This window comes from Brevibacillus sp. IT-7CA2, from assembly GCF_949767855.1.
Taxonomy (GTDB): Bacteria; Bacillota; Bacilli; order Brevibacillales; family Brevibacillaceae; genus Brevibacillus.
Window position 1 is genome coordinate 115,344 of sequence record NZ_CATKQT010000054.1, and the last position, 57,671, is coordinate 173,014.

The 57,671-nt window shown below is 46.1% G+C and carries 53 protein-coding genes (2 of these 53 cut by a window edge); 1 reads left to right on the plus strand and 52 read right to left on the minus strand.

What is annotated here, in order from left to right:
- The 9 genes from wecB to ACM6JA_RS29430 all read right to left on the minus strand — a co-directional run.
- Positions 1–697, minus strand: partial view of a non-hydrolyzing UDP-N-acetylglucosamine 2-epimerase gene (gene wecB, locus ACM6JA_RS29390; protein ID WP_414855253.1) — the 5' portion only. The gene continues 401 nt to the left of window position 1, outside the view; 697 of the gene's 1,098 nt are visible here — the first part of the coding sequence; its start codon is at positions 695–697; its stop codon lies off the left edge, out of view.
- 13 nt (positions 698–710) lie between these two features.
- A complete protein-coding gene (locus tag ACM6JA_RS29395) occupies positions 711–2,054 on the minus strand; it encodes a nucleotide sugar dehydrogenase (RefSeq protein WP_414855254.1) in 1,344 nt (447 codons plus the stop codon).
- Complete coding sequence (locus ACM6JA_RS29400) at positions 2,051–3,184, minus strand: DegT/DnrJ/EryC1/StrS family aminotransferase (protein WP_414855255.1); 1,134 nt, start codon at positions 3,182–3,184, stop codon at positions 2,051–2,053. Before ACM6JA_RS29400 ends, ACM6JA_RS29395 begins: the two co-directional genes overlap by 4 nt.
- Positions 3,165–4,229 (minus strand): Gfo/Idh/MocA family protein, encoded by a 1,065-nt coding sequence (locus tag ACM6JA_RS29405; RefSeq protein ID WP_414855256.1) that lies wholly within the window; start codon positions 4,227–4,229, stop codon positions 3,165–3,167. The genes ACM6JA_RS29400 and ACM6JA_RS29405 overlap by 20 nt, the downstream gene beginning before the upstream one ends.
- Before the next feature lie 187 nt (positions 4,230–4,416).
- Entirely contained in the window at positions 4,417–6,693 is a 2,277-nt protein-coding gene (locus tag ACM6JA_RS29410; RefSeq protein WP_414855257.1) for an O-antigen ligase family protein, read from the minus strand.
- Between the two features lie 25 nt (positions 6,694–6,718).
- Complete coding sequence (locus ACM6JA_RS29415) at positions 6,719–7,402, minus strand: tetratricopeptide repeat protein (RefSeq protein ID WP_414855258.1); 684 nt, start codon at positions 7,400–7,402, stop codon at positions 6,719–6,721.
- 127 nt (positions 7,403–7,529) lie between these two features.
- Positions 7,530–9,785, minus strand: coding sequence for a hypothetical protein (locus ACM6JA_RS29420; protein ID WP_414855259.1), 2,256 nt, complete (start codon positions 9,783–9,785; stop codon positions 7,530–7,532).
- A 123-nt stretch (positions 9,786–9,908) separates the two neighbouring features.
- Positions 9,909–13,064, minus strand: a complete 3,156-nt coding sequence (locus ACM6JA_RS29425; RefSeq protein ID WP_414855349.1) for an S-layer homology domain-containing protein — start codon at positions 13,062–13,064, stop codon at positions 9,909–9,911.
- A gap of 447 nt (positions 13,065–13,511) precedes the next feature.
- Complete coding sequence (locus ACM6JA_RS29430) at positions 13,512–14,720, minus strand: TolC family protein (RefSeq protein ID WP_414855260.1); 1,209 nt, start codon at positions 14,718–14,720, stop codon at positions 13,512–13,514.
- A 272-nt stretch (positions 14,721–14,992) separates the two neighbouring features.
- Here ACM6JA_RS29430 and ACM6JA_RS29435 point away from each other — a divergent pair, with 272 nt between their 5' ends.
- Entirely contained in the window at positions 14,993–15,652 is a 660-nt protein-coding gene (locus tag ACM6JA_RS29435) for a YigZ family protein (RefSeq protein ID WP_106779554.1), read from the plus strand.
- A 76-nt stretch (positions 15,653–15,728) separates the two neighbouring features.
- Here the strand turns inward: ACM6JA_RS29435 and ACM6JA_RS29440 are convergent, their stop codons facing one another.
- From ACM6JA_RS29440 to bioB, 43 genes are all read right to left on the minus strand, one after another.
- Positions 15,729–20,234: an S-layer homology domain-containing protein gene (locus ACM6JA_RS29440; RefSeq protein WP_414855261.1), complete on the minus strand. Its 4,506-nt coding sequence runs from the start codon at positions 20,232–20,234 to the stop codon at positions 15,729–15,731.
- 177 nt (positions 20,235–20,411) lie between these two features.
- Positions 20,412–21,512, minus strand: a complete 1,101-nt coding sequence (locus ACM6JA_RS29445) for a glycosyltransferase family 4 protein (protein ID WP_414855262.1) — start codon at positions 21,510–21,512, stop codon at positions 20,412–20,414.
- 27 nt (positions 21,513–21,539) lie between these two features.
- A complete protein-coding gene (locus ACM6JA_RS29450) occupies positions 21,540–22,277 on the minus strand; it encodes a WecB/TagA/CpsF family glycosyltransferase (RefSeq protein WP_414855263.1) in 738 nt (245 codons plus the stop codon).
- A gap of 124 nt (positions 22,278–22,401) precedes the next feature.
- On the minus strand, positions 22,402–22,860 hold the full coding sequence (fabZ, locus tag ACM6JA_RS29455; protein WP_056486932.1) for a 3-hydroxyacyl-ACP dehydratase FabZ: 459 nt from the start codon (positions 22,858–22,860) through the stop codon (positions 22,402–22,404).
- A gap of 164 nt (positions 22,861–23,024) precedes the next feature.
- Entirely contained in the window at positions 23,025–23,546 is a 522-nt protein-coding gene (locus ACM6JA_RS29460; protein WP_414855264.1) for a CDP-alcohol phosphatidyltransferase family protein, read from the minus strand.
- A 130-nt stretch (positions 23,547–23,676) separates the two neighbouring features.
- Positions 23,677–23,931: a DNA-directed RNA polymerase subunit beta gene (locus ACM6JA_RS29465; protein ID WP_007722063.1), complete on the minus strand. Its 255-nt coding sequence runs from the start codon at positions 23,929–23,931 to the stop codon at positions 23,677–23,679.
- Between the two features lie 33 nt (positions 23,932–23,964).
- Complete coding sequence (locus ACM6JA_RS29470) at positions 23,965–24,798, minus strand: flagellar hook-basal body protein (RefSeq protein WP_414855265.1); 834 nt, start codon at positions 24,796–24,798, stop codon at positions 23,965–23,967.
- 15 nt (positions 24,799–24,813) lie between these two features.
- Positions 24,814–25,782: a flagellar hook-basal body protein gene (locus tag ACM6JA_RS29475; protein WP_414855266.1), complete on the minus strand. Its 969-nt coding sequence runs from the start codon at positions 25,780–25,782 to the stop codon at positions 24,814–24,816.
- A gap of 7 nt (positions 25,783–25,789) precedes the next feature.
- Positions 25,790–26,806, minus strand: coding sequence for a rod shape-determining protein (locus ACM6JA_RS29480; protein WP_017252335.1), 1,017 nt, complete (start codon positions 26,804–26,806; stop codon positions 25,790–25,792).
- Between the two features lie 81 nt (positions 26,807–26,887).
- Positions 26,888–27,172, minus strand: a complete 285-nt coding sequence (gene spoIIID / locus ACM6JA_RS29485) for a sporulation transcriptional regulator SpoIIID (protein ID WP_003388385.1) — start codon at positions 27,170–27,172, stop codon at positions 26,888–26,890.
- A gap of 180 nt (positions 27,173–27,352) precedes the next feature.
- Positions 27,353–28,087 (minus strand): M23 family metallopeptidase, encoded by a 735-nt coding sequence (locus ACM6JA_RS29490; RefSeq protein ID WP_039960727.1) that lies wholly within the window; start codon positions 28,085–28,087, stop codon positions 27,353–27,355.
- 87 nt (positions 28,088–28,174) lie between these two features.
- A complete protein-coding gene (gene spoIID, locus ACM6JA_RS29495; protein ID WP_414855267.1) occupies positions 28,175–29,191 on the minus strand; it encodes a stage II sporulation protein D in 1,017 nt (338 codons plus the stop codon).
- Positions 29,192–29,362: 171 nt separating this feature from the next.
- Positions 29,363–30,688 (minus strand): UDP-N-acetylglucosamine 1-carboxyvinyltransferase, encoded by a 1,326-nt coding sequence (gene murA, locus ACM6JA_RS29500; RefSeq protein ID WP_007722077.1) that lies wholly within the window; start codon positions 30,686–30,688, stop codon positions 29,363–29,365.
- Positions 30,689–30,706: 18 nt separating this feature from the next.
- Entirely contained in the window at positions 30,707–31,450 is a 744-nt protein-coding gene (locus ACM6JA_RS29505) for a YwmB family TATA-box binding protein (RefSeq protein WP_007722079.1), read from the minus strand.
- Positions 31,451–31,547: 97 nt separating this feature from the next.
- Positions 31,548–31,778 carry a DUF1146 family protein gene (locus ACM6JA_RS29510; RefSeq protein ID WP_007722081.1) on the minus strand — a complete coding sequence of 77 codons (231 nt, stop codon included), beginning with the start codon at positions 31,776–31,778 and terminating at the stop codon, positions 31,548–31,550.
- A gap of 104 nt (positions 31,779–31,882) precedes the next feature.
- The gene (gene nuoN / locus ACM6JA_RS29515) at positions 31,883–33,415 is read right to left on the minus strand and encodes an NADH-quinone oxidoreductase subunit NuoN (protein ID WP_173619694.1); all 1,533 of its coding nucleotides are present in this window, start codon (positions 33,413–33,415) and stop codon (positions 31,883–31,885) included.
- A 3-nt stretch (positions 33,416–33,418) separates the two neighbouring features.
- Positions 33,419–34,951: a complex I subunit 4 family protein gene (locus tag ACM6JA_RS29520; protein WP_414855268.1), complete on the minus strand. Its 1,533-nt coding sequence runs from the start codon at positions 34,949–34,951 to the stop codon at positions 33,419–33,421.
- The gene (gene nuoL, locus ACM6JA_RS29525) at positions 34,944–36,857 is read right to left on the minus strand and encodes an NADH-quinone oxidoreductase subunit L (protein WP_414855269.1); all 1,914 of its coding nucleotides are present in this window, start codon (positions 36,855–36,857) and stop codon (positions 34,944–34,946) included. Before nuoL ends, ACM6JA_RS29520 begins: the two co-directional genes overlap by 8 nt.
- A 27-nt stretch (positions 36,858–36,884) precedes the next feature.
- Complete coding sequence (gene nuoK / locus ACM6JA_RS29530) at positions 36,885–37,196, minus strand: NADH-quinone oxidoreductase subunit NuoK (protein ID WP_007722089.1); 312 nt, start codon at positions 37,194–37,196, stop codon at positions 36,885–36,887.
- A complete protein-coding gene (locus ACM6JA_RS29535; RefSeq protein WP_007722091.1) occupies positions 37,193–37,702 on the minus strand; it encodes an NADH-quinone oxidoreductase subunit J in 510 nt (169 codons plus the stop codon). Before ACM6JA_RS29535 ends, nuoK begins: the two co-directional genes overlap by 4 nt.
- Position 37,703: 1 nt before the next feature.
- On the minus strand, positions 37,704–38,117 hold the full coding sequence (nuoI, locus tag ACM6JA_RS29540) for an NADH-quinone oxidoreductase subunit NuoI (protein ID WP_007722093.1): 414 nt from the start codon (positions 38,115–38,117) through the stop codon (positions 37,704–37,706).
- A gap of 135 nt (positions 38,118–38,252) precedes the next feature.
- The gene (gene nuoH / locus ACM6JA_RS29545) at positions 38,253–39,263 is read right to left on the minus strand and encodes an NADH-quinone oxidoreductase subunit NuoH (protein WP_414855270.1); all 1,011 of its coding nucleotides are present in this window, start codon (positions 39,261–39,263) and stop codon (positions 38,253–38,255) included.
- Positions 39,260–40,408, minus strand: a complete 1,149-nt coding sequence (locus ACM6JA_RS29550; RefSeq protein WP_414855271.1) for an NADH-quinone oxidoreductase subunit D — start codon at positions 40,406–40,408, stop codon at positions 39,260–39,262. Before ACM6JA_RS29550 ends, nuoH begins: the two co-directional genes overlap by 4 nt.
- 3 nt (positions 40,409–40,411) lie before the next feature.
- Positions 40,412–41,716: an NADH-quinone oxidoreductase subunit C gene (locus ACM6JA_RS29555; RefSeq protein ID WP_414855272.1), complete on the minus strand. Its 1,305-nt coding sequence runs from the start codon at positions 41,714–41,716 to the stop codon at positions 40,412–40,414.
- Entirely contained in the window at positions 41,713–42,231 is a 519-nt protein-coding gene (locus ACM6JA_RS29560) for a NuoB/complex I 20 kDa subunit family protein (protein WP_007725455.1), read from the minus strand. Before ACM6JA_RS29560 ends, ACM6JA_RS29555 begins: the two co-directional genes overlap by 4 nt.
- Positions 42,222–42,593 carry an NADH-quinone oxidoreductase subunit A gene (locus ACM6JA_RS29565; protein WP_007725457.1) on the minus strand — a complete coding sequence of 124 codons (372 nt, stop codon included), beginning with the start codon at positions 42,591–42,593 and terminating at the stop codon, positions 42,222–42,224. The genes ACM6JA_RS29560 and ACM6JA_RS29565 overlap by 10 nt, the downstream gene beginning before the upstream one ends.
- Before the next feature lie 302 nt (positions 42,594–42,895).
- Entirely contained in the window at positions 42,896–43,636 is a 741-nt protein-coding gene (locus ACM6JA_RS29570; protein WP_414855273.1) for a DUF6042 family protein, read from the minus strand.
- Between the two features lie 221 nt (positions 43,637–43,857).
- Positions 43,858–44,256 carry a F0F1 ATP synthase subunit epsilon gene (locus ACM6JA_RS29575; protein ID WP_017252349.1) on the minus strand — a complete coding sequence of 133 codons (399 nt, stop codon included), beginning with the start codon at positions 44,254–44,256 and terminating at the stop codon, positions 43,858–43,860.
- 27 nt (positions 44,257–44,283) lie between these two features.
- Entirely contained in the window at positions 44,284–45,693 is a 1,410-nt protein-coding gene (gene atpD, locus ACM6JA_RS29580) for a F0F1 ATP synthase subunit beta (protein WP_007725462.1), read from the minus strand.
- A gap of 48 nt (positions 45,694–45,741) precedes the next feature.
- Positions 45,742–46,605: an ATP synthase F1 subunit gamma gene (gene atpG, locus ACM6JA_RS29585; protein ID WP_007725463.1), complete on the minus strand. Its 864-nt coding sequence runs from the start codon at positions 46,603–46,605 to the stop codon at positions 45,742–45,744.
- Positions 46,606–46,679: 74 nt separating this feature from the next.
- Positions 46,680–48,191 carry a F0F1 ATP synthase subunit alpha gene (gene atpA / locus ACM6JA_RS29590; protein ID WP_414855274.1) on the minus strand — a complete coding sequence of 504 codons (1,512 nt, stop codon included), beginning with the start codon at positions 48,189–48,191 and terminating at the stop codon, positions 46,680–46,682.
- Between the two features lie 43 nt (positions 48,192–48,234).
- The gene (locus ACM6JA_RS29595) at positions 48,235–48,762 is read right to left on the minus strand and encodes a F0F1 ATP synthase subunit delta (RefSeq protein ID WP_414855275.1); all 528 of its coding nucleotides are present in this window, start codon (positions 48,760–48,762) and stop codon (positions 48,235–48,237) included.
- Positions 48,759–49,262 carry a F0F1 ATP synthase subunit B gene (gene atpF, locus ACM6JA_RS29600; protein WP_173619703.1) on the minus strand — a complete coding sequence of 168 codons (504 nt, stop codon included), beginning with the start codon at positions 49,260–49,262 and terminating at the stop codon, positions 48,759–48,761. Before atpF ends, ACM6JA_RS29595 begins: the two co-directional genes overlap by 4 nt.
- Before the next feature lie 175 nt (positions 49,263–49,437).
- The gene (atpE, locus tag ACM6JA_RS29605) at positions 49,438–49,668 is read right to left on the minus strand and encodes a F0F1 ATP synthase subunit C (RefSeq protein WP_007725472.1); all 231 of its coding nucleotides are present in this window, start codon (positions 49,666–49,668) and stop codon (positions 49,438–49,440) included.
- A 42-nt stretch (positions 49,669–49,710) separates the two neighbouring features.
- A complete protein-coding gene (gene atpB, locus ACM6JA_RS29610; protein ID WP_007725474.1) occupies positions 49,711–50,505 on the minus strand; it encodes a F0F1 ATP synthase subunit A in 795 nt (264 codons plus the stop codon).
- A 114-nt stretch (positions 50,506–50,619) separates the two neighbouring features.
- Positions 50,620–50,988, minus strand: a complete 369-nt coding sequence (locus ACM6JA_RS29615; protein WP_414855276.1) for an ATP synthase subunit I — start codon at positions 50,986–50,988, stop codon at positions 50,620–50,622.
- 13 nt (positions 50,989–51,001) lie between these two features.
- Positions 51,002–51,175: an AtpZ/AtpI family protein gene (locus ACM6JA_RS29620; RefSeq protein ID WP_307724157.1), complete on the minus strand. Its 174-nt coding sequence runs from the start codon at positions 51,173–51,175 to the stop codon at positions 51,002–51,004.
- A gap of 165 nt (positions 51,176–51,340) precedes the next feature.
- On the minus strand, positions 51,341–52,531 hold the full coding sequence (locus ACM6JA_RS29625; RefSeq protein WP_414855277.1) for an acetyl-CoA C-acetyltransferase: 1,191 nt from the start codon (positions 52,529–52,531) through the stop codon (positions 51,341–51,343).
- 149 nt (positions 52,532–52,680) lie between these two features.
- Positions 52,681–54,663 carry an ABC transporter substrate-binding protein gene (locus ACM6JA_RS29630; RefSeq protein ID WP_414855278.1) on the minus strand — a complete coding sequence of 661 codons (1,983 nt, stop codon included), beginning with the start codon at positions 54,661–54,663 and terminating at the stop codon, positions 52,681–52,683.
- A gap of 99 nt (positions 54,664–54,762) precedes the next feature.
- A complete protein-coding gene (gene bioC / locus ACM6JA_RS29635) occupies positions 54,763–55,581 on the minus strand; it encodes a malonyl-ACP O-methyltransferase BioC (RefSeq protein ID WP_414855279.1) in 819 nt (272 codons plus the stop codon).
- Positions 55,550–56,287, minus strand: coding sequence for an alpha/beta fold hydrolase (locus tag ACM6JA_RS29640; protein ID WP_414855280.1), 738 nt, complete (start codon positions 56,285–56,287; stop codon positions 55,550–55,552). Before ACM6JA_RS29640 ends, bioC begins: the two co-directional genes overlap by 32 nt.
- Entirely contained in the window at positions 56,284–57,483 is a 1,200-nt protein-coding gene (gene bioF, locus ACM6JA_RS29645; protein ID WP_414855281.1) for an 8-amino-7-oxononanoate synthase, read from the minus strand. Before bioF ends, ACM6JA_RS29640 begins: the two co-directional genes overlap by 4 nt.
- A gap of 15 nt (positions 57,484–57,498) precedes the next feature.
- On the minus strand, positions 57,499–57,671 hold the 3' end of the coding sequence (bioB, locus tag ACM6JA_RS29650) for a biotin synthase BioB (protein ID WP_414855282.1). The gene runs 823 nt beyond the window's last position; the window shows 173 of its 996 coding nt (coding positions 824–996); its start codon lies beyond the right edge, outside the window; the stop codon is at positions 57,499–57,501.

The window sequence follows — 57,671 nt, forward strand, 5'->3', positions numbered from 1 at the left end:
GTGCAATCGTACCGAACGCTTCAAAAATTCCCGTTAGCCTGCCTCTGTCATTCGTATTTTCTGCCCGATGAACAGTTGCCAATGCAAATTGGTTCGCTTCCAAACCATACGATTCCAAAATTGTAGTTCGCTCATTATCTAATTTGGCAAGATAATGCTTCATACAATCGTACATAACATCACCGACAACATGTACCCCTTCATTGATACCTTCCTTGTGGAGATTATCAACAGAGTGAGATGTTGGACAAAAAAGCAAATTGGAAACATGATCGGTTAATACACGATTTACTTCTTCTGGCATATGTCGATTGTAGCTTCGGAGCCCCGCCTCCACATGGGCAACAGGAATATGGAGCTTAGATGCAGCCAATGCGCCAGCAAGGGTAGAGTTTGTATCGCCATATACGAGAATCCAATCCGGCTTTTCTTCCAAAAGTACCTTCTCAATTTCTGCTAACATTTGGCCGGTTTGCTGACCATGAGCTGATGAACCGATCCCGAGATGATAATGTGGAACAGGAATATCGAGTTGCTCAAAGAATACTTCGCTCATGTTTCGATCATAATGTTGTCCTGTATGAACGATTACTTCAGAAATTTGAGGATTATTTTGCTTTTGGGTTAATACTGCCCGAGAAACCGCAGCTGCCTTAATAAACTGCGGTCGAGCCCCAACAATCGTTACAATCTTCATATTTAGCTCCTACCTACAATCGGTAATATTTTCCCTGAATTTTTTCTTTGTCTTTCATTCCGTCTCTCGTATCAAAAATGATCTTTGCTTTTTCAGAGATTAATTGATAATCAAATGCTGTATGCTCTGTTGTTAACAATACAATATCAGATTGCTCCAGCACTTCATCTGTCAAATTAACGGTTTCTTTTTTGTTACCCTGATGTTTGAATACTGGAATGTTTGGGTCAACGACGATACAAGTTGCCCCCTGTGACTCTAAATGTGAAATAATAGAAAGAACGGGTGATTCCCGATAATCATCTATATCTTTTTTATAAGCTACACCGAGTATTAAAATCGTAGAACCACTTAATGATTTTCGCTCTTGATTTAAAATCTTCATTACTCGATTTACTACAAACTCTGGCATCGCATTGTTAATTTCGCCTGCGAGCTCAATAAGACGAGTATGGTAGTTATACTCACGAGCCTTCCAAGTAAGATAGAATGGATCGATAGGGATGCAGTGTCCTCCCAAACCAGGCCCAGGATAGAATGGCATGAAACCATAAGGCTTTGTTTTTGCCGCATCAATTACTTCCCATACGTCTATCCCCATTTTGTTACAAAGTACCGCCATTTCATTTGCAAGGGCAATGTTAATATGACGAAATGTATTTTCGTAAATTTTTTCCATCTCAGCTACTGCTGGAGAAGATACGACATGTATTTCTCCCTCAAGTACAGTCTGGTACATAGTAGCAGCAACTCTTGCGCATTCGGGTGTAACACCCCCAACGACTTTAGGAGTATTTTTTGTGTTATAGTGTTTGTTTCCTGGGTCTACCCGCTCCGGTGAATATGCTAAAAAGAAATCCACTCCACATTTTAAACCCGATTCTTCAAGAATTGGCTTTACTAGTTCCTCAGTTGTCCCTGGATAAGTAGTGCTCTCAAGCACAACAAGCATACCAGGCTTCAAATGGTTGGCTATTTCTCGTGCCGAAGAGCTAACATAGCTCGTGTCTGGTTGATGATACTTATCTAAAGGAGTCGGTACGCATATTGCCACCGCGTCTACATTATGGATAAAAGAATAATCAGCAGTAGCGTTCAACTTTTTTGCCTTTACAGTAGACAAAAGGTCTTCGTTCAGTACATCCCCGATATAATTAATCCCTTTATTGACCATGTCAACTTTATCAGATTGTACATCAAATCCAATTACTTGAAACCCAGCTTTTGCTTTCTCTACTGCCAGAGGCAAACCAACATAGCCCAATCCTACCACACCGATGACTGCTGTTCTTTCTTCTAATTTTCTAATCAGTTTTTCGGCTAAGGGAGATATCGTATTCTCTAGCATGGTACTCATGAAGTTGCTCCTCTCATCTCGAAAAATTCTCTCACAACAGAAATTACGTACTGTTGCTCTTCCTCAGTCATTTCTGGATAAAGTGGCAAAGCCATAGTACCCTTCGCGGCTTTTTCAGACTCAATCAGGCTTTCTCTATCGTAGCCCAAATCTTTATATACTTCTTGCAAATGCAGTGGGACAGGATAGTAAACACCAGAAGAAATACCTTTCTCTTGCAAGAAGGCCATTAGTTCATCACGAAGGTCTGTTTGAATAATGTACAAATGATAAACTGCATAGCGGTTCTCTTTTTCAAAAGGAACCTGTATAGGCAAATCTTTCAGTGCCTCGTTATAAACAGCTGCTTTTTGTCTACGAGCTGCATTCCACTGATCAATATAGGCAAGCTTTACGTTCAGCATTGCAGCTTGCAGACTATCCAATCGACTGTTGTAACCGATCATGGAGTGATAGTATTTGGGATTGCTACCATGTGCGCGTAGAATTTTTATTTTTTTGGCCAGTTCTTCATCATTTGTTACGATCATACCGCCGTCTCCATATCCCCCCAAATTTTTCGTTGGAAAGAATGAAAAACAACCGGCGACACCCAATGAACCGATTTTTTGCTCCTTGTATTTTGAGCCAATTGCTTGACACGCATCTTCGACAACATATAAATTGTATTTTTTAGCCAGTGCCAATACTTCGTCCATATCTACAGGTTGTCCAAAAATATGTACCGGAATGATTGCCTTCGTATTTGGCGTTATTGCTGCCTCCAGCTTGCTTACATCAAAATTATATGTTTTTGGATCGATATCAATAAATACCGGTTTAGCACCTAGTTGAGAAACCACTTCCGCAGATGCAAAGAAAGTGAACGGTGTAGTAATAACCTCGTCACCTGGTCCTATTCCAAGTGCATCAAGTACGAGAAGCAATGCATCTGTACCATTTGCAACTCCGATAGCGCATTTTACGTTACAGTAATCTGCCATCTTTTGCTCAAAGTCAGCAACATGCTTACCCATAATATAATTGCCACTCGATAATACATCATCAACAGCTGCTTTTATCTCAGCTTCGATGCTTCTGTATTGCTTTACCAAATCAAGCAATGGTACCTTATGAGTGGTTGTATTCATATTGACGATTCTCCTCTTCTACTCGTTCATTTAATTTGACTGGCTTTCCTAGTTCTGCTGATTTATAGATTGCTAATACAAGCTTTAAAGCCTCTAGCCCATCTACTCCGCTTACAACTGGGTCCCGATCACTCCGAATTGCATCAACCATGTCTCTAATGATTTCTTCCTGCCCAGGGGTACCATATGGATCTTGTTCAACCTCTTGAATGAGCGCTTCTGCATGTTGCTTTGGAAGAGACTCAAATTCCCAATGCTTGATCCAGTTAGCTGTAGTTCCAGATACAACAGCTGTTCCGCTCTCACCAAAAATACTGAGGGACTCTTCGAAGTTCTTTGGGAATATAGTAGCAGCAGCCTCGATGATCCCTAATGCCCCATTTTGGAATCGAACTGTTGCGGCTGCAACATCTTCAGCTTCTATATTTCTAAGACGTGTTGCAGAGTATCCTTGTACTTCTTCCACCGGCCCCATTAACCACAATAGTAAATCTAAATTATGTATAGCTTGGTTCATTAAAACTCCGCCGTCCATTTCCTTCGTTCCACGCCACGCTGCTTGATCGTAATAGGCTTGGTTACGATTCCACCGTAACGTTGCATTAGCGTGACTTATCTTTCCAAATTGGCCAGTTGTCATTGCTTTCTTAAGAGCCATAATGGCAGGTCTAAATCGATTTGGGTGCACGACAGATAGTTTTACGTCGTTGCCCTTACATGCTTGTACAATCGCTTCCGCATCCTGAATAGTCAATGCGATTGGTTTCTCTACGATCAGATGCTTTTTAGCATTAGCCGCTTGAATTGCCAATTTTGCATGCAGCCCACTTGGTACACAGATGCATACAACATCTATTTCTGGCTGTTTTTCCAGCATTTCGCCTAAATCTTTGTACCCACTTACTTGATATTTTTCACAAGTCTCCTGCAATCTCTCAACCGACGTATCACAAACTGCGACAAGTTTCGCGTTTTCGACATTTTCGATCGCCTCAATGTGTTTCTTTGAAATGTGGCCGCAGCCTACTATGGCGAAATGTATCATGATTCTATCTCCATTCTATTCTTCTTGTATTACTATACCATGAATGAAACAAAAATATATTTGTAGAATAACATCATATCACAGCAAATATAAGTTTCATTATTATACAGAAGTCGACAAATACATAGTTTCCATTACGATAAAAAAGGATGTTGATATGATTTCAACATCCTTTTTCCTTACCTATCTATTTCAGTAACCTTGCCCGATAGTCATCCAAAAGCTGCTTATAATTCGGGGACTGTGCTTGTAATTTCTGAGTCAATTCGATTGCTACACTATTTTGCCCCAACTTCTCATATGCAATGATCATGAGAGCCTGCACTTCGAGTGTAATACTCGGATCAGTAACCAATTTAAGTTGTTCAAGACTATCTGCGTAGTTCCCTAAAATAATATTCGCTTGCCCAAGATAAAAATACGTATAGGTATTCAAATCTAATGGCCGCTTGTCAGGGATTGCCTCTTCCTTGAAAGGTTCTATCCGACTTACGTAATCCTTATATTTATCTAAAGCCTTCCCAGCAAGTGCTGCTGCTTGATCTTTTTGATTTTGTTTTGCCAATTGAAATGCAACCTGTGCATTTACCTGAATACTTGCATCATAGAAGTGAACATTAAAATGATCTTGCTCCCAAGCCTTTTGGAAATATTGATCGGCTTTTACCCAATCATTCATGAAGAGATATACATTGCCGATCTTGTATAAAACCTCTGACGCCTTGGGTTCGAGTTGCTCAATACTATTTAATGTTGCTTCTGCTTTAGATTTCCACTCGCTCTGCTGTGACTGTGTATACTTCGTCGCATACACTTTAGCCAGGTTCATCGCATATTCCGTATGATAAGGGTTTAGCTTAACTGCTTTCTCCAATATCGGTTGTGCAGCTTCTACATCTACTTCACTTGTTAACGCAGAAATAGTGTTTTGTGCAAAGAGAATCCTTCCCGAATATACACCGACTATTCCTACACAAACAGCGATAAGAGCGATCAAGAACCGCGAGTATTGGAAGGCTGGATTCGTATCTTTTGACTGTAATGGTACTGCAATTGCTATCAGCCAGAAAACTATAAACCATACCGTACCAAAAGAGAAATCAAAATCTATGAAAGCATGCATCAATATAATGGACAAGGATACTAGGGAGGCAACTGCGATAGTCGAATCGCTATCATCCTCTTGTTCTCTCTTGATGCGAATGAGTATCTTTACTACCAGAAAGCCTATCACGCCAATGAAAACAATGAGCCCCAACCATCCTGTATTAAGCAATATCTCCAAATAACCGTTATGGACCTCATTACTATAGTAGGGAAGCTCTTGATGAGCAGGATAAACTACTCTCCATCCTTCGCCACCAAAACCGAATACAGGGGCCTCCTTACTCACTGCAAAAGCATCCATATACATATTGGTTCTTCCTAATACACTAGAAGTACCCAAGTTAATATCAGTAATTCGCTGTTGCAATGACTCAGGCATAGCCTGATATAACAAGCCTTGGTTTTTGAAATCCAACAAAGTTAATAACCCAACTAATAAAATAAAACCAGGCAATACAAAGCGAATCAGAGGTTTCTTCGTTTCTTTCATAAAACTACTATTTTTAACGATCCTTTGTGTAAGCAGCACCAGTACCATTACGAGAATACTTGCCACAACGAATGCAAGTAAACCTACATCATCTACGTTTTCAGACCCAGCTGCAGTCATTTTTTGAAACACTAGAAGTGAAGCGACTAGAGAGAAAACAGTAAATGCAAGGTATTGAATTTGTTCCTTGCCCTTGAGAAGGAGTACTCCAATGAACCACGCCACAGGAAAAACGACCATTGCCCCACGTGAGTACGATAAGAAAAAACAAACGCCATATGCTACCAACGGCAAGCTGAAGAAGAGTGTAGTAAAGACTTTGATTTCTTTTTTTGCCAAATAGACAAGAGCATACAGCCAAAATGCACAGATAATCGTAGCAAATGTATTGGGATATTGGAGTGGCCCTGCCAACCTTCCCGAAAGGACTATATCCTTAAATACAATCCAATTCCAAAAACCAGCAAGCGAAAAAAAACTAATCCATACGCCCGTTGCGTTAAAAACGATTGGCAGCAGCTTTTCCACTTTATCATTGTGGTCGATCTGTCGTAACCAAATTAACATGATAAAAAGAATCGCGTAGGTCAACCAACGAAATAAGTTGTCCAAAGCTCCCATAGGAGTCTCTGCACCGAGTAGTGATAACACATGAGTTAATGGAATAAAAAATACAATCAAATAGATTAAATGTCCATATTGTTGGTTTTTCCTGATCATCCATAGGGCTGTGATCAGAAATAGTAGAATTAGACTTACTTCCATTAAATAAAAATCAGTATCAAAAAATAGCCCTCGAAGATATGGCGTGCATAAAAACAGGAGGGCTAAAGCTGCAAATAGCCCCCATTTCACTAATTGTTGCATTTTAGACCTCCGGCTTGCTTGTTTCCTATTTAGATTCAAGTTCCTTTACTATGTTAGCGACCTCAACCTTTGTATTTGTTCCCTCAGGAGCAAGTTCCAAGTATTTTTTCATATTGGTTACCGCTTCTTGTTTTTTGTTCAATTGCATATACCCGAATCCGATAAAACGATAAGCTTCAAAATACTTAGGATCACTCGTAATTTCCGACAAGACTTTTACTGACTCTTCAAATTTATTTTGAACAAAGTAAATTTGTCCAAGCTTAAATTTAAGATCTGCAAAATCCGGCTTTACTTGAAGACCCTTGTTAGCTGTGAGAAGCGCATTCTCGAAATCTTGATTAAACATTTGAATTGCTACAATATTGTTGTAGCCTTCGATCATGTCTGGTGACTTTGTGACTGCATTTTGATAATAACTCAGTGCTTTACTGAGATCATTTTGTTTTCGAGAAATATTACCCAGGTAGTACTCATAGATACCATTTGAAGCGTCAAGCTTTACACATTCCTCAAATGCTGACTTTGCTTCATCCATTTTTTCAGAATTGTAAAGAGCTAATGCAGCATCAAACTTCTCCTTAACAGGATTTGAAGTTTCAGACTTCTTTTCTTGAGCTATAGGTGTAGGTGCTTCGGTTTCCTTTGCACATCCAGTAATAACTGCTAAAGACAATAGGAATACACCCACTAAATGTACGTACTTCATGAACGTTAGGTCCTCCATATTCTAGAAAATACAATACTCAGATACCATTCTATATTAGCACATTCCTATTAATTAGTTGCTGAAAACAAAAAAAAAGAGCCTATTACTAGGCTCTTTTTAATGCTCATTAGTTAGCAGTGATTGGTGTTGTGTTAACTTTGAGCGTGTTATCTTGACCATCTTTAGTGTTCAGGTCAGATTTGTAAGTAGCAACAGTTACAGTTTGTGTAGTGTTGTACTCAGGTAGAGTCAAAGTTACTTTCTTGTCAGTGCCACCTGCAATAGCAGTTGGAGCAACAACAGTTCCGTTAACTTTAACAACGAAGTCGTCCAAATGAGCAGCGTCATTTGCAACTACAACATCTTCACTGAAAGTCAGAACCAAGGAAGTAGAAGACTCTTTCTTAGCAGAAACGAGTGTTGGGTCTACGTTGTCAGTGAAGCCATTAACAACGATGTCTTTGCTAGCTGCGTTCAGCTTGCTACCATCTACAGCAACTACGCTATCAGCGATGGACAGCAACGCACCGCCGTTAGAAGCGATTGTCTCGTCTTGCAGTTCGATTTTAACAGTTGTCTTGCTGCCGTCGAAGTAGATCGCATTAGCTTTGATCGCTTCACCGTTAAGTTTGTAGTTAGAAGCAACAGCTGCAGCTGGAACCATGTCTTTACCAAAGTTGATGGTAATTACATTGCTAGCAACTGAAATAGCAGAAGTCAAATCGATTTCGCCTTGAGCAGAACCGGACTTAACAATGCTTACAGAAGCAGCAGCGTTAGGATTTTGACCAAGGTCTTTCACAGCCCCTGCTCCGAAATCAATTGTGTAAGTACCAGCGTCGATAACACCAGCTGTTCCTGTTTCAACGGAATTAGCATCTACTTCAACGATAGTATTTTTGCCGTTAGCATCAGCTACTACATTAGCAGAAGTAATCGCCTTTTTCACGCCATCTTTGTCTTTCAAGACAATCTTAGTAGCGTCTACAGTTGTGGTCAATTCTTCAGAGAATTGAACTTGGAATACTTCGTTAGCTGGTCCAGTCGCTGCTTTGTTAACTACTTTACTGAAGCGGTTAACGATTGAAGGAGCTGCACCATCTTTAGACAGAGTCACAGTGGAAGTGAACTCGTTACCAAACATGTTGTTGTTCAGAGCTTTAAAACCGTTAACTGTTACAGTCAGATTAGTAGTGGTTTCAGTATCACCATATACTTTTACTTGACCGTTGTCAGCTACAGTTACATAGTACTCATCATCCGTACCAGCACCGTCTACAGGTGTGATGGTAGAAATCAAAGCATAGCCGTTCTTCTTAACAGAAACAGCATTCGGTACAGATACTTCTTTATCGAATACTACTTTGAATCTGTACTCACCAGCAGCTTCTACTTTTGTTACAGTAGGAGCAGCTGCATCGACAGTAACTTCAAATGTTTTTGTCAGGTAAGATGCATTGTTAGGTGTAGGAGCTTGAATGTCCTTCACGTTAGCAAATGCGATAGTGTGTTGACCAGCAGTCAAGCCAGTAGCAGCACCTGTGAGCGTAATTTCTTTAACCGCAGGGTTAGTAGAAGGAACGTTCACGTTTTTGTTATCAATTGTGATCAATCCGATAGAACCTACATACTCGTCGAAGGAAACAACTACGTCATTACCTTTAACTTGTACAGACTTAACAACTGGAGCAGCAGTATCTACGAAGGAGAGTGTTTTCGTCTCATCCTTCTCCAAACCGCTCAGGTTTTTGTTCAGAACTGTCTTTTTAACAGTTACGGAAACGTAGTCACCAGTTTTGAGTGGGTTTGTCAAAGCGATAACTGCTTTCGTTTTATCAGTGCTATCAACAGTTGTAGTAAAGGCAGTTACTACGGAGTTGTTGACTTTCACTTCATAGTTGGATTCGTCTTCAGCAGTTACTGTATCCAACTCGTCATCGAAATCAATTACGATTTCTTTCGCGTTCAGAGCGTCTACTGCTTCAACTTTCAGTTCGCCCGCTGGACCACCGATTGCATCTTTGCGAGGATCGTAAGTTGCACCGTTAGAACCATCGAGGTTAGATTTCGTATAAACGCCTTCGAAATCAGTCTCTTTCAGGTCTCTTTTAACTTTGCTGAACTCACCGTTCATGATTTCGCGGAGGCTTGCACCTTTACCGTCGAAGTCAACGTAGATCAGTTTGTCGAAAGAAGTTACTCCCATGTCAGCTGCAAATTTTGTTTTACCTGCATCTGTCAGGTTGAACAGGTCACGCAATTCATAGTATCTGTCTACATCTCCACCCAGGTAAACACCAGATTTTGGTGCTGCGAAAGCGGAAGAAGCCATGCTAGCAATTACTGTAGCAGAAAGGATGGAAAGAGCTACTTTTTTATTCACGTACTACCCCTCCGTAAGTTTGATAGGAAGTCTCTATTTTTTGTGAGTGAGTATGTAATGAACAGCGGAGAGAGGTCACTCCCTCCGCTGCTCGACTCACGTAAAAGGCTTTAACTCACAAAATTATTTTTTGAAAGTTACGTTTGCTTTGTCGGTTTCGCCTTTTTCACTTGTTACAGTGATTACACCAGAAGTAGCATCTGTTTTGTCAGTAGAGAATTCGAATACGATTTCTCCGTTGCTTACTTTACCAGTGAAGGTTTCGCCGCCAACTTTGATAACTGCGTTGTCAATCTCGGATTCTTTACCGGATTTGATTTCTACAGTTACAGAGTAAGAGTTTACTGGACCGATAGCGAACTGTTTACCAGTTGCGTTATCAGCGATAGCATCCCATTTACCGCCTGGGTTTTCGCCACCATTGCCAGGTGTTTGTTTCAAGAACGCTTCCGCTTCATCTTCCCAACCTTCTTTGTCTACTTCATCTTCGTCGGAAATGATCAATACGTAGTCGTATTTGTTACCAGAAACGTCGGAGCTATCGATAGCAACGATGTAGTCGCCTTTGCTCACGCCGTCTACGCCTTCCAGATCATCGAAGATGTCCAGGAATGCAGTGGAAGATTTAGTGGAGATAGTGGATTTTTTGTCGTCAGCATCTTTAACAGTGATGGTGTTGCCATCTACGTTAGATACCAGACCCACTTTCATTTTGTCGATGCTAGCATCTTTCCACTCGTCTTCGTCAGCGATCTTAGCGAGCATTTTCTCGTCGGAATCTTCGAGGTTGTTGTTAACTACTTCAACAACATCGTCCACAACTACTTCATCGTTAGTATCCAATTGGAATGCGATGAAGTCGCCGCGTTTGATACCGCGATCGTCTTTCAGATCTTCAGAATCTTTGTCCAATGGGTAAGTTTTCAATTCGACTTTGTCACCGGTTTTAGTGAGAACTTGGATAGTGTCATCTCCACCGGATCTTCCGTAATCCCAAACCATACCGTATTGGGCATCGCCACCCAAACCGTCACCTTCAACTACGAAGATTGCTTCAACTTCATCTTTATCTTCGTCAACTGTGTAGTATACAGTCAGATCGGATTCGTCTGCAATGTCTTTGAACTTCGCAGCTTTAGCGTTTTTCAGTTCAGGACGTTTGTTTGCGTCTTTGATCTCACCAGTCATGTTGAAGATAGCAGTATCATCATTTACTTCGTAGTCGTCAACCATTTCGTCGTCTTCGTCAGCAATTTTGTCCCACTCAGCTCCAGAAGAACGGATCAGATCTGTTTTCAGGATGCGAACTTTTTCTGCTTTACCTTCTTTGTCAAGTTCAACTTCCAGCAGAACGTTGCTGTCGTCTTTCTTAGGTTGGAGAAGGTCTTCCAGTTCGCTCTCGTTACCGTTTTTGTCGAAGTTTTTGCCGTTTACATCATAGATGTCTTCAGCTTCCAACTCAACATTCACTTTTTTGCCTTTTTGAGTCAATACAGTGAATTGCCATTTGTCTTTACCATAGTCCAGGTAAGCTGCACGAGTAACGATTGCTTTTTGTTTGCGATCGTCGATTGGATCCTTAGTAGTTACGTGACGAACACGACCAGAAGCATCCAGGTACAGTTTTACTGTTTCGCCGTCAAGATCTTTGATCAGATCCCAGTTGGATCCATCAGTATCTTCAACGTCTTTGTTTCCGTTATCGGAGTAAGTAGCACCTTTGTAGATACGGTATGTTTTGTCTCCAACAGTCAGACGGTAGTCGTTGCTGTTACGCATAACAACTTTGTCTACTTTACCTTCTACAATCGTGTCAGTAGCGAAGATCAGGAACTTGTCTTCGTCACCTTCTGGATAGTAAACGCTGTAAACCATGTTTTCTTTCAGATCGCTGAATTTAGCTGGTTTACCATTGACGAATACGAGGAAGTCTTTACCTTCATCTTTGTTTTCCAGCTCATTGAACTTGTCGTTGTCAATGTTCGTGATCTTTTTCTTTTCAACATCGACTTTGCTGATCACTTCAGAACCATATTTACGACCTTCGTCAGTTTGGTTCATAGTTTGATCGTCGATTACGTGCATGTAAGCAATTTCGTTGTTGTCATCCAGAACAACTTTCACACCAAAAGTGAAGCCATCGCCATCTTTGATGATTTCTTTCAAACCGTCAACTGCATCAGTGTAACGTTTGAAGTTGTAAGTAACAACAGTGTCTTTGTTCAGACGGTAGGATTTCTCGCTAGCATCCAGAACCAGTTTCAGATCTTTCAGATCGGAGCTGCTCAGATCTTTAGCATCGGTGAACGATTTGCCTTTCAGTTCCCATTCGCTCACACGGTCCATGATAACTTCTTCGTCTGTGGAACCTTCCATCCAAACGATTACGTCTTCACGGTCGTCTTTGATCCACACTTGTACGTGTTGACCAGCGAATTCGTTAGAGTTGATACCGTCAGCTACTTTGTAAGTAGTGTTGCCGATACCAGCATCTTTACCATTCAAAGTTACTTCGTTAGCTTTGATTTTGCCCAGACCGATAGCAGGTACGTTTGTTACCAATGGCAAGTCATCGCCATCGCGACCAGCTTCTTGAGCCCACTCCATGTCACGAACAGTAACTTTCAGGTATTTAGTCAGGAGGTTTTCATTCGTGATTTCATAACGAACGTCAGTCCCGAATTCTTTTTGCTCCATCAGGTCTACACGAAGAGCGTTGTCGAGCATTTTGAAGATGTCGCCACGAGTTGCTGCATTGTTAGGAGTAGTGATGCTCTTAGCAATGTTCAGCTCGGAAGCTTTGGAGATCATGCTGTTAGGCCATACACCCTTAACGGATGGCTCATAACCCAGTGCACGAACGATCATAGTAACTGCTTCTGCATAAGTAACTTGGTTTTGTGGTTTGAACGATTTGTCCGGGAAACCTTTTACGATTTCTTCGTTGGAAGCTACGTTTACGAAACCAGCAAACCAATCAGTAGATCTAACATCAGTATAAGTATTGCTGAATTGTGCCAATTTCGCACCTTGCTCCAGTCCGCGAGCGCGAACGATCAGAGTAGCGAACTCTGCACGAGTGATAGTTTTGTCTACACCGTAATCGCCGTTGCCATAACCTGCTACCAGGCCAAGAGCTTCCAGACGTTTTACGGTTTTTTCCATTTCAGCGTCCATTTTTGGAGCTGTAGTTGTTGCTGCTTCTTCTGCTGCGAAAGCCATTGGAGCAACAGTAAGTGCGAGTGCACTAGCCAATACACTGTTAACGACCTTTTTCATAACCTTGTGTTCTCCTCCTCTAGTATAAACAAATTGTTCTTGGGGAATATTTGTTGTTAATCTATCTTTCTTTTTAAAGCCCGAATCCTGCAAGCGCGTGTCACCTCCTTTCGCAGGAAAGCCTCGCTTTTTGTGTTAAAAATCTCTAGTATATTCAGTATTGTGTAAAATGCAACAATCACTAGTGTAACACAACTGCTAGAATTCGTGAATCTTTTTTACACAATTCCCCGTTTTTCGTGTGACATCCTATTAAACGCCTGAGCGAATCAAAAGTTGCGGCGCCTTCGAAAAAAAATTAAAGTTTTTTTCGTGGTTCGTTATTCACCTGTCAGTTATGTACGAAGTGACATCCGCCACAATCCGTATTATAGGGGAGATATGGCGGGCTGTCACGACTGAACCTTTTTCCAATTTGATTCAAAAGCTTACAAATCTTGTTTCCAGTTAGTTACCCAGCGCTGTTTCAAAAGCTACAACGGCCAGGTTGTATGTCAAAACAGCTTTTTGGTACTCGTTCTCACTGGTAGACAATGCTTCTTCGGACTGGATAACCTCCAAAGTAGTTGCGAGGCCATTTTCAAAGCGTAGATTCTTCAGGCGATAGCTCTCCGCAGCAGAGTCCTTTGCAGACTTGCGGAAATCAATCGCTTCTCTTGCCGCATTCAGGTTGAGATATGCTTCTGTTACATCTTTGGTAACAACACGCTTTTGCTCATCAATGGAAAGCTTAGCTTTTTCCACATTGTTGCGCGCCTGCTGACCTTGAAGAGTAGATACAGCCAAATACTCATCGATCAGCTTCACGTTCAGTTCAGCCAGCTTGAGCTCTTCTTCTGCTCTCGTAATTTCTACCCGGTTAGTGAGTGCCTGCTGCTTGGCTTGCTCAAGCGTTAGCTTAATAGGAGCCGTTTGCTTATTCGATGTGATGAGCTTCCATTCTTGATTTAAATCTACTCCAAGGAAGTCATTCAGATTCATGAGGGCAATTTCTACAGCGTTTTCTGCAGACTTCAATTGTGCTTTTGCCGCTGCTACTCCCATCTCTGCTTCCAAAACATCTGTTTTTGCATTCGTTCCCACATCGAATGCAGCCTTTGCTACCTCCAGCTGTGCTTCTGAACGCGCCAAGCTTTGTTTCTTCAAGTTTAAATCATCTTGAGCAAAAATCAGTTTGTAATAGACATCTTGTGCCCCTAGCTTTGTTTTTGCTTCAGCTGATTTTACATACAGTGCATTTAGCTTTTTGTTCACTTTCCCATTCTCGTTTGTCACAAATTTGCGTTGTGCATCTTCCAGCGTCTCAATTGTACTGCTTGGCATTTCAGAGTTACTCACATAAGTAAGTGACTGATTAATGTCTGCATTTTTTGCATCCAGACGTGTCTCATTAAGCTTAGCATTTGACTTCAGAGCCTGTTCAACGGCTTTTTCCAAAGTCAGGTCATCACTTGTAGCAGCCTCAGGAGTAGACTGGCTCTCTGTACCGGTTTGTGCTGTTGTTTTATCATTTGATGCTTGTACAGTCGTAGGTGCCTTAGTTTGATCGGAGCCTGTATTCGCAAATGCCGTCAAGCTTCCTGCGCCTAGTGCTGTTGTTAATACTGCCGCCAAACTGATGGACATCCATTTCTTTTTCGAATATGGAAAATTCACTGAATTCCACTCCTTTATTTTATATTGAGCATAAAATTATTAACCACATTAAATATGTGGTTTGTCCCAAGATCACTATATCACAGAGTTATACTTCTCACACGCAAAAATATGCCATACCAGCATTTTCATAAGGGAATCATAGGTAGCTCCTCCCTTTCCTTTTTTATTCCACATGCACCACATAGAGTACTACGATTATGTGTCAAAAACATTTCAGTGTTCGCCAACATTTCTTTGGCATGCTATCCTTTTCTTGAGGTGATTGTACGATGCTTACCCAATACAAAACGATCGCTGGCTACGGTGAGGATTATATCGTTATTGAACGCTCCCGTTTTATCGGATATGCCCAGCGGGTTACAACCGAGGAAGAAGCGACAGCGTTTATCGCGATGATTAAAAAGAAGCACTGGGACGCTACCCATAACTGTTCCGCTTTTGTCATTGGCGAAAACGATCAGATTCAGCGCTCGAGTGATGACGGCGAGCCCAGCGGTACAGCAGGCAAACCGATTCTCGAGTGTATTAAGAAAAACGGTGTGAAAGATACGGTCGTGGTCGTCACTCGCTATTTCGGCGGAATCAAGCTAGGGGCTGGCGGACTCGTTCGGGCTTATACAGCTGGAACGGTCACTGCACTAAAGGCTGCGAAGATCGTGGTGCATACCTTGCATCAAACCATTTCTGTCAGTGTCGACTATACGTGGTGGGGCAAGGTGGAAAACGAACTGCGTCTGGGCGAACATCGCGTAAGTGGTACGGATTTTACAGACAAGGTTACGGCGCATGTGTTGATTCCTGAGGGTGAACAGGATGAGTTCGTCGCGCGAATGGTTGATTTGACAAATGGACAAGCTCAGATTGTGCTCGGGGAAAAGGAATATGTGGAGGTTCCGGTGGACGCGGTCGGAGATGTGGAAGAAGAGTAATTTCTCAACAAAAAAGCTGAAGAGGCGGATGACCTCTTCAGCTTTTCTTCTATTATATATAGCGAAATATATTCACTTACTGCTTAGGTAGTTTTTTGAGTTGGACCATCACACGTACTGTGATAACAGCCATCTCTGCACGAGTCAAATTATGAGTTGGCTTGAAGCTGTAGGTTGGCTTTTTCACGGATGGGTCATCGACTTCACCGTTCATAAGCTTACCTTTGCTGACAGCCAGCACAGATGGAGCTGCATAGTAGCTTACATCTTTCGCATCTGTAAACATTTTATTCAATGCCACTTTGGATGCATCGAGCGTAGCCAATTTCATGTTAAGTGCACGCGCAATCATGATTGCTGCTTCTTCACGCGTCAGAGAGTCGTCTGGACGGAAGTAGCCTGGCTGTTTTCCACGAATAATCCCAGCGCGAGCAGCCGTCTCGATGTACTTGTACTCATAATCCCACGTATTGCGATTAGGACGGACATCCGTGAAGGTTGGTTCTAACGGATCACGCTCATTGCTATCCTTATATGGACCTGCGTTAATTGGCAGTGCCAACGCTTTTACCAGCATCGTTGCAAATTCACCGCGTGTCATGTCACGGTTTGCACCAAAACTGCTTCCGCTGTATGCCGGCATGATTCCTTTTGCATACAAGGTCTCAATCGCATCGCGAGCAAAATCATGGGTAATGACATCATCGTAGGATTCTCTTGTTTTCATGACCATGTAGTAACCAAATCCAGCAAACGGTACCTGTACGGTTTTCGCGCCAGTATTCACTACACCACCAATGTTTCTCCACTCGTCACCATTGTGATAGTAAATGGTCAAGATGTTGTTCGCAGCATTTACGATCGATGGATCATACTTGATAGTAAGTGTTCCACGGAGACTCGGAACCAGATTGTCTTGCCAACGGCTCTTAAAGTCCTGAGCATCGCCTTCATCGTAGTATGGATCACGTCCACCAGGAGCCTCTGTGTCACCTGCATCGACATAGTACAACGGACTTGCATAGTTAAAGTTGGATTCGAGTACCAGCCTGTCCTCCAAATTATCTTCTTCAATGGTTACTTGTCCTGTTGTTCGGTCTGCCATACCAAAATAGAGAGGCACATCGACAAAAATGTCTCCGTTTGGATTCTTCACTTCTTGGCCAGCACGGCTGTCATCTGGCGACAGCAATACGGTACCTTTCGGGAATTTCAGATCAAATTGCTTATCAAATACGCTAAACGCTACTTTCTTCCCTAATACATCACGATATTCAGCACCATTTACATTCGAGCTCGCATTGTAAATCTTGATTTCGTCTTTATAGGTGCTATCGCCTACTACAACCGAAAATTTCACTGTGTTCAAACCTTTTTTAAGTGCAACTGTAGATGTAAACACGTAGTAGGTTTCTGGAATTGTTTTTCCTTGGTCATCGTCGTAATAGAAGTCAGGGTTTGTTGTATTCGTTACTTTCGCTTCTGTTTTGCCGAACAATACTTTGTCCGCATTTTCCGCAAACACTTTTACAACTGCACTGTTGCTATTAACGATGATGTATGGATCGTTTTCTTTTGCTTTTACTGGGGACAGAACTTCCCAGCTGGAATATTTCTGATCGATGTTGATGTCATAGCGAATGACAGTACCATTGTCATCTTCTGCTACGATTGTGTAGACCGTTGTTCCACCCTTTTTCAGAGTCAGAGGGAAGAGCGCCAGTTTTTGTTCCTGATCTTTCGCATCGGTTACAGCATCTTGTACTTCTTCAACAAGATCCCCATATTTCTTCGTGCTCATTTTCCCTTCAAATCGGGAACGAGACTGTGAATCAATGTTGTGCTCATCGAACAGGTCTTCCAAATCGTTATTCAAAGCTGCTTCCAGACGAGTCTTTACGTATTCCTGATTCGTCGTGTCTTGATCCCAATCCCCACTCTTGTAGCGGAAATCATTGATCCGTTTTCCGTTCTTTTCGATATATACATGTGTCGCATCATTTACGGTAAAGCTCAGGCTGCTCAAGAAGTTGGCACCCGTCTTATAGGCTGGGTCTCCAGCTTTTTTCATCAGCTCTTCGGTTTTACCATTGGAGATGATCTCCAGCTTCACATCCTCCACAGATGGCGTCTTGGATGTGTTATACGAAACATTGTAGGTAAAAACGGTTTTTGGATCGTCTTTTAACGTGATTTTCAGGACGTTGTTGCCCTTTTTATAAGCGAGTTGGTCTTTTTGAATCAAGAATGTGCCCTTGTTGGTATCGATATCGGTAATGTTGATAGTTGCTCCGTTCAACGTCGCCTCAATATTACCCGACTTCAATACGTAGTTGTACACTTTCCCGTCAAGATTTCGGATATCGTTCTCACTCTTCACTTGATATCCGTCTTCGAAGCTACGAACCTGTCCAGTTGCATCTACGTAGGTGATTTGTGCATATGGAGTAATACGAATATCCAGTGTATACGCAGCAGATGTCGATACTGTACCGCCATTATACCCAATTACCAATTTACCCTGACCCTGTGGTAACTTTCTCAGCGTAAGTGTAAATCCATCGGACCCTGCCTGGATAACATAGTCAGTCCCTGCCGCCAGTGTTTGTCCGTTGTAGGTAATGTTTACAGTAGAGTTTGGATTCGAGATATTTTGCGTGACGACCTTCAATTCCAGCGGCGAAGTAACAATCGTATTTGCAGCCGTTGGAGACAACTCTTGTGCATTAGCCAAATTGATCACTTTTGTAATGTTTGGCTTCGTGCTGTCCAAGTACTTGAACTCGTACTCGTAGTTCGCAACATTAATAAATCCAGATGGAGATGTTACGGTATTATTCGATGCTTTTGTCAGGTACTGGTAGCTCAACGATACTTTGTACGTTTTTCCGTCTTGGAAGACTCCGGCAGGTACCGGCAGAGTAACCGCATACTCGGTAAAGCCGCTTTGCGGATTGCCGATCGGTGTAAATGTTAATCCACTTCCACTCTTGTATTCAGTCTTACTTCCACCTTCGGAAATCGTGACCTTGAATTCCTGGAACTGCTGCTCACCAGCAATATCTACAAATTTCAAAAGTGCCGCACCATTCAGTGTCATGGCTGGAGAATACGTTGCACCTGTTACCGTTGATAGTTGGTTCGGCTGTAGTGACACTCCACCCAGCATTACTTTGTAAAACTGATCAGAGCTTCCGGATGATGTAGTGGTAACCAACAGCTTGCGGACGAATGTTCCTACTTCCTTATTTTGGTTAAATACTCTGATTTCCAAAGTATTCTCACCAAGCTGCGATGGTACAGTCAATCCAAAAGATCCAGTGCGGTTCACCTGCGTTTTAACCACATCACCTGTACGCAGGTTTTTCACTTCAACAGTATCTGCATTGAGTGCTTTTCCGTCCATGTTCAAATTCAGACGGTTGGTCGAAGGAACTGTGATATAAGTCGGACTCGAAGTGACATTCGGATCGTTCAGTGCCGTATCATTTACTTTCAAATCACTAACGAGCGGTGTGTTGTTGTATTGAACAAAGAACTGGTAGTGCTCTTTTGTTACATTTCCCACCTTTTCATAGAAGGCGACTTGATTCAGACCTGGTTTCAGGCTGATATTGCTAAATGTAAAAGTGCTTCCGTTAATTGATGGAGCAGTATTCGATAAATCCTGGACGGTCTGGCCGTTGTTCGTAATCAGCTTGATTCGCAAGCTGCTTCCGGTTACACCACTGCCATACGTACCAATCAGTGTGATTGTGGAATCGCCATAAACTACTGGGTTATAGGCTGTCGTTCCACCTGAAAAGTTTGTAATCGAAATCGGGCTATTCTGCGAGTTGTACTCGTAATAAATAACGTCACGCTCACCTGTATTCGGTGCATAAAGCTGTACAGCATTCAGACCAGGAGATAAATCAATATCTGGCAATACGCCTCCTGCTCCATTTACAGTTCGAACGGTCACTCCGTTTACTTGGACTTCGACAGCCTGTGTTTTATCCACTGCGGCTGAGATGCTATAGGTGTATGGCAAGCCCGTTACTGTTCGACTTGTTACCTTTTTTGGATCGCTTTGATGCTCACCTTGCCCAGAATTCGTGAACTTTAGCGGGCCTGTTCCCGAAGCGGAAGGGGTTGGTGTGTACTGAAAGTAGATTTCTGTTGTATCGTTTGTTGGATCTAGCGTTACTTTTGGTCTTACCGTAACTTTAGTCACTGCCCCACTGCTGTTCAGTTGAAAATCTGGCAGTACAATTTTGTCATTTGCGAATAGTTGGTTATTCGCAAGGGGGACCCCATCAATTGATACATCAACGCCTTGACCATTTTTCGAGGTATCTTTGTAAAAAAGCTCGACACCATATATTAATTTCGATTTGGTCTTGAGTGGGGTACTGTACGCATAACCGTTACCGCTACCAGTCGCAAGATAGTCAGTTGGCGTCTTGATACCAGCCCCAGTATTCCAGTTGGAACCAAGTGCCGCAAAAGCAGGTACGGCAGGCAAAATACCTGTAACAATCAGCATCATCGCCAGGCACATCGCCAGCCAGCGACGGAATTGTTGATAGGACTTGTTCATTTTTTCACCTCTCCATATTATTCTGAATTACTTATTTGTCCCGCTCAAAAAAAGATCGGGCATTATACTTCTCCCCTTTCTTTATCGGACAATTTCCTTCTGTACTTAAGTGTTTCCCCCTAAATTTTGGTGAAAAAAAGCCCTAGCATCAAAATGATGCCAGGGCTCTTCGTATTTTTAATTCGTCCGACGCTGTTGTTCGGCTTGCTTAATTTTGATCCGTCTATACGTATTAATCAGCGGACGGTGGCGACGGCTAACGAGTCCAACGATCTCCGTTCCAAGATGAATAACGATCAACAACGCAACCATGACGATGATCGTGGTCCACTTCGTCGTCTTCGTCAGCAGAATAGCCATCATTCCAAAGAAAATGCTGATCGAGTAAATCATGAGTACAGTCGAACGATGGGACAGACCCATGTTCAGCAAACAGTGATGCAAGTGCCCTTTGTCTGGGCTCGAAATCGGCTTTTTGTTCACGATGCGGCGCACAATGGCGAAGAACGTATCCCAGAGCGGTACACCCAGCACGACGATTGGAATGATAAAGGAAACGAACAACGCTTCTTTAAAGCCCATGATCGACAGAGCAGCTAGGTTGAAGCCCAAGAAAAGCGAACCGGTATCGCCCATGAACAGACGAGCCGGATGAAAGTTAAAGTAGAGAAAGCCCAGGATCGCTCCGAGGAGCACGAAACAGTAGGTCGCTACCTTGTAATCATCCATCAATAAGGCCATGACACCCATTGTCCCTGCAGCAATCGCTGATACACCTGCCGACAGGCCATCGAGACCGTCAATCAGGTTCACCGCATTCGTTACCCCGACAATCCAAAACATCGTGATCGGAATCGCGAGCCAGAAAAGCCAGCCACTGCTGAAATCAATGCTTCCGCTATACGGCAGATTCACGACACCGATCTTCAAGCCAAAAGGAATGACGACAATCGCTGTTGCGACTAGCTGTCCGAGCAGCTTCCATTTTGGAGAGAGCTGGTACTTGTCATCGAGCATGCCGACGACCATAACGATCGTGCTTCCGATGAAAATTCCCAGCATTTCCGATATGCTTGTATACGGGACAAATAGGAAGAAAGCAACCAGATAACCGATATAAATAGCCAAGCCACCCATACGTGGCATGATTCGCGTGTGTACCTTGCGCTGATTCGGGGCATCCACTGCTCCTACTTTTACAGCTAGTTTTTTTACATACGGTGTTGCAATAAACGATATGATCAGCGAAGTCAGAAATCCGAGGATTAGTGTAGACATCGACTGTTCTCCTCTCTACGGATGCATCTAGGAACGGCTACTCCATTTTTCTTTCAGTACGGTTAGAACAAACCGAGGAATAGCCAGTTGACGCTTCAAGCGAGAAGGCTCGGAAGCAAGTCGGTAAAACCATTCCAAATGCAGTTTTTGCCAGATCTCGGGAGCGCGTTTCACTTTCCCGGAAATGACGTCAAAGCTTCCGCCTACCCCCATCATCAGGGAAGCATTTAACTGATCGCGATACTTTGCCATCCATTCATCTTGTCTGGGCGCACCCAGTGCGACGAACAGGAGCTGCGGTTTCGCTTCGGCAATTTCTTGTACAATTTGAGTTTCTTCCTCCGGGCGAAAATAGCCATCCCGACATCCGACGATTCGGGCGTTCGGATAACGAGCACTCAGTTTGTCTTTTGCCAAATGAATGACATCCGGCTTGGCGCCGAGTAAATACACGCCCCACTGATGTTGATCGGCTTTCGCCATGAGCGCTTCCAGCAGTTCCACACCCGTAACGCGCTCATAAATCGGCTGATTCGTCCATTTTGCAGCGTACACGATTCCAATTCCATCTGGAACGACATAGGCTTGTTCTACAATAGAACGGAAAGCGCGATTCTCTCTCGCTACCATGACGATTTCCGGATTGGCGGTCACCACGTGGGTCTTTTGACCGCTTTGTATGCGCTCTGTTATATGATCGACAGTCTCACGGAACCCGCGAGTCGTAAATGGCACATCTAATATGGTTGCGACCTGTTTGGTCATTTCTTCACCTTCAAGTGCTTGTTATTAAATGAGTGTTTAAAAAGACGACTTTTTAAACTACCTATTCATGCATGGAGTTGCCCATTAGCCATTCTACCCGAAAAGAAAGGCACATTCAAGATGATCATGAATGTGCCTTATTTCCTGCTGTCAGGGCAAACATCAATCCGCCCTCTGCTACTACTTTCCCATTTACCAGTGCTCTGCCATGCCCTTTGCCGACGGTACCACGCACACGAGTAAGCTCAACCTCAAGTACCAGCGTATCTCCCGGCTTCACCTGATCTTTGAAACGGAATTCATCAATACCTGCGAACAGTCCGATTTTTCCTTGATGTTCCTCCATGCTGAGCATCGCTACCGCCCCAACCTGTGCCAATGCTTCCACAATAAGGACACCAGGCATGACTGGATAACCAGGAAAATGGCCTTGGAAAAATGGTTCATTTACTGTGACATTTTTAATTCCAACCGCTTTTTTTCCTAACTCCAGCTCTTCGATTTTGTCTATCAGCAAAAACGGGTAACGATGCGGGATGATTTCCTGAATTTGCATAATATCCAAAGGCGCTTTGATTTCCATTATGTATCGCTCCATTTCCATACTTAACTAGACTTGTCTATGCATGAATACCCTTTGACCAACGAAACAATATACATAACTCCCGCCCCAGTTGAATGGACAAGCGGGGTTAAGATAAAAGGGGCACTTCCTCCCGAAAGAGTGGGAAGTGCTCTTTTTCATCCTTACACGCGGTTCAATAGTCGAGCCTTTGCCAGATAAATCGCGCTCACAATAAAGGAGAACGCTATAACCGACCAAAGTATCGCTTCACTGTACTCATAGCGATACATCACTAGCGGAATGACAACATACAAAAGAACAGTTGTCAGCTTGCCGTAGGCGTTTGCCGGGACGGTTTTTTTCCCGCGGAAGTGGTAAACAGCTCCTGTTACTATCATTGCCAGATCGCGCACAAAGAAAAACAGGGCGGCCCATATACTAATTCGATCTGTCAAAAATAATGAGGCGATGACAGCCAGCATCATTAATTTATCTGCCAGCGGATCTAACATCATTCCGATGGTGGTCACAAGCTTATGCTTCCGCGCGATGTACCCGTCCGCAATATCGGTCACTCCCGCCAAAATCAAAATGCCTAAAGCGATTTCAACATGATACGGAAACTCCGAAAAAAAGACATACAGGTACAAAGGGATGAGCACGATGCGAAAGATCGTAAGCAAATTAGGAAGATTCACGGACATCCCTCCGTATTCAAATCGTCACTTCCTTTTTCAACCACTCGATCTATTATACTCTGTGGACAAACACCACAACAAGTCCTCGAAAAAATAAGAGCCCCAACCATAGGTTCGGGCTTGTCCAGCTAGGTTTTTACGTATCTTCAAACATTAAATCCCACATATGTTTGTAGGTTCCCAGATCGAATACATCGGACATTGGCTTCTTGCCAACCCCACCGTATCCGATCATCAGACCAATGACCAGTGAGAAAAACAGCAGGAGTGGGACCAGCACCATCTTGGCAACTCTCAGCCGCCAATTCTTGCCGCTCCGTTCCCGCTCTTTTCCTTTTGACTTAACTTCTTCGGTCTGACGCGGGAAACGTTTGCTCTTCCCTTGTTCCATGCTCCTCTCCTCCGTCATGCTGAAATTATATGGTTATCTGCTTCTTAGTTGATTAGCAATGCCCATCATTTGATCACTGATGCCGACTGCGCGTGAGTTCAATTGATATGCACGCTGAATGTTCACCAGTTGGGACATTTCCTCTGTCATGCTTACATTGGAGCCTTCCAATGCTCCTTGTCGAAGCGTAGCATCGCCTGCAATGAGGGCATTAGTGTATTTGGTAGTTGGATTTGCACCGGAATCTAACTCCGCATCAAACAGATTCTGACCGACTTGCTGCAGCTGATCAGGATTGTCTACTTTCCAAAGACCGATATTGCCGTAAGACACTCCATTTGCAGTAAGCGCTCCCTCGGCAGTAATTTGAATATTGGTGACTGGCTCTGGCAATACAATATTTACGCCGTTTTCGTCAGTCAAAATGTGACCAGAGGTAGTGTGCAATACATAACCTTGTTCATCATCATCGAATGAGACCTTGAAAGAGCCGTCGCGTGTCAATCGACTTTCCTCTTGAATGACAACACCAGTAGCGTCCTTGATCTTGTGAGTGACTAGAAAATACCCGTCTCCCTCAACCAACACATCTGTTGGCACATCAGTAACTTTCGCACTACCTTGACCGAGATCCAGCTTGGTCATGCCAAGACGGGCACCGCTTCCGATCCGAATCCCCACTGACGTATTCCGATTTTGATTGTCTGCTGCCGGCTGTTCATTCATTGAATCGGAGAGAAGCTCGGAAAACGATGCGACCCGGCGCTTGTACCCGATTGTATCAATATTCGACAGATTGTTGGCTGTATTGTCCAACGCTTGCTGAATACCGCGCATAGCAGATGTGGAAATATTAAGCGACTGCATCTTTCCTACCTCCTATTATCCGTTAACACGACCGATTTCATTAGCAGCCTTATCCAACGTACCATCAATTGTTGTAATGACCCGTTGGTTTGCTTCATAAGCGCGAAGAACACTCATCATGTTCGTCATGGTTTGGCCAGGGTCTACATTGGAGCGCTCACGCCAACCTTGTTGCATACCGTATCGCCCTGAAATCGTAGGTGTAGCGTACGTACCTGCTGCCAGAGCTGCTTGATCGTTCGCTTCAGCAACATCTATCGCTTCGACGTCCATGTCGCCTTCCCAACGGAATACATTGGTTCCCTCACGAACCAGCATCAAGGGATTGGTTACTACAGCCAGTCCCAAACGAGGATGCGCTGCCAAAGATTGATATTCATTCGTGTTCGGGTCCTTGTACAACAATTCGCCAGCTTCGTTGATCTTCAAATCTTGTCCAGCATTAATTCCACTAACTGGGTCATTGACTCGAACCGCCTGATTTTGATTGTCCAGAACATAGTACCCATCAGCTGTTACCAAGTAACCCTGCGCATTCACGCTCCAGTTACCGTTTCGCGTGTAGCGAATATTCTCTTCTTGAGCTGGCTGCGTCAAATCCTCAATCCGCGCCACACTGTAAAACAACCGTCGCTCATTGCCATTCTGATCTGGCTGAATATTGTCCATCAACGCAAGATCATACGGATTGCGTGTCTCTTCAATATCCCCCTGCGCAAAATTAGGCAGCGCCTCCGACATGTATACCCCTGTGTGCAAACGCCCGATAATGGCAGGCTGTCCAGGCATAGTAGGGACGCCTGGAACATCCAGTCCTTCATGATCGTTCATGCGGGAGAGCAATTGCTCCGGAAATGCACGCATGACACCCACGTCCTGTTTGAACCCGGGTGTATTGATATTTGCTAAATTGTTCGCCAGCGATTCTTGCCTGTTCTGCAATGCTAGCATGCCAGATGCAGACGTATACAAGCCTCTGATCACTTAAATCTTACCCCCTGAATAATCGCTTATTCGAGTGAGCCGGCATCTTGTCCAAATAGTCCAGCATCATTCCTGTTCCTTTTGCAACGCACATCATTGGCTCTTCCGCTACCAGCACAGGAACCTTCAGCTCCTCTGCCAGAATCTCGTCAATACCGTGCAATAATGCGCCGCCACCGGTCAGGAAAACACCCTTATCAATTATATCGGCAGAAAGCTCCGGAGGTGTTCGTTCTAAAACAGATTTTGAGGCTTGTACAATCGCACTCACCGACTCAGCCAGGGCTTCCTGGACTTCAGTGGAGCGAATGGTAATTGTTTGCGGCAAGCCGCTTACCATGTCTCGACCACGAATGTCCATTTCGTCCTGGCGTCCGCCGGATACGGTTCCAATCTGAACCTTGATATCTTCAGCCGTACGCTCTCCAATCAGCAATTTGTATTTATTTTTTATGTAACGCATAATAGCCACATCGAATGTATCGCCTGCTATTTTAATGGAGGAAGACGTGACAATATCGCCCATCGACAATACCGCTACATCGGTCGTTCCCCCACCAATATCCACTACCATATTACCGGACGGCTGAAAAATGTCCATACCTGCCCCAACTGCAGCAACTTTCGGTTCTTCTTCGATAAATACTTCTCTTGCTCCACCACTGCGCTCAGCTGCTTCGCGAATTGCTTTTTGCTCAACAGACGTGATGTTGGTCGGGCAGCAAATCAAAATGCGCGGACGGGCAAACATGCTCTTTCCACCAATTTTGTTCAAAAAGTGCTTCAGCATGGCCTCAGTGATCTCAAAATCCGCGATAACCCCTTCTCGCAAAGGTCGGATCGCTACGATATTTCCTGGGGTGCGGCCTACCATGCGATAGGCTTCATTTCCCACGGCCAAAACTTTTCTGGTTTTACTATCTATTGCCACGACAGATGGTTCGTCTAGGACAATTCCCTTGCCTTTTACAAAAACCAAGACATTGGCCGTGCCCAAGTCGATTCCGATATCTTTGCCAAACATGAAAGGTCCTCCCTGATTACCAGTTACATTTCTACCTAATATCATAGGCTCTTCTACGTGAGAGGACAAGGAAATTCTTTCTTACACACTCTCCTCCTGTTCTACTCGTACTTTTTTACTACGACGTTTGTACTTGATTTTGGTCGCTTCGCCTCCCCGAAGATGTCTGATGGCTTTGTGATATTCCAAAATTTCCTTAACCTGGTTCGCCAACTCTGGATTTATCTCAGGCAGCCGCTCAGTCAAGTCCTTGTGCACAGTACTTTTCGAAACACCGAACTCTTTAGCGATCATCCGAACCGTATTTCTTGTCTCTACAATATATCGGCCGATTTTGATGGTCCGCTCTTTGATGTAGTCGTGCACATTACTCGCCTCCTTGTATCTACATTGTCTGATACAATATATGGGTGCGTAGGGACACATATTCTACGTTTCCAAGCCTGACAAGCCAGCACGGCCGCATCTTTTTTCAACAGTTTGTACCATACGCAAAAAAACACCCGCAATTGTTGTATTTTGCAGGTGTTTTTCTAAATTCATTGGTTATTGATTTTTTACTTCCGTATCAGCCTGAATCAAGTATTGCTCTGGATTGACAGGCTTGTTATCGATGCGAACTTCGAAGTGAAGATGTGCGCCAGCGTCTTTTTCAAAGGTATTACGCCCAGCAGACCCGATTACTTGACCTTGTGTCACTTCATCGCCCGGTTTGACTGTTACGCTTTCCAGACTTTGATATACCGTAATCATTTTATCTGCGTGCTCAATCTCAATCTCGTTGCCGACAAGTGGATCGTTCACCACTTTTACTACTTTACCCGCAAGAGCTGCGATGACATCAAAACCCTTGCCATCCGTGGATACGAGGTCAATACCTGTGTGCGGGTAGAAGGTGTTGTCGAAGCTCACCAATGCTTTTTGCTGATTCTCCTTGGAAGCTTTCTCATCGTAGTAGTTCATGCCCACATTGTACTGCACGCCTTTTCCTACTGGCCAAGCGAGTGGTTGTACGCCACTTGTAGCAGGTACCGCTTCTTCGTTTTGCGGTGTAGTCGTCTCAGGAGCTGCAGGAGTTGTCACTGCCACGCCATCTCCGCCATTCGTCATTTTGGAAACCGTGTCCATGACATTGCCCTGATACCACATCACAAAAGCGAGAATGATTGCTGCGGTGCCGATGTAGATTGCAGGAAACGCCCATTTCTTGCCCAAAACTTTTTTCCAAGAACTTGCCTTCTTGAATGGAATCGGTTGATTTTGATTTTTTTGATCTTCCATTTTATTCATCACCTCATCCCTCAGTATCGCCAGAATTTTGGCGTATAAACCTGAGAGAGTAGGGAAAAGTAAAAATTTGCTTTTCTTTTAAGCTGGGATCACTCTTGTATACTCTTGCAGACTAATTCCTTGATAGAAGTGCTTGACGATTTGCTCTGCGCTTTTGCCGTTTTTGGCCATTCCATTTGCTCCCCACTGGCTCATGCCGACACCATGACCGTACCCTTTGGTCGTAATGAAAACCTGAGTGCCGCGCAAGTCCAATGTAAAGGAAGAAGAATTCAAATTGAGCTTTTCACGAAACTCTCTTCCTGTAAATTCCTTGCCACCAACGCTGATGGTTCCTACGCGATTTCCGGTTGTACGCGATTCGATCCGATACCAGGAACCATTAGTAGAAGCCTCCTGTGTGAGCTTGACGCCCAAATTCTTTTCTAGCTCCACGGTGGACATGACGACCGTTTCCTCATAGCGAGGAGATTGAATATCCCAAGGACTCGCAACGCTCTTCAAATAAGGAATGGGCTTTTCCCAATATTCATCCGAGTTTTCTGTAAAACCATTACTGGTGGAAAAAAACGTCGCGTCAATGGGCTCGTTCTGGTAGGTCAGGATAACCCCTGCCGTTGCCATAACTGCTTGCTGGATGCGTTTGTTTTTCCATTCGTATTGGTCTCCCCAACGCTCACGCCGCTGCTGTTCATCCATATAGACTTGATGCTGTACCGTATCCAAAACCTGACCGCCTGATGGCACATCATCAAACTTGCCCTCTTTTACTCGGCGCACGATATAGGTCCTGGCCGCCAACGCCTGTGCTTTTAATGCCTCCAGCTCGAACTCAGCTGGCATTTCCGCCGCTACGACTCCGGTAATATACGCTTCTAGCGGCAATGTTTCCACGGCCTTTTTTTCTGTACGGTACACCTTTACTGGCAGAGAGGAAGCCGATTCCTTCATCGCCGGTATGGCAGGCTCCGAGACGGCCACCGTTGGCTGGCTGACAGGGCCTATTTCTGGTGAAAACCAAAAGACCAGAGCAGCAGGCATCAGGACGAGCAAGATCGGCAAAGCGATAAACCACATGAGTAGATAGCGTTTCATGCAAGAGATCCTCCCCGTTACGTACTAGACACAAAAAGTCTGAATAACCTACTAAAGTCTATGTTCTGCAACAGAGCGGTAGAACGAGAGAATGAGAGAGTCGAGAGAACGAAAAAAGACCCCCTGCATACGCAGAGAGTCTTTCGTTTTGCCATATGGTTGACGCATTAATCAAGCAAAATTAGGAGAGAAGCTTACTTTGATGGTTTCGGAAACTGATTTTTCACGAGCCTTTTCTTCTGGAACCACGCGTTCTACATCTGCTCCCAAAGCCAGCAGCTTTTCCGTAAAGTTCACGTAGCCACGGTCAATATGGTGCAGGGCAGAAACCTCAGTCTCTCCCTCAGATACGAGTCCAGCCAGTACAAGTGCTGCACCCGCACGCAAGTCAGTTGCTGCTACCTTGCTGCCTGTCAGCTTGGAACCGCCTTCGACGATGGCACTGCGGCCTTCGATCTTGATGTTCGCATTCATGCGGCGGAACTCTTCCACGTGCATGAAGCGGTTCTCAAATACCGTTTCGGTCACGATGCTCGTTCCTTCTGAAACAAGCAAAAGCGCCATCATTTGCGACTGCATATCCGTCGGGAAGCCAGGGTATGGCAACGTTTTGAGGTCAACTGCTTTCAGTGCGCCTGTGCGGCGTACACGAATACCGTTTTCTTGCTCCTCAATGTCCACGCCCATTTCACGAAGCTTCGCAGTCACCGATTTGAGATGATCACAAATCGCACCTTCCACAAAGACATCCCCGCCAGTAATCGCTGCAGCAACCATGAAAGTTCCTGCTTCAACGCGGTCAGGAATGACACAATGTGTGCAGCCCTTCATCTTTTCCACGCCTTCGATGCGGATCGAACCTGTACCCGCCCCGCGGATTTTTGCTCCCATTCTGTTCAGGAAGTTCGCCAAATCAACGATCTCCGGCTCTTCTGCCGCATTTTCGATCAATGTGGTTCCCTCTGCCAAAGCAGCGGCCATCATAATATTTTCTGTTGCACCGACGCTAGCAATATCCAGGTAGATTTTCGCACCCTTCAATCGTCCTTCTACCGTCGCTTCAATAAACCCTTGTCCGATTTCGATTTTGGCTCCCATAGCCTCAAACCCTTTTAGGTGCTGGTCGATCGGGCGCGTACCAATGGCACAACCACCCGGAAGAGCGACACGAGCTTGTCCTTTTCTGGCTAAAAGCGGCCCCATCACGAGGAAAGATGCGCGCATTTTGCGGACCAGTTCATAGGACGCTTCTACACTCGTAAGCTTGGAAGCATCGATCGTCAGCACTTCATGATCATATGTAAGGGAGATTCCCATCGATTTCAAGAGGTCGCATATCGTCCGGACATCGTCGAGGCCTGGTACATCTGAGATGACGCAAGTCCCTTCTTCTGCCAAGATAGATGCTGCAATAATAGGGAGTACGGCATTTTTGGCGCCAGATACTTTTACATTTCCAGCCAATGCCTTACCACCACGGACAATAATTTTATCCAATGTGTACCCCTCCGCGTGCTAATATTCCACAGTGATGATTGGTGTACCTACCGTAATCCATGTTCCAGAATGGCTGTCACGATGCGTAGCCACCTGTAGATTCATCTTTTGACCGTTTAACGCAATGAATGATTCCCACATAGGGGTATACCCTGAAATGCTGACAACCGTATCATCTTGCAAACGTTCTAATTCTGTCGCCTGGAGAGTACCAAAAATCGACAATATTTTACCCTCCTGTTGGTCAACACCCATCTTAACATTGTACAATCCGCGAATACAAGTGCTAATTTGCGGAATAAAGTCGGCGCTTTGCAGGGCATTCGTGAAGGTTTCCTGTACTTGTCCAATATATAGTAGGTTATCACGGTTTCCAGATAACTGAAGTACTAGATATACAGAAAATGCTCCGTTTTTAGGAACTCCTGTCACCTCGTAGCTCAGTTCCACGCCGTTTTGTGTGTATGTAGTCCTATATGCGAGTATGTTGTGTTTGCGCGATTGTTCGCTTGGGGAAAACGGAATCTCAAGTTGTTGTGCCCATTTCGTCGCCAACTCTTTTACTTGTTCAGGACGCAGGCCTTCTCCCATTGCCGTACGCATACGTACCTGAACCGATACACCCGTTGCGCCCGTTTCTTCTAGTACTTTCATCATTTCTGTCACAACCGGCTTTTCTTCCTTTGCTTGTGCAGGCATCCAATACACGGCCCCCATCACGAGCAATAGAGCCAGCACGCACCAACCAGACCATTTCCCCATTGATATCCTCTCCCTATGCTTACATGTATCTCTTTGTACTTCTCATTTTGTACATGTAGCTGGGTGGATATACCAGCGAATCGTCGTCTTTGGGTATTTAGTTGAACAAATTCCCGAATGTCAGGGACCAGCCCAAGTAATCAAGGAAAAAACGAGACACTTCATATCCAATCACAATGGAAAGAAAAATTTGCAACAGCTTCGCCTGAGCACCATTTGGTTTTTTCAAAATCTTATCAAAGCGAAAGGATTGCAACGCCCACCAAGCGAGCCCAATAAACGCAATCGATAAAATGATACTCAACAAGCCATATACTTCTTGTGGCATGTTCGTTACCTCCTCATTACCCTTCCAAGAATCATAGAAAAAGGGACGGCCCGATTACGAGCCATCCCTTCTATTGTACCTGAAGTGCTATTCAGTTACGAGTATCACTGAGAGCTGGGAGAGAGCATGTTCCCAAAATCAAAGGACGGATTGAAATGAATCTGGATATAGTCGGTGACCAGACCCGGGAAAGCACCGAAGAAGACAGTAGCAATTGCCATGATGAGAATAAACATCCAAATGCCTTTTGGCACAACCATAGGTGCTTCGGTTGTCCCAGGACGCATGTACATCTGACGAATAATCCCAAAGTAGTAGTAGTAGGAAATGACGCTGGTGATGATCATAATCGCCGCCAGCCAGTAATTTTCCACCACTAATGTACCCATGAACAGATAGAACTTCCCGAAGAAACCAACCGTAATCGGGATACCTGCCAAGGACAAGAGGAAGATACTCATCGCAATCGCCATCACTGGTGAGCGATGATACAATCCGGCGAATCCTTTCAAATCCTCTGTCTCTTGCTCACGAGATACAACCATAATCACAGCGAAAGCACCAAAGCTGACGATCAAGTAACCGAACAGATAAAAGATCACTTCGCTGAAAAAGAGAGAGGTCGGCGGTACAAACGGCACGAGCAAATAGCCCGCTTGCGCAATACCTGAGTAAGCCATCATACGCTTGACGTTTGTCTGCCTGAGCGCCATCGTGTTCCCGATAATCATCGAGGCGGCTGCCATCAATCCCAGATAGAGGCTTCCCTCTTCGAAAAAGAATCGTCCTGATCCCGTTCCATCGGAAACGTTGAAAAACGAGATCATCATTACTCGAAAGATCAGCGCGAACCCTGCTGCTTTTGACACAACTGCCAGAAAAGCAGTGACTGGGGTAGGAGCACCCTGATAGACATCTGGCGCCCACATGTGGTTAGGCGCTGCAGATATTTTGAATGCAAGACCTACTGCAAGAAACGCAAACGCCGTATAGACGAGGAACTGATAGCCCGCCATTCCCGCTTCTGCCAATCGGAAAGAGATTTCATAAATATGTGTGGTTCCCGTGAGTCCGTATACGTACGACATCCCAAACAGGAGCACTGCCGTGGCAATACTTCCCGAAACGACGTATTTGAACGCCGACTCGTTGGAAAGCTGCGATTTTTTTCGCAATCCGACCAATACATAGGACGAGAGAGACAATAGCTCCAGTCCCACAAACAAGGTAATCAAATCAGCCGACGAAGCCATGACCATAGCCCCGAGAAGCCCGGTCAGCAGCAAATAGTAATACTCGCCTCTGTGCTGGATTTCCCCTGATTTCAGATAGGACAGCGAGATGAGAATGGCAAAAGCTGTCCCTGCCAGGAAAATCAGCTTGAACGCATTGCCGTAATCATCTATTCGGATCATGTCGATCATGTAGCTGTATGGCTTATCGAGAGCATTCATATTGATGATCACAAAGATCGCCGCTATGACCGTTGCCAGGAAGGATAGCCAACCGATGACCTGCTTGCCAAGGCGCTTGCCCGCAAAAAGATCCAGCAGTGATAAAAAGGTAGCAAAGCCAAGAATGATAAACTCGGGCAGAAGGTAGCTCCAGTCATATGAGAAAATATCTTTAACTTCCATGGATTACCCTCCTATTCCCGTTACGATAGGTACGATCGTTTTCAGCGCCTGCTGCATCGGATTCCCCAGAACTGCCGGATAAACCCCGATGAGAATAATACATCCCAATAGGACTACCATCGGAATGACTTCCATCGGCTGTGCATCAGCAAGTCCTGTACATCTACCTGGAGTAGGGCCAAAAGTCGTCTTCAAGATCGCTCTGAGTAAATAAACCGCGGTGAGGACAATCCCGATCGCTCCCACTGCTGCCATTACTGGCAAACGACCAAACAGACCGAGGAAGGCAAAGAACTCACTAATGAATCCGGACATGCCCGGAAGTCCGAGTGAAGCCATCCCGCCTGCCAACAACACGCCGCTAACAAACGGCATGGACTTGGCTAAACCGCCCAAATCGCCCGTCATCGATGTCTGTGTCCGATCCCAAATGACACCGATCAAGAAGAAGAGCAGTGCTGAGATAAAGCCGTGGGATACCACTTGGAACATCGCTCCCTGAAACCCGATCGTGTTCATCGAAGCGAAACCAAGCAAGACGATACCCATATGGCTGATACTGGAGTAAGCCAGCACCATTTTTAAATCCTTTTGTACGAAAGCCAGTACAGCTCCATACAAAATGTTGATAATCCCCAAAACTGCCATCCACGTAGAGAAATCATAGGCTTGCTCTGGGAAGAAGCCGATTCCCATCCGCAAAAGACCGTACGCCCCCATCTTCAGCAAAATTCCGGAGTGAATCATGACGATAGAAGGTGGAGCCTGTACGTGTACGCGTAGCATCCACGTGTGGAACGGAAATACTGGCAGTTTGATCGCAAAAGCGATAAATAGCGCTAGGAAGATGCCAAAACGCATTTCCGGCGTAAGGATTTCGGTTATCGGATGCCCTGGTGTCGTCAGAATCGCCGTGATTTCATCCATATTGAGCGTCCGCATGATGACAAAGATAACGATGAAAGCCAGCAGCATGATCCCTGAACCGATTCCGTTATACAAAAGGAATTTGTTCGCCGCTTGTTCGCGCTCCCCATATCCCCAAATCCCGACAAGGAAGTACATCGGTACGAGTGTCAGCTCGAAGAAAATGAAGAACAGAAACAGATTGTCTGCAGCAAAAACTCCCAGCATGCCGATCAACAGCAGGTGAAACAGGATAAAATACTCCTTCTGCCTCTTCTTGATCTGCCACGAAGCAATTGCTGCGAGGGTACCGATAATCGCCGTCAGCAAAATCAATGGCATCGAAACACCATCTACACCGAGTTCATAGTTGATCTCAAAAGCAAAGACGGTGCCTGCCTGAGCCATTCCAATCGGAATCGAAATCCAATTGTGCTTTTCTACGAACTGCAGATTGGCTGTCTCGTAATCAAACATACCGAACATCCAACCTGCCAAGATAAGTGCCGGCAACGTTCCAAAAATCCCGACCTGCTTGATCACACCTGCATGTCGACTGGGGATAAAAGCCATGACAAGAATCGCCAGCAGCGGAGAGAACACCAGTGATGACAAAAGGATATTACCCAAAGAGTCCACCTCCCTTGGCCGTCAAACTGATGGCGATGATCAAGAGTAACAGACCGAATATGAGCATTGCCCCATAGGACTGAATCTGCCCACTTTGTACTCTTGCGTGCAAAGATCCGATTCCTTGGGTGATTTTTGCTGTCAATCCAACCAAACCATCCACAATATACTTATCAAATACATCCAGGACAAATCCAAGCCAGCCTAATGGACGAACAATGACATTGTGATACAGCTCATCGATGTAGTACTTCTTGTATGAAAGCTGATAGAGCCACGGCATTGCTTTTGGAATCGTGTCCGAAGAGATTGATTTCTTGCCGTACATCAGGTAAGCCAGCACGACTCCAAGAATCGAGATCAACAGAGCCACAATCTGCAACCAAGCTGCCGCGTGCTCACTGCCTTCTCCAAAAATGCTCGTGATTGCCGTCCCTGTGTTCGTTGACAATAACCAATCAGAGAGTAATGGCGCGTACGGTGTATTCACAAAACCTGCGACAGCCGCAAGCAATGCCAAGACCAAGAGCGGACCTGTCATGACTCCTGGAGATTCGTGCGCTTCGTGCTTGCCACGTGCCCTCCCTGCGAATGTCAGGAAGAACAGACGGAACATATAGAATGCGGTAAAGAATGCTGCTAGTAGCGCGATGAACAGCAAATCGTAGCGATGCGCTCCATAAACAGCCCCCAGAATCGCTTCTTTCGACCAGAAACCAGCGAACGGAAAGATCCCCGCAATCGCCAAGCAACCGATCAAGAAAGTCAAAGCGGTGATCGGCATCTTTTTCCATAAGCCACCCATTTCGAATACATCCTGCGTATGTACGGCATGGATGACACTACCTGCTCCAAGGAAGAGCAATGCTTTGAAAAACGCGTGCGTCATCAAATGGAAGGAACCCGCTACATAACCAGCAGCACCAGCTACCCCCAACGCCAGCATCATATACCCAAGCTGGCTGACTGTGGAATAAGCCAAGACACGTTTGATATCCCGTTGGGTCAGACCGATCGAGGCTGCAAATATGGCGGTGAATCCTCCTACATACGCCACAACTGTCAAAGCCGTATCGGATGCGATAAACAGCGGATAGGTAGCAGCGACCAAATAAACACCAGCCGCAACCATCGTTGCCGCGTGAATTAATGCAGACACAGGTGTTGGACCTTCCATGGCTTCAGGTAACCACGTATGAAGCGGAAATTGACCTGATTTTCCCATGGCCCCAACGAAAATGAGGATCGCCGCGAGTGTAATCATCCATGGTTCCAGTCGTCCGAGTGCGATACTTTCAAAAATCGCCCCATACTCGAAACTTCCGGTCCACCAGAACAACAGACATATCCCGATGAACAGACCAAGATCCCCGATGCGTGTAACGATAAAAGCCTTCTTGGCAGCCGCTTTTGCCTCTGTCTTGAAGTAGTAGTAGCCAACGAGCAGGAAGGAGCATGCCCCCACCAGCTCCCAGAAAATATATACTTGCAACAAATTTGGCGAGATGACTAATCCCAGCATGGAGAACGTGAACAACGCCAGGTATTGATAAAACACCGGAAAACGTTCATCCCCATGCATGTAGCCTTTAGAGTAGATTTGGACCAACAGACTGACCAATGTCACAATGACGAGCATCATGGCATTCAGCGGATTCACTTCGAATCCCATGTTGATCACGATATCGCCGATATGCAGCCAATCTATCACATAATTGTAATCGGTTCCCCCACTTTGGAATCTCTCCCAGAAGATGAGCACTGCGATTCCAAAAGAAACAGCCGTCAGGGTAATGCCCACTATGGCCGCTCCCTCTTTCAATTGGCGACCAAATGAGACGATCACGATGAAAGCAAGAAGCGGAAACAGAGGGATCAGCCAGGCATAGTGCATTAGAGTATCCATCTTTGTCCTCCTTTTCAGGTTTCCCTCTTATCGTTTCATTTGGTCCATTTCATCTACATTCACGGTCTCCTTGTTGCGGTACAGCGCAATCAGAATCGCTAACCCTACGGCAACCTCGGCAGCTGCAACCGTCATCGTGAACAAGGTAAAGATTTGTCCCGTCACAGATGGATACAGTCCGAATTTGGAAAAGGCGACCAGGTTAATATTAACAGCATTCAGCATCAGCTCGATTGATAACAAGACGACGACTGCATTTCGTTTCGTCAATGCGCCGTACAAGCCTACACAAAAGAGAATCAAAGCAACCATTAAGTAGGAGGAAATACTTACTGTCATTCGTTATCCCCCTCCTTTTTCGCCATGATGATCGCACCGACCAACGCGACCAACAACAGAACAGACAATAGCTCAAATGGTATGACAAATTTGGTGAATACTTCGATACCGATTTCTTTTGCATTATCTACAGGAGCCTCTGCAGGTGGCGGTGGCGCAGGCCACGGTGTATTTTGCACACCCCAGAATAATAATCCGAACAGAACGATTACGAAGAGCAGGATAAAACGGTTTTTCCATGTCCGGCCTGTTCCCTCATCGTTCGCATCGTGCTTGGTCAGCATGATTCCAAAGAGCATCAGAATGGAGATAGCCCCTGAATAAACCAGAATTTGTGCGACCCCGACGAAATCCGCTCCCAGCAAAACAAACAGACCTGCAATGCTGATAAACGTAACACCCAATGAGATGACCATGTGGACGACGCGCGTAAAGCTGATCATAAACACAGCGCCGCCGATCGTCAGGAGAGACAGGATAAAAAAGGCAACGAATTCGCCTGTCATACTAATTCTCCTCCCTGACGTTCGTATTGTTGTCGTCGAGCCACTTCAAGTTCTTGTACAATTCGTCCCGGCTATAGGCAGCCAGTTCGAAGTTGTTTGTCATCACAATCGCTTCAGTGGGACAAACCTCTGTACACAAATCGCATAAAATGCACAGCTCAAAATTGATATCGTACGTATCGATAATCTTTCCCTTTTTCTCCGGATCAGGATGGGGCTTCCCTGTCAGTTGAATACACTCTGTCGGACAAATGCGTGCGCATTGGTTACAGACGATGCATTTTTCAGGAGAAAAGTGCTGAATACCGCGAAAACGAGGCGGCATTGGAAAGGGCACATCCGGATAGAAGTGGGTTACTTTTTTCTCCGTGAGCTTTTTAAATGTATACCCCAGGCCTTTGGCCAGTCCTAGCATGTGTGTCACCCCTCAGGATTTGAGAACTTGGCTGCACCACGTTTTTGACGAAAGCTAGCTTTCGGCGAAGCAAGCCTATGGCGAAGCCTGCGCTATGAAAACAGTGGGACGTAGTCGTTTTCGATCAAGTCGCTACTAGAACATGCCATTTTGGTAAGACACCACTACGGCTGTGAGCAGGATGTTGAACAATGCCACGGGCAACAGCACTTTCCAGGCAAACGACATCAGTTGATCGACACGTAAGCGCGGCATCGTGGCGCGAATCCAAAACTGGAGGAAGACGTAAACTGAAAATTTAAGGATAAACCAAACGATTCCCGGAATGAAGTCCAGTGATGGATGAATCGGCAACCATCCACCAAAAAAGAGAATCGTGATCAAGGCACCCATCCCGAACATATACACATACTCCGCCAGCATGAACATCGCAAAACGGAAACCGGAGTACTCGACGTGGTAACCACCAACGAGCTCCGACTCTGCTTCTGGCAAGTCAAACGGCGTACGATTCAGCTCTGCCTGGGCAGCAATGATAAATACAACAAATCCGATAAACTGCGGAACAATATTCCAGACATCCTGCTGCGCGTTGACAATATCTTTGAGATTCATGCTGCCCGTCAATAGAACGATACCTACCACGGACATGACCAGAGGTACTTCATAGCTGATCATCTGCGCAGCGGAGCGGAGACCCCCGATCAGCGAGTACTTGTTATTCGAGGCCCAGCCAGCCGTGATCACGCCTAATACGGTGATCCCAGACAAGGCGATATAGTACAACAGCCCTATTCCCAGATCAGCGAACCGAATCGTGTCCGTAAAAGGCATGACCGCCAATACGGCAAAAGCAGGGGCATAGGCCAATATTGGTGCTAAAGTGAACAACGCTTTGTCAGCGTGCTGCGGACGAATATCTTCCTTTAATAGCAGCTTGGCAACATCCGCAACCGTCTGGAGAAGTCCCAATGGTCCTACTCGATTCGGTCCGATGCGCAGCTGCATCCACCCTATCACTTTACGCTCAAAGTAAATGGCGTACGTAACGAATCCCAACACGACTGCAAGCAGTAAAACTGCCGCTACGATAAACCAAAGCGTGGTCCCCCATGAGGGTGCTTGCTGCAAGAGAGTATTCATCAACAGTCAACCTCCCCGAGCACGATGTCGATACTGCCCAGGATGGCAACCATGTTCGAGAGGTTTTCCCCCTCTAACAGCTTAGGCAGAATTTGCAGATTGGTAAACGAAGGCCGTCTAAACTTCAATCTCCACGGTTTATCCTTACCTTGACTGGCAATGTAACAACCAATTTCTCCCCGCGGTGACTCGATGCGCACATATGTCTCCCCAGCAGGCGGGCGAATCACACGTGGTACTTTGCCCATGACTTCGCCTTCACTCGGAAATTGCTCCAATGCCTGCTCAAGAATTCGCAGGGATTGTTCAATTTCAGCCATGCGCAGATGATAGCGCGCCATGCAATCTCCCTCAGTCGCTGTCGGTACATCAAATTCAAAACGATCGTAAATGCAATACGGTTCGTCTTTGCGCAGGTCCCACTTGACACCTGTCGAACGGAGCATGACACCAGATAGCGAGTAATCCAATGCCGTCTTTGTATCGAACTTTCCAATCCCTCTGAGACGGCTGATAAAAATCTCATTCCCTGTCACCAGCTGGTGGTAGTTATTCAATTCTTTCTTCATGTACTGGACAAATTCTTTGGCTTTGTCGACCCAGCCTGGAGGTGCATCCCATTTCACTCCGCCTACGCGCATGTAGTTAAAGGTCATCCGTGCTCCGCATAGCTCATTAAACAAATCCAGGATCGTCTCCCGATCACGGAATGCATACAGGAAGGGCCCCATTGCACCAATGTCCAATAGAAACGTTCCCCACCAAACCAAATGGCTCGCCACCCGGTTTAGTTCCATCGCGATCAATCGCAAAAACTGAGCGCGCTCTGGAATCTCCAACCCCATCATCGTTTCTACTGCGTGGCAGAGAACGTAGTTGTTGGTCATGGCGGACACGTAGTCCATACGGTCTGTATAAGGAATAATTTGTGTATAGGTCAAGTTTTCAGCCAGCTTCTCTGTACCTCGATGCAGATAACCCATCACCGGAATCGCTTCTTTAATGGTTTCCCCATCGATTTTTACTACCAAGCGAAATACTCCGTGTGTACTCGGATGCTGTGGACCTACGTTTAATAACATCTCTTCCGTACGAAGTCCTGTTTCAGAAGAGGTATCAACATGAGTCGTGAGGATGTTATGGTTCATCTGCTAAACCTCCTCGTCGTATTGCACATAATCTTTGCGCAGCGGATATCCTATCCAATCATCCGGCAACAGGATTCGACGTAAATCCTTATGTCCCGGGAAATGAATACCCAAAAGGTCAAAAGTTTCTCTTTCATTCCAATTCGCGCCATGCCAGAGGTCCATTACAGAAGCAACATTTGACTCTTCTCTGCTCGTTTTGACCTTTACTGCCAGGCTTTGGCGATTTTTGTAGGAATAAAAGTGGTAGTATACCTCCAGGCGATCCTCGTAATCGACACCGTGAAGATCGGACAGATACTCAAAGCTTAATTGCTCATCATCTCTTAAAAATTGGGCCACTTGATGCCAACGCTCGTTTTGAATGGTGAGAGTCGGAACTTCCTTTCCCAGCTCGTTAATGCACGAAGCCTCGATGACTTCCTGTCCAAATGCTTCGGAAATTCGTGACACGTATTTATCAAGATAGGGCTGGTTTTTGGAAGGTGCTTTCGGCGCTTCCTCTGCCGGGGTCTCATCCCCAGTCGCTTGCGCTGCTTTTGCCTTTGCTGCTGCGGCGGCTTTGGCTTTTGCGGCAGCTGCAGCCTTTGCCTTGGCGTCGTCATCACCGGATTCATCGCCGCCTGCTTCACGTGCAGCTTTTGCCTTAGCAGCGGCCGCTGCGGCAGCCTTGGCTTTTGCGGCAGCTGCGGCCTTCGCCTTGGCATCCGCATCTGAATCAGCTGTATCGGCTCCATTTTCCGCGGCTTCTTTTACTTCCTTCGCTGCTTTTGCCTTGGCTAATACTTCTGCGGCAGCCGCTTTCTTGGCTGCGGCTTTTTCCTCAGGCGTCATTTCGGACACAGGCTTTGCTGGTGGTGGAGAAGCTTCTGCTTGTTCCTTCGCTGCTTTTGCCTTGGCAATTGCTTCTGCCGCTGCTGCTTTCTTGGCTGCGGCTTTTTCTTCCGGCGTCATTTCAGAAACGGACTTTGCTGGTGTAGCAACTGCTTCTGATTGTTGCTCGGCAACTGGAGTTTCTGCTTCCGCAGCTTCTTTTGCTTCCTTCGCCGCTTTTGCCTTGGCAATCGCTTCCGCGGCGGCAGCTTTCTTGGCTGCAGCTTTTTCCTCAGGTGTCATTTCGGACACAGGTTTTGCTTCCGGAGCAGAGACTTCCTCTTGTGGCTCTTGAGATGCCTTCTCTGGGCTCGTCTCTTGGGAAGCCTGCGCTTCCTGTTCTCTTAATTTTCGCAATGCTTCGGCCTTGGCACGGGCTTCAGCTGCTGCCGCTGCCTTTTCCTCTGGCGTCGGCTTGCGTTTCTCGTCGCTCATAGATTGGTCACCTGCTTCCCAGTCTTCGCTTCGTAACGGATTTTTTCTTGGAGCTTATTGATTCCGTAGATCAAAGCGGCAGGGTTAGGCGGACAACCTGGAATATATACGTCGACAGGCACAATCTGGTCTACACCTTTTACCACGCTGTACGAGCGCACGTACGGACCTCCCGCTGTCGCACAGGAGCCCATGGCAATCACCCACTTCGGTTCAGGCATTTGATCATACAGCCTGCGCAGCAGTGGCGCCATCTTTTTCGTGACGGTTCCGGCCACGATCATGACATCAGATTGTCTTGGGGATGCTCGAAAAATAACGCCAAACCGGTCGAGGTCATAACGCGCCCCACCCGTTCCCATCATCTCGATCGCGCAACAAGCCAAGCCAAAGGTTAATGGCCACAACGAATTGCTACGAACCCATCCCTTCACTGTTTCCAATGTCGTGAACATGACGTTGCGATTCAATTCCTCTTGCAATTCAGGCGCAATGCTTGTCAGGTCTAGTTCCATTCCAGCACCTTCTTTCTCCACGCGTAAATCAATCCTACGATAAGCAAGGATATAAAGATGACCATCTCGACTAAGGCAAAGAGCCCCAGTTCTTTGTAAGCGACGGCCCACGGATACAGAAAGAGTGTTTCTACATCAAAGATGACAAACATGAGGGCAAAGATGTAATACTTCACGTTGAAACGCACCCAACTGTCACCAACAGGAATGTTACCGCTTTCATAAGTAGTTTGCTTCTCCCGTGTCGGTTTCTTTGGACGAAGTAATGGACCAACGAAACTAACTGTAGCAACGGGCAACAGCACACCAAGAATCAAAAAGATCGCGACAATCACATAATTGTTGGTATAGATGTCACTCACCCACGTTCCCTCCGCTCTTGAGAAAGGTATGAATCGTCTTGCGCTGTCCTCCAGAAGAAGTTGAGACTCCCTCAAAAGGGTACTGCTCGCAGCATCAAAGGTGTAGGTATGATCGCTGTCGCTAATTGATACTGCTAGAAAAAAATACCTTTATCATTATAGCAAATTGCCAATAGGGTGTCTAACGAAAGCCTTCCTTTTGTGCCATATAAAGGGAAAAACTCAGAGATTTCTCCCTGAGTTTTTCCAGCATAGTATGATGACCAAACGAATATGCCCGTCTGGCTCTCATATTCTCTTAATTATTGAACGTTGTTTGAAAATTGCTGTCCGAGGAAATCCTCGTAAATGCGCTCCCATACAATCGTGAAGTTCATCTTCTCTTCTTCTGGGATCTCCAGCATATTTTCAATCGCATCTTCCATATATGGAGTCAGCTTGATCAGAACCTCTGCCAGCATCTGATCATTGGTGTTCAGCAATTGCTTCATTTCTGCTTTGGACATGCTGAACGTATTTTCTTCTTGCTCATGCAGCTTCATCACGAGGCGGCTAAACATCGGATGAACCAATGCTTCCAGTTTAACATGAGCCAATGCAAGAGATTCTGCTTCACTCAACTTGAACAACTCAGATGCATCTGGGAATGGATAAACCGGTACATCCCAAGCATCTCCATTATCGATAACCAGACCCCACTTCACGAAAAGCTCAATCGCTTCGTCAAGTGATGCCGGATAGGCATAATCGGAACGGCTCATGAACGCTTTGAATCTGTTCAAGAGGTTTACGTAGCCTTTGAAATCCTCTACAGACTTAAAGCCTTCTTGAACAGGCTCGGTGAATGTGCCTTTCAATGCATCGAACTCGTCCAAAGCTTTTCTCATTTCTTCTTTTGACTCATGCTTCGTTACTACATAGCACATTGCTTGGAAGAGAACATTCATTTCATGAGATAGCACGCTTGTCCAGCCATTAGCCGCAAAGCTGCTAGGAATCACTACGCCATCTTGATTGTGGCGGATATCGCGAACGGTTTGCATCAATTACACTCTCCTTTAATCCCAATAGCCAATGCCGCTTTTTCCCGCTGTTTTTCATGCTAACGTAGCTCGTCGGCAGGGCATTAGGTCTATTATACACAGAAACATTAGGCAATTACCAACTGGAAATATCATGCCCGATTTCCATGGCTCATCATTCATCGCCTTATAACCGAAAAATCCCCGCAGCCACATGGGCGCGGGGATATCAAGCTTACGCTTTACTTCGCTACGTCGAGACGTGCCATCGCACGTTGCAGCGCGCGTTCTGCACGCTTGACGTCGAGCTCGGCATATTTCTCAGCCAAACGCTTTTCAGCACGCTCTTTCGCTGCCTTTGCGCGTTCAACATCGATGTCTCCCGGCAATTCAGCCGTTTCAGCAAGGATGGTCACTTTATCGCCGCGAACTTCCATGAAGCCGCCGCTTACAGCCATCTTTACTTCTTTATCGCCTTCTGTCTTAATCCGAACTGGCGCTGTTTTCAGCGGGGTTACCAACGGCACGTGGTTCGGCATAATACCGATTTCCCCTTGCAAGCCGCGAGCAATCACCATTTCAGCCTGACCGCTGTAGACAACCCGTTCAGGAGTTACGACTTCAACTGTCATCTTACTCACTTACTCGTCTCCCCTTTCCAGGGTGTCTTACGCCATTTTCTTCGCTTTTTCTACCGCTTCTTCAATTGTACCTACGTACAGGAACGCGCCCTCTGGCAGGTGGTCATGCTTACCTTCGAGGATTTCCTTGAAGCTGCGAACGGTTTCTTTCAATGGCACGTATTGGCCTGGGTTACCAGTGAACTGCTCGGCAACGTGGAAGGACTGGGACAAGAAACGTTGAATGCGGCGTGCGCGTCCAACTACTTGCTTGTCGTCGTCGCTCAACTCGTCCATACCGAGAATCGCGATGATATCTTGCAGTTCTTTGTAACGTTGCAGGATTTTTTGAACGCTACGAGCCACATCATAGTGTTCTTGTCCTACTACATCAGGAGCCAGAGCACGGGAAGTGGATGCGAGTGGGTCTACCGCAGGGAAGATACCCAACTCAGCGATGGAACGCTCCAAGTTCGTTGTAGCGTCCAAGTGAGCAAACGTAGTAGCAGGAGCCGGGTCAGTGTAGTCATCCGCTGGTACGTAGATCGCTTGAATGGACGTTACGGAACCTTTTTTCGTGGAAGTAATACGCTCTTGCAGCTGACCCATTTCGGTAGCCAATGTTGGCTGGTAACCTACCGCAGATGGCATACGGCCCAAGAGAGCAGAAACTTCGGAACCCGCTTGAGTAAAGCGGAAGATGTTATCAACAAAGAGAAGAACGTCGCGGCCTTCTTCATCACGGAAGTATTCCGCCATAGTCAGACCAGTCAACGCTACACGAAGACGTGCACCAGGCGGTTCGTTCATCTGACCGAATACCATCGCGGTTTTCGGCAGTACGCCTGCGTCTTTCATCTCGTGGTACAGGTCGTTACCTTCACGGGTACGCTCACCTACACCAGCGAATACGGAAATACCACCGTGCTCTTGCGCGATGTTGTTGATCAGCTCTTGAATAGTAACGGTTTTACCTACACCGGCACCACCAAACAGACCGATCTTACCACCCTTGATGTACGGAGCCAAGAGGTCAATAACTTTGATACCTGTTTCCAGGATCTCAACAGTCGTTGCTTGGTCTACGAACTCAGGAGCTTTACGGTGAATTGGGTCACGACGATCTACTTGACCAAGTTCTTGCAGGTCGATCGGCTCACCCAATACGTTAAATACGCGTCCGAGGGTAATTGCGCCCACTGGAACGGAGATAGCTGCACCTGTATCAACTGCTTCCATGCCACGAACCAAACCGTCAGTGGAAGACATCGCAACGGTACGAACCAAGTTATCGCCCAAATGAGTAGCAACCTCAACTGTCAGGTTGATGTCGCGCTCACCAGCGCTTTGTGCTTTATGTTGAATCTTGATCGCATTGTAAATGGCAGGCAGGTGTCCGCGGTCGAACTCGACGTCAACAACCGGACCCATTACCTGAACCACACGTCCATTCGCCATCTTACTTCTTCCCTCCTGTAAAGCTAAATTGGGAGCTATTCGCTGCCACTAAGCCTGTGCGTTTGCACCTGCAACGATCTCGGAAATCTCTTGTGTAATGGCTGCCTGACGAGCACGGTTGTAGCTCAACGTTAAACGGTTGATCATATCCGTAGCATTGTCTGTCGCGTTGCCCATTGCCGTCATACGGGAACCTTCTTCGGAAGCTTTTGCTTCGAGGAGTGCACTGTAAACCAGTGTTTCCGCATATTTGGGCAACAGATCCGCCAATACTTCTTCCGAGGACGGCTCATACTCGTAATTCAATTCGCGCGCATTGTTGCTCTCGGGAGCTTCCAATGGCAGCAATTGTTTTACGGTAGGTATTTGCGAAATTGCACTTTGGAACTTGTTGTAGCACAGGTACAGTTCGTCAATCTGCTCATTCTCGAACATTTGGACTGCTGCACCGGCAATTTTCTTGATATCAGCAAAGGCTGGGCTGGCTGGCAGACCTGTAACTTCCTCCAAAAGCGGGTAGTTCCGTTTGCTGAAGAAGTCACGACCTTTGCGGCCAATCACAAAAATACCGTACTCATCCTTGGACTTGTGCTTCTCGTTTATGGTAGTTACCACTTTACGGAGAATGTTGGCATTGTAACCCCCAGCAAGTCCACGGTCGGAAGTGATGACAATATAACCAGTCTTTTTCACCGGACGATTTTGCAACATTGGATGTTTGGAACCAGAGTTCCCACTCGCGATGCTAGCGATCACATCTTGGATCTTGTCAGCATACGGGCGTGCCGCCTCAGCTTTATCCTGGTTACGGCGAAGCTTTGCAGCCGCCACCATTTTCATCGCTTTCGTGATTTGGCGCATATCTTTTTTACTTTTGATACTGCGTCGAATCTCACGTATTCCTTTAGCCACTCGTTTTCACCACCTTGAGGACGCATGCACGGGCAAATGGCCCGGCATGCATCTGATGTCTATCAGGTTAACGATTAGCGAGTTACCGAAAAGCCTTTTTTGAACTCTTCGATCGCTGCGTTGAATTCTTTTTCATCTGGAAGGTCTTTCGTTGTGCGGATGTGCTCCAACAGTTGCGGTTTGTTGGAATCCAAGAAAGACAACATCTCTTTCTCAAAGCGACGCACGTCTGCTACTGGAATGTCATCCAGGTAACCTCTTGTTGCGCTATAGATAGAAGCAACTTGCTTCTCAACAGACATTGGATCGAACTGACCTTGTTTCATGATTTCCATCAAACGCTCACCACGGGTCAGACGAGCTTGGGTCGCTTTGTCCAGATCGGAACCGAACTGAGCAAACGCAGCCAACTCACGGTATTGAGCCAACTCGAGCTTGAGTGGACCTGCTACCTTTTTCATCGCCTTGATTTGCGCGGAACCACCTACACGGGATACAGAAAGACCGGTGTTAACCGCTGGACGTTGACCTGCGTTGAACAAGTCTGTCTCCAGGAAGATCTGACCGTCCGTGATGGAGATCACGTTGGTTGGAATGTACGCGGAAATGTCACCCGCTTGGGTTTCGATGAATGGCAGAGCCGTAATGGAACCAGCGCCCAGATCATCAGACAGTTTCGCAGCGCGCTCCAGCAAGCGGGAGTGCAAGTAGAATACGTCACCAGGATATGCTTCGCGACCTGGAGGACGGCGGAGCAAGAGGGACATTTCGCGGTATGCAGCAGCCTGTTTGGACAGGTCATCGTATACGCACAGAACGTGTCCGCCTTTGTACATGAAGTACTCAGCCATTGTTACACCAGTATAAGGAGACAGGTACAACATTGGAGCTGGGTCAGACGCAGTAGCAGAAACGATGATTGTGTATTCCAGAGCCCCTGCTTTACGCAGAGTTTCTACGATGTTAGCAACGGTGGATTGCTTTTGACCGATTGCAACGTAGATACAAATCATGTCTTTACCTTTTTGGTTGATGATCGTGTCGAGCGCCACTGCTGTTTTACCAGTTTGGCGGTCCCCAATGATCAACTCACGCTGTCCACGACCAACTGGGATCATCGCGTCAATCGCTTTGATACCTGTTTGGAGTGGCTCGTGTACGGATTTACGTGCCATAACGCCAGGAGCTGGGCTCTCGATTGGACGGAAACCGTTGTTTGCGATAGGGCCTTGACCATCGATTGGTTGACCCAGTGGGTTTACAACGCGGCCGAGCAGCGCTTCCCCTACTGGAACTTCCATAACGCGGCCGGTACGTTTTACAGTATCGCCTTCCTTAATGTCGCGGAAAGGTCCCATAATAACGACACCCACGTTATCTTCTTCCAAGTTGAGTACCATACCCATTACGCCATTTTGGAACTCGAGAAGCTCCCCTTGCATGGCCTTTTCCAAACCGTGAACACGAGCAATACCGTCACCTACCTGGATGACTGTGCCTACATCCACAACTTCGATTTCAGATTTAAAGTTAGCGATCCGCTCTTTAATGAGGGAGCTAATCTCTTCTGGTCTGATTGCACTCACTTAATTCACCCCATTCATCCAACTTCTTAAAAGCCATCGAACTTTACGCCTTCTGCGCAAAGGTTTCCAACTTCGTTTTCAGACTGCCATCGTACAGACGGTCGCCAATTTTGATAATAATGCCGCCGAGAATCGCTGGATCTACGACTGCTGTCATACGCAGCTTTTTGTTCAGCGTTTGGCCGAACTTCTCAGCCAGCTCATTTTGCTCTTCAGAAGAAAGCGGTTTTGCACTTGTCACAATCGCATCTGCGAATCCACGAGCTTCGTTCGCCAATTGTACAAAAGAACGGTAGATATCAACCAAATCAACTTCGCGTCCGTTCTCAATCAGGACGTTCAGAAAATTAAAGGTTTCTTCCCCTACATGGCTTTTGAACAATTCGTCAGCGAGCTGGCTTTTCGCATCTGCTGCGATGTGAGGGTGCAGCATGATCTTTTTCAGATCTTCATTGCCTTCAACCGCTTCCACGATCGCACCCAGGTCTGCTTCTACCTGATCAATCTTGCTACGCTCACTCGCTACTTCAAAGAGAGCGCGAGCATAACGTTTTCCTACTGCGCTACTCATAGGCGATCTCCCACTTGTGCGAGAAATTTGTCAACAGTAGACTTTTGAGCTGCTTCGTCCAGTTCTTTCTCAATGATCTTGGAAGCCAAGAGCACGGAAAGACCAGTCATTTGCTCACGCAGTTCGAGTTTTGCTTTTTCTACTTCACGAGCCAGTTCAGCACTTGCATCTGCTTTCATGCGCTCAGAAGCTGCTTGTGCTTCAGCAACGATTTTGCTTGCTTCATCAGACGCTTGCTTTGCAGCACGGTCGATGATCGCTTTAGATTCAGCGCGAGCTTCATCCAAAAGACGGCGTTGTTCAGCCAAAAGCTTTTCGGATTCCTTGTGGTTGCGTTCCGCAGTGGCGAGCTCGTTCTCAACATGAGCACGGCGCTTTTCCAACACGCTCGCAATCGGTCCTGTTGCATATTTGGAAACAACGATCAACAGCAAAATGAAAATAATCACCTGGAGTAGTAATGTGCCCCATTCCAGGGATACGGCTCCAAACTCAACCATTTTTAGTTCACTCCTTCCTGACAAACGAAAGATTCTGCAATAAGTTCTTTACGTACTTACCAGAATTATTACTAGAAGACTTCCATGCCAAGCTTGTGGCCGAAGCCTGATTTTTCCCTACTAAAAGATAGGCGAAGGTGACCCTCCGCCTATTTAATACTGTTCAACTGTTCGCTTAACCCAGACGACCCATCAAGATGAAGCCTACAGCTACAGCGATAATTGGAATCGCCTCTACGAGACCCATACCGAGGAACATGATACCCATCAGGTTACCACGAGCTTCAGGTTGACGAGCAACACCTTCAATTGTTTTAGAGATTACGTTACTTGCACCAAAAGCACCACCAAGTGCTGCCAATCCGAAAATAAGACCCATAGCAATAGCTATACCCATAACTTCCATGTTAAAAATACCTCCCTAAATTGTTGTTAACAAAACTAGATTTTAGTGTTCATCATTCACAAGTTGTGAAATGTAAACCATAGAAAGAGTCAAGAAAATGAACGCCTGAATTGCACCTACGAAGACGGAGTAGCCGAGCCAGATAAACAATGGTGCCGCGGCCAAAACTCCCCCACTCAACAGGAAGGCAATCATGATCTCTTTTGCAAAGAGGTTACCGAACAAACGCAGAGGAAGCGTCAACGGTTTAATGATAAACTCCTCAAGAATGTGGATCGGGTTGAGGAATACGTGCTTAAACCAACCACCTGGACTTTTCTTGATACCGAGGTAGTGGGAGTAGAGCAACACTACCAACGCCAAACCAAATGTTACGCTTGGTGTAGCAGTTGGAGACTTCCACCAGATTACATGAGCTCCTTTATCAGCCAGCTCGTGCTCAACGGTTTCGCGCTTCTTCGCTTCGGCTTCTGGCGTAGGAGCAATCGTCAGCATCTTCATAACACTTTCGCTGATTTCACCTTTGTGCACTGTGGTGACGTTGGCGATAACACCTAGCTGGTTCCCAATGAAGATGTAGAGAAACAACGTAATACCAAGCGTCATCATCATCATGACTTTCTTGTGATCCATGTATCCTGCAGTAACATTTTTGACAAAGTCAAAAATCCACTCAACTGCATTTTGCTTAGCACCAGGTACTCCTGTTTCCAGCTTTCGTGTCATTACAAACAGGAAGATAAACACAAGCAGTGCGGTAAGAACCATCATGAGAATCGTAGCGATGTCAAATACCATGCCGCCTAACCCAAACCGTAACGTATAATGATGACCCATCTTTTCACCCCTTTCCATTGATAGATAGAGGTTGTCCGAAACTCTGTCTACACATTGCTATCGAACGCTCTCTGGTAAAATCACTTCATTTAAAAGGAAACGCTGGTAACAAATCTATTTTGAATTGCGGAATACGAGTAGATAGCTGATCCCTTGGATCAAAAACAACCCAAGTAGAACCCCTGACAATGTGAAAATATGAGGGAAAAGAAAGGTAGTATAGGCGGCTAGCCCGGCAATCATGAACCGAAGCATCGTGCCCGTTCCTTTTGGTCTGACATTAGGGTCATCTGCCATTTGCCCAACAACCCAGACCTTGCTTGCGAGAACGCTAGTATTAATGATTCCTGTCACTGTTCCAAGCAACAAGCTCTGCAAGAATACCCTGTGTTCAGGCAATACAACCATCAGTATCACAAACAATGCCATACACCATAAAGAATAGCGAAAAGTCTTTCGCATCGCTAAAGCAAACGCTTCCATCGTTCGTCACCCCCTAAAGATACGGGCGAATGAGTCGATAGACAGTGTATACACCAACCGCAATCCCTGTAATCAAGCCGATAAGCAAGAACCAAGGATCAGTCGCTAGTAGGCGATCCGCGTATCTGCCGATCATAAAACCGGCAACCACACAAATGGCAAAGTCAAGACCAAGTACGCTGACCAAACCAAGTGCTCGCCATGGATTGTCAAGTTTCGCCAGTTTATCCTTCTCCTTTCACATAAGGAGAGGGCACACAATTTCCAAATGCCCTCATCCATATTAACGAAGATTTATTCCCTTTGTCAACGCAAGCGTTTCTGTGTACACAAAGCGTTCACAATTTAAAAATTAAATTTTCTCGACAATTGTGGAGACGCCTTGTCCCCCACCAATGCAAAGAGTCGCTAACCCATATTTTGCCCCTTCACGCTTTTGCAATTCATGCACGAGCGTGACCAAAATTCTCGCGCCACTCGCACCGATTGGATGTCCCAAAGCGATGGCTCCGCCGTTGACATTCAGCTTCTCGCGATCAAAGCCCAGTGCTTTGCCAACAGACAGTGATTGGACGGCAAAAGCTTCGTTTGCTTCGATCAAATCGATGTCAGCAATCGACAGACCCGCTTTTTCCAGTACGCGCTTGGTCGCAGGAACAGGACCGTACCCCATGATGCTCGGATCAACACCTGCACTCGCATTGGCTACGATACGGGCAAGAGGCTTCACTCCCAGCTCTTCTGCCTTCTCGCGTGTCATAATCAGGAGAGCGGCGGCTCCATCGTTGATGCCGGATGCATTCCCAGCTGTCACGGTTCCATCCTTTTTAAATGCAGGCTTCAGCTTGCCTAGCGCTTCGGCTGTCACACCAGCACGAGGGAATTCGTCTACAGCAAAAAGCACCGGATCACCCTTTCGCTGCGGGATCGGAACCGGCACGATTTCTTCTTGAAAACGACCACTAGCGAGCGCTTGTTGAGCTTTTTCCTGGCTCCACGCAGAAAATTCATCCTGCTCTTCGCGTCCGATTTCATATTTGCTGCAAAGATTCTCCGCTGTAATGCCCATGTGGTAGTCGTTGAAAGCACACCACAGCCCGTCGCGAATCATAGAGTCTACTACCTTCTGATCTCCCATGCGATAGCCTGAGCGCGCACCTTCCATTAAGTATGGTGCCTGGCTCATATTTTCCATCCCGCCAGCCAAGACAACTTCTGCCTCACCTGCAAGGATTGACTGAACGGCCAAATGAACGGCTTTTAGACCTGAGCCACAAACCTTGTTGATAGTCAGGGAGGGGACTTCATGAGCAAGGCCCGCGTGAATAGAAGCCTGGCGCGCCGGGTTTTGACCCAAGCCTGCTGACAGTACATTCCCCATAATCACTTCATCGACCACATCCTTGGAAACACCTGCACGCTCTAGCGCTGCTTCCAGTACAATTCCGCCAAGCTTTGTCGCGCTGACACCTGCAAGCGTTCCTTGAAAGCTACCTATAGCAGTGCGCACAGCACTCGCAATGACGATTTCTCTTTGACTCATCTTCCACACACCCCTCGAATACACAGGATAGGCAACCTTCTTAAGATTCCATCTTTTCATGATAATTCCTGCCAGGAAATCGCTTTCTTTTCCTGTTCATGAAAAAACCGTCACTGCTCTTAGGAGAAGAGAGTGACGGTTTGAATGATTTATAGAAGTGCTTCTGCAATTTCATCGACGATATTGTTGATGGCAATCGGACCGTAGTAGGCGATCCACACGGTTGTGTTTACCTCGTACACCTTATTTTCCTTGGCTGCTTTTAGCCCTTTCCAAATAGAAGTGTTCTTGTATTCGTCCGTTAATGCTTGATTCGCTTTGTCCGTTACAACAAATAAGTGATCGGCATTTACCTCTGGCAACACTTCCAGAGAAATCATCGTAGCTGTATCTGATTTATCCATCGCTGGCTTGGGAGGAGTCAGTCCCAAATCGGAATACAAGATAGCAGCCGTACGGTGTTCAACTGTGTGCAGACGAATTGCATTGTCACGAGGACGAATAAGTGCGACAGACTCACCCTTGAGCTTGGTTGCGAGCTCTGCTTTCAATTTATTCGTTTTCTCTTGGTAGTCCTTTACGATCTGCTCAGCTTCTTGTTCTTTTTCGAGAATTTTTCCGAAGGTAATCAGCGTCTCTCGCCAGTCTTCGTTTCGGTCAAACATGATGGTTGGAGCGATTTTGTTCAAATTATCATAGATTTTATCTTGAAACTCCGTGCATATGATCAAGTCAGGCTCCATAGCAACTACCGCTTCTGAATTGGGCTCGTCTTTTGTTCCGAGTACGTGAACATCTTTTAGCTTGTCCATGAGATACTCTGGAAACTTCGAACCGTCCCCCGTTGTAATGACACTACCTGCAGGCAGCTCGCCCAAGGCAATCATTTGATCTGCGTATTGCGTATCCAGCACAGCGATTCTGACTGGTTTAAAATCAAGCGTCAGCTCGCCTTTCATGTGCTTGATTGTACGCGTCTCACTTTTCTTCACTTCTTGATTCGCGCTAGTTTGCGTGGTATTCGACTGTGTCGCTACCTGATTCGAAGCGCCTGTTGCTGCGCTCCCCGAATTGCTCGTATTCGTACCGCCGCCTGAGCAGGCTCCCAGCAGCAAGGTAAGGCTCAGCATCAGGTTCAACGCCAGCATCGCTTTTGTACTCTTATACATCGGTACGGCTCCTCCATCTCTTGGGTGCGAGTGATTTTCATTTTCAATGTGATCATTATATTTCCATAGCTTTTGACCAGCAATGGAATATCGCGACAAGAGTAATGGACTTTGGCGACGAATTTCCGATGTCAGCGGATTTACCTTATACGCAGACGGGGAGAAGCCTGTATATTTTTTAAAGATACGACTGAAATAATAGCTGTCTGTATACCCTACTGATTCCGCTACCTCTTTTAGTCCCAAATTCGTTTGACGTAGCAGTTCCTGCGCTTTTTGAATGCGCACCTGAATCAGATAGTCGATAGGGCCGACCGCTAGCTGGGCTTTAAAGGTGCGTTGCAGGGATCGGGAGCTGCAGTTTAAGAGCGTGGAAAGATCATCGAGGGTGAATGTCTCTCCGTAATGCTCCTCGATATACCTGACGGCCTGAGCAACCAAATTCGGTACCGTTACCCCGATTCCTTGCGACTGCATCTGTGCCATTAGCTCACATACGAATTGATATAGCAGGGCCTTGGCTCGCAGCTTGTCCAGGTTGCCATTCTGATTCCACGCTTGCTGCATGCGTGATATTGCGACAAATACATTTGCCTGATGCATGGGGGTAAAGCCGTATTGGATGTGAAAAGGTTGTGTTTTCTCCAGTAAACGTAGCAGCTCCTGCCGACAAGGCAACGGCAAATGAGCTTTGTACAAAATCAAATAGTATTCCAGCTCATCCTTTATTTCCTCGATATCCACGTATGTACCTTTGCCAGCATGGGCCATATAGCAATTCTTGATAGCATGCACATTCCCGTCAAGACGAATCAGGCCACTGCCTCTCACCGAAAATAGAAAGGCACTAGCTGGCAATTGATAGGATCGCAGCTGCTCTCCGGCTCGCATGACGATATGCCGTACATCATGTAATCGTACACTTGCCTGATTCCATAGAAAAATATGATCATCCACGTTCATTGTTCCACACTCAACTCCTTGATAGCCCTCCCATCGTTCTTCTTTTCATTCTATTTGATAACCATTCTCATTTCTATAGCAAAAATCATAGAAAGCACACTACCTCGATGAAACTGCGCGAACGTAAATGACTTCGTAGGTGACAGGGATGCCCGTTTCTCTTTTATACGTCTGCTCATAGTAACGAATCATTTCTGCAAGAAGTTTCCTGCGTCCCAGACCGCTCCCTTGCTCCATACTTGCACTGGCGCCCACTGCTTTCACGGCATGCAAGAAATCCCGTACACCCGGGTAAGTTAGCCGCTCATATTTCCTCATCACCTCTATATCCGTAAACCCTGCTTGCTCCAATAGCTCGTGCCAATCACGTGCGGAGAGAAACTCCAAGCCATGGCGTACCCCCTTTTCCCCCAAAATCGCATGAGCATTTGCAAACGATTCATGCAGCTCCCAAAACGTATCGGGTCCAAATGTTGAAAAAACCAAAGGTGCTCCGTGCTTCAGGATTCTTCCCAATCCTTTTAGCGTATGCGCTGGCTTGGCAAACCACTGAAAACACGCTCCTGAAACCATCAAATCCTTTGACTTCGCCTGTTGTTCCCATACCCATTCTTCGGCATCTGCTTGAAAAAATGAGCAAATCAGGCCGTGCTGCTCCAGATTGTTCTTCGCTTGCTCCAGCATACCTGACGCAATCTCTACTGCTTCGTAATGGGCATCAGAAAAATGGCTGCGAATGACGCGGGTTAATCCCCCTGTCCCACAGCCAATCTCTAGGATGTTTCGCACCTCGTTCTCGTTCGTTATTTCTGTAACCATTTGACTCAAATGATCGGCCATCTTCTTTTGCACGAATGCGTATTTTTCATATGAGACAGCCTTCTCACTAAATCGGCTGCTGATTGCTCTCTTCTGCAAGCTGCTCCACCATCCTCTTTAGCGAATCTCCTACAACCTCCGGAACAAATACATGCGGAGCATGACCACAGTCAGGAATTTGCACGAAATTGGCACCTGCAAGGCTACTCGCCAGTTCTTCTCCGGCTGCGAGTGAACAGATAGCATCCTCCGTTCCGTGAATGACGAGAGTGGGAGAAGTCAGGGAGGACAGGAACGGGCGGCAATCCTCTTCTTCTAAATAGGTCAAGCCCGCAATCAACGCTGCCGTACTCCACATCTGGCTATCCACCCCCACGTGCAAGCCTATTTGCTTACGCTCTCCTGGTGTTAGCATCTGTTCAACAAATGCGTCCATTACCCGCTCGCGTGCTACGGAAAGCTGCCTTTTCATCCTTTGCAAAACAACAGGATGCCACCCTTTGCGAAGGTCATGCTGTTCGCTGGTAAAGCGTGCTGTGGTGCCGATCAAAACAAGTCCTGAGACTGGGTACTGGGCAGCGAGGCGTATTGCGAGCATCCCTCCCAAGGACCACCCCACTACAATCAGCTCCTGCGTTGACAGAGATCGGACTTCCTCTTCTACTCTCTCGTAAAATTGCAAGGAGTCAGTGACGTCCGAATAAGTAGGAATGATGTGCCGATAGGAAGGAAATTGTGAGCGAACAGCATCCCAGCTGCATTCCGACATTCCCCATCCGGTTAGCCACAGCATCACTTTTCTCACGTTATCGTCCCTCCTTTATGAAGCTCGTCCCTGATTTCGCTCACTTGCTCGCAAGCCCACTCCAGCTCTTCGCGCGTATGGGCAGCCATCACCGTAAAACGGATACGCGCGGTTCCTGCTGGCACGGTAGGCGGTCGAATCGCCACTGCTGCAATCCCGCGCTGCCGAAGTCTTTTGCTAAACTGCAAAGTCCATTCATTCTCTCCTAACGTGAGCGGGATGATTGGCGTATCTTCTTCGTCTACGGTAAATCCGCGTGAGCGAAGCAATTGGCGAAACACGAGCGCATTCTGCCTCACCGCTTTTCTTCGCCAAGACTCTGTTTGTACCAAAGACAACGCCGCCAGATTTGAGCCAATCACAGCAGGGGGAAGGGATGTGGAATACACCAGCGAGCGCGCTTTTGTCATCAAATAACGAATGATGATCTCATCTGCGCATACGTATGCCCCATAAACACCAAATGCCTTGCTGAAGGTCCCCATCAAAACATCGACTTGTCCGGCGATGCCCAGCTCGTGGCACAAGCCCTGCCCTTCTTCACCACGCACTCCCCCTGCATGGGCTTCGTCAACCATCAGCATGACATCGTAACGATCTCGCAGTTGTACTAATTCAAGTAGGGGAGCTTTATCACCATCCATGGAGAATATGCTGTCCGTGACGATCCACTTCCGTCTTGCATCCTGGTGCTTTTTCAGCAAAAATTCCAGATGCTCCATGTCGTTATGTCTGTACCGAAAATGCTCCGCCCGACTGAGCACGATCCCATCGACGATGCTGGCGTGATTCAACCGATCACTAAAAACAGCGTCACCTCTTCCGGCAAGTGCTGCTATTACCCCCGTATTTGCCTGATAGCCGTTTGCAAAGACAAGCGCCCCTTCTCTTTCTTTCCACGCCGCCAATTGTTGTTCCAGCTCGTCGTATAACGCGTAGTTGCCATGGACGAGACGAGAGGCAGTTCCTCCTGCCCCCCATTCCTCTGCCGCCTTCTTGCCAGCTTCCACGATACGTTGATCATGGGCCAAGCCCAAATAGTTGTTCGATGACAGGTTTAATAATGGTTTCCCTTCGACTTGAATCCAGGTGCCTGCGCGATCACTGGCTGACTCTACGGTGTTCCATTCTCTTGCCAGCGATTGTTTCCGCAACGAATCGTATTCTTCTTCCAGCCATGTGTATCGCGTGTTCATGGTATACCTACTGTCCTACAGCGCACACAGCTCGATTTCAAACCCGAGGTCTTCAATCATCTGGTGGTCTGTCGTAATTTCCTGCCCGGGCGTCGTCAAATAGTCGCCAACAAACAACGAGTTGGCTGCATACAAGGAAAGCGGCTGCAAGGTGCGCAAATTCACTTCGCGACCACCCGCAACGCGAA

What these genes read in the sequence shown, in the direction of transcription:
- ACM6JA_RS29535 (WP_007722091.1), bottom strand. Translation starts at nt 37,702, where the DNA reads ATGACAGGCGAATTCGTTGCCTTTTTTATCCTGTCTCTCCTGACGATC.
- spoIID (WP_414855267.1), bottom strand. Translation starts at nt 29,191, where the DNA reads ATGAAACGCTATCTACTCATGTGGTTTATCGCTTTGCCGATCTTGCTC.
- bioF (WP_414855281.1), bottom strand. Translation starts at nt 57,483, where the DNA reads ATGAACACGCGATACACATGGCTGGAAGAAGAATACGATTCGTTGCGG.
- ACM6JA_RS29465 (WP_007722063.1), bottom strand. Translation starts at nt 23,931, where the DNA reads ATGGAACAAGGGAAGAGCAAACGTTTCCCGCGTCAGACCGAAGAAGTT.
- ACM6JA_RS29625 (WP_414855277.1), bottom strand. Translation starts at nt 52,531, where the DNA reads ATGAGTCAAAGAGAAATCGTCATTGCGAGTGCTGTGCGCACTGCTATA.
- ACM6JA_RS29410 (WP_414855257.1), bottom strand. Translation starts at nt 6,693, where the DNA reads ATGCAACAATTAGTGAAATGGGGGCTATTTGCAGCTTTAGCCCTCCTG.
- ACM6JA_RS29425 (WP_414855349.1), bottom strand. Translation starts at nt 13,064, where the DNA reads ATGAAAAAGGTCGTTAACAGTGTATTGGCTAGTGCACTCGCACTTACT.
- ACM6JA_RS29395 (WP_414855254.1), bottom strand. Translation starts at nt 2,054, where the DNA reads ATGAGTACCATGCTAGAGAATACGATATCTCCCTTAGCCGAAAAACTG.
- nuoL (WP_414855269.1), bottom strand. Translation starts at nt 36,857, where the DNA reads ATGGATACTCTAATGCACTATGCCTGGCTGATCCCTCTGTTTCCGCTT.
- ACM6JA_RS29490 (WP_039960727.1), bottom strand. Translation starts at nt 28,087, where the DNA reads ATGGAAGATCAAAAAAATCAAAATCAACCGATTCCATTCAAGAAGGCA.
- ACM6JA_RS29435 (WP_106779554.1), top strand. Translation starts at nt 14,993, where the DNA reads ATGCTTACCCAATACAAAACGATCGCTGGCTACGGTGAGGATTATATC.
- ACM6JA_RS29460 (WP_414855264.1), bottom strand. Translation starts at nt 23,546, where the DNA reads ATGTCCGTGAATCTTCCTAATTTGCTTACGATCTTTCGCATCGTGCTC.
- ACM6JA_RS29560 (WP_007725455.1), bottom strand. Translation starts at nt 42,231, where the DNA reads ATGGAACTAGACCTGACAAGCATTGCGCCTGAATTGCAAGAGGAATTG.
- ACM6JA_RS29505 (WP_007722079.1), bottom strand. Translation starts at nt 31,450, where the DNA reads ATGGGGAAATGGTCTGGTTGGTGCGTGCTGGCTCTATTGCTCGTGATG.
- ACM6JA_RS29550 (WP_414855271.1), bottom strand. Translation starts at nt 40,408, where the DNA reads ATGAACCATAACATCCTCACGACTCATGTTGATACCTCTTCTGAAACA.
- ACM6JA_RS29615 (WP_414855276.1), bottom strand. Translation starts at nt 50,988, where the DNA reads ATGGAAGCGTTTGCTTTAGCGATGCGAAAGACTTTTCGCTATTCTTTA.
- ACM6JA_RS29450 (WP_414855263.1), bottom strand. Translation starts at nt 22,277, where the DNA reads ATGACCAAACAGGTCGCAACCATATTAGATGTGCCATTTACGACTCGC.
- ACM6JA_RS29415 (WP_414855258.1), bottom strand. Translation starts at nt 7,402, where the DNA reads ATGAAGTACGTACATTTAGTGGGTGTATTCCTATTGTCTTTAGCAGTT.
- ACM6JA_RS29440 (WP_414855261.1), bottom strand. Translation starts at nt 20,234, where the DNA reads ATGAACAAGTCCTATCAACAATTCCGTCGCTGGCTGGCGATGTGCCTG.
- ACM6JA_RS29630 (WP_414855278.1), bottom strand. Translation starts at nt 54,663, where the DNA reads ATGAACGTGGATGATCATATTTTTCTATGGAATCAGGCAAGTGTACGA.
- ACM6JA_RS29480 (WP_017252335.1), bottom strand. Translation starts at nt 26,806, where the DNA reads ATGTTTGGCAAAGATATCGGAATCGACTTGGGCACGGCCAATGTCTTG.
- nuoK (WP_007722089.1), bottom strand. Translation starts at nt 37,196, where the DNA reads ATGACAGTAAGTATTTCCTCCTACTTAATGGTTGCTTTGATTCTCTTT.
- atpD (WP_007725462.1), bottom strand. Translation starts at nt 45,693, where the DNA reads ATGGCGAATGGACGTGTGGTTCAGGTAATGGGTCCGGTTGTTGACGTC.
- nuoN (WP_173619694.1), bottom strand. Translation starts at nt 33,415, where the DNA reads ATGGAAGTTAAAGATATTTTCTCATATGACTGGAGCTACCTTCTGCCC.
- atpE (WP_007725472.1), bottom strand. Translation starts at nt 49,668, where the DNA reads ATGGAAGTTATGGGTATAGCTATTGCTATGGGTCTTATTTTCGGATTG.
- nuoI (WP_007722093.1), bottom strand. Translation starts at nt 38,117, where the DNA reads ATGCTAGGACTGGCCAAAGGCCTGGGGTATACATTTAAAAAGCTCACG.
- atpF (WP_173619703.1), bottom strand. Translation starts at nt 49,262, where the DNA reads ATGGTTGAGTTTGGAGCCGTATCCCTGGAATGGGGCACATTACTACTC.
- atpB (WP_007725474.1), bottom strand. Translation starts at nt 50,505, where the DNA reads ATGGGTCATCATTATACGTTACGGTTTGGGTTAGGCGGCATGGTATTT.
- ACM6JA_RS29445 (WP_414855262.1), bottom strand. Translation starts at nt 21,512, where the DNA reads ATGTCTACACTAATCCTCGGATTTCTGACTTCGCTGATCATATCGTTT.
- ACM6JA_RS29510 (WP_007722081.1), bottom strand. Translation starts at nt 31,778, where the DNA reads ATGCCACAAGAAGTATATGGCTTGTTGAGTATCATTTTATCGATTGCG.
- ACM6JA_RS29470 (WP_414855265.1), bottom strand. Translation starts at nt 24,798, where the DNA reads ATGCAGTCGCTTAATATTTCCACATCTGCTATGCGCGGTATTCAGCAA.
- ACM6JA_RS29405 (WP_414855256.1), bottom strand. Translation starts at nt 4,229, where the DNA reads ATGATACATTTCGCCATAGTAGGCTGCGGCCACATTTCAAAGAAACAC.
- ACM6JA_RS29400 (WP_414855255.1), bottom strand. Translation starts at nt 3,184, where the DNA reads ATGAATACAACCACTCATAAGGTACCATTGCTTGATTTGGTAAAGCAA.
- ACM6JA_RS29555 (WP_414855272.1), bottom strand. Translation starts at nt 41,716, where the DNA reads ATGAGCGACGAGAAACGCAAGCCGACGCCAGAGGAAAAGGCAGCGGCA.
- ACM6JA_RS29570 (WP_414855273.1), bottom strand. Translation starts at nt 43,636, where the DNA reads ATGCAAACCGTTCGCGATATCCGCCACAATCAAGATGGCGTAGTGATT.
- ACM6JA_RS29595 (WP_414855275.1), bottom strand. Translation starts at nt 48,762, where the DNA reads ATGAGTAGCGCAGTAGGAAAACGTTATGCTCGCGCTCTCTTTGAAGTA.
- fabZ (WP_056486932.1), bottom strand. Translation starts at nt 22,860, where the DNA reads ATGGAAATCAAAGCGCCTTTGGATATTATGCAAATTCAGGAAATCATC.